The 56554-nt window shown below is 61.3% G+C and carries 54 protein-coding genes and 2 pseudogenes (2 of these 56 only partly in view); 39 read left to right on the top strand and 17 right to left on the bottom strand.

Going from position 1 to position 56554, the window contains the following annotated elements:
- From MIC97_RS17410 to dhaK, 12 genes are all read left to right on the top strand, one after another.
- Positions 1-493 carry the 3' portion of a hypothetical protein gene (locus tag MIC97_RS17410; RefSeq protein WP_239801273.1) on the top strand. 23 nt of this gene lie to the left of the window's left edge, so 493 of the gene's 516 nt are visible here — the last part of the coding sequence; the start codon falls outside the window, past its left edge; it ends in the stop codon at positions 491-493.
- A complete protein-coding gene (locus MIC97_RS17405) occupies positions 490-912 on the top strand; it encodes a DUF3830 family protein (RefSeq protein ID WP_239801272.1) in 423 nt (140 codons plus the stop codon). The genes MIC97_RS17410 and MIC97_RS17405 overlap by 4 nt, the downstream gene beginning before the upstream one ends.
- Before the next feature lie 58 nt (positions 913-970).
- Positions 971-2116: an ABC transporter substrate-binding protein gene (locus MIC97_RS17400; RefSeq protein WP_239801271.1), complete on the top strand. Its 1146-nt coding sequence runs from the start codon at positions 971-973 to the stop codon at positions 2114-2116.
- Between the two features lie 82 nt (positions 2117-2198).
- Positions 2199-4079 (top strand): ABC transporter permease, encoded by a 1881-nt coding sequence (locus MIC97_RS17395; protein WP_239801270.1) that lies wholly within the window; start codon positions 2199-2201, stop codon positions 4077-4079.
- On the top strand, positions 4076-4948 hold the full coding sequence (locus tag MIC97_RS17390; RefSeq protein ID WP_239801269.1) for an ABC transporter ATP-binding protein: 873 nt from the start codon (positions 4076-4078) through the stop codon (positions 4946-4948). The genes MIC97_RS17395 and MIC97_RS17390 overlap by 4 nt, the downstream gene beginning before the upstream one ends.
- Positions 4941-5678, top strand: coding sequence for an ABC transporter ATP-binding protein (locus MIC97_RS17385; protein ID WP_239801268.1), 738 nt, complete (start codon positions 4941-4943; stop codon positions 5676-5678). Before MIC97_RS17390 ends, MIC97_RS17385 begins: the two co-directional genes overlap by 8 nt.
- Positions 5679-5689: 11 nt before the next feature.
- Complete coding sequence (gene dhaL, locus MIC97_RS17380) at positions 5690-6295, top strand: dihydroxyacetone kinase subunit DhaL (RefSeq protein ID WP_239801468.1); 606 nt, start codon at positions 5690-5692, stop codon at positions 6293-6295.
- Positions 6292-6678: a dihydroxyacetone kinase phosphoryl donor subunit DhaM gene (gene dhaM / locus MIC97_RS17375; RefSeq protein WP_239801267.1), complete on the top strand. Its 387-nt coding sequence runs from the start codon at positions 6292-6294 to the stop codon at positions 6676-6678. The genes dhaL and dhaM overlap by 4 nt, the downstream gene beginning before the upstream one ends.
- A 10-nt stretch (positions 6679-6688) precedes the next feature.
- Positions 6689-6982: an HPr family phosphocarrier protein gene (locus MIC97_RS17370; RefSeq protein WP_239801266.1), complete on the top strand. Its 294-nt coding sequence runs from the start codon at positions 6689-6691 to the stop codon at positions 6980-6982.
- On the top strand, positions 6975-8606 hold the full coding sequence (ptsP, locus tag MIC97_RS17365) for a phosphoenolpyruvate--protein phosphotransferase (RefSeq protein ID WP_239801265.1): 1632 nt from the start codon (positions 6975-6977) through the stop codon (positions 8604-8606). The genes MIC97_RS17370 and ptsP overlap by 8 nt, the downstream gene beginning before the upstream one ends.
- Positions 8603-9010, top strand: coding sequence for a hypothetical protein (locus MIC97_RS17360; RefSeq protein ID WP_239801264.1), 408 nt, complete (start codon positions 8603-8605; stop codon positions 9008-9010). The genes ptsP and MIC97_RS17360 overlap by 4 nt, the downstream gene beginning before the upstream one ends.
- Before the next feature lie 22 nt (positions 9011-9032).
- Positions 9033-10016 carry a dihydroxyacetone kinase subunit DhaK gene (gene dhaK, locus MIC97_RS17355; protein ID WP_239801263.1) on the top strand — a complete coding sequence of 328 codons (984 nt, stop codon included), beginning with the start codon at positions 9033-9035 and terminating at the stop codon, positions 10014-10016.
- A gap of 315 nt (positions 10017-10331) precedes the next feature.
- Here the strand turns inward: dhaK and MIC97_RS17350 are convergent.
- From MIC97_RS17350 to MIC97_RS17330, 5 genes and pseudogenes are all read right to left on the bottom strand, one after another.
- Positions 10332-10406, bottom strand: a pseudogene (locus MIC97_RS17350) (IS6 family transposase); the annotation flags it as partial.
- 86 nt (positions 10407-10492) lie between these two features.
- On the bottom strand, positions 10493-11575 hold the full coding sequence (locus MIC97_RS17345) for an ABC transporter ATP-binding protein (protein WP_239801262.1): 1083 nt from the start codon (positions 11573-11575) through the stop codon (positions 10493-10495).
- The gene (locus MIC97_RS17340; RefSeq protein WP_239801261.1) at positions 11568-13214 is read right to left on the bottom strand and encodes an iron ABC transporter permease; all 1647 of its coding nucleotides are present in this window, start codon (positions 13212-13214) and stop codon (positions 11568-11570) included. Before MIC97_RS17340 ends, MIC97_RS17345 begins: the two co-directional genes overlap by 8 nt.
- A 126-nt stretch (positions 13215-13340) precedes the next feature.
- Positions 13341-14402 carry an extracellular solute-binding protein gene (locus MIC97_RS17335; protein ID WP_239801260.1) on the bottom strand — a complete coding sequence of 354 codons (1062 nt, stop codon included), beginning with the start codon at positions 14400-14402 and terminating at the stop codon, positions 13341-13343.
- Between the two features lie 65 nt (positions 14403-14467).
- Positions 14468-15133 carry a GntR family transcriptional regulator gene (locus MIC97_RS17330; protein ID WP_345773562.1) on the bottom strand — a complete coding sequence of 222 codons (666 nt, stop codon included), beginning with the start codon at positions 15131-15133 and terminating at the stop codon, positions 14468-14470.
- A 54-nt stretch (positions 15134-15187) separates the two neighbouring features.
- Between MIC97_RS17330 and MIC97_RS17325 the strand changes: the two genes are divergently transcribed.
- Together MIC97_RS17325 and MIC97_RS17320 are read left to right on the top strand one after the other, a co-directional pair.
- Entirely contained in the window at positions 15188-16660 is a 1473-nt protein-coding gene (locus tag MIC97_RS17325) for an acyclic terpene utilization AtuA family protein (protein WP_239801258.1), read from the top strand.
- 19 nt (positions 16661-16679) lie between these two features.
- The gene (locus MIC97_RS17320; protein ID WP_239801257.1) at positions 16680-16997 is read left to right on the top strand and encodes a DUF4387 domain-containing protein; all 318 of its coding nucleotides are present in this window, start codon (positions 16680-16682) and stop codon (positions 16995-16997) included.
- Positions 16998-17423: 426 nt separating this feature from the next.
- Here the strand turns inward: MIC97_RS17320 and MIC97_RS17315 are convergent, their stop codons facing one another.
- The gene (locus MIC97_RS17315) at positions 17424-17660 is read right to left on the bottom strand and encodes a hypothetical protein (protein ID WP_239801256.1); all 237 of its coding nucleotides are present in this window, start codon (positions 17658-17660) and stop codon (positions 17424-17426) included.
- A gap of 77 nt (positions 17661-17737) precedes the next feature.
- Here MIC97_RS17315 and MIC97_RS17310 point away from each other — a divergent pair, with 77 nt between their 5' ends.
- The 3 genes from MIC97_RS17310 to MIC97_RS17300 all read left to right on the top strand — a co-directional run bounded on the left by MIC97_RS17310 (position 17738) and on the right by MIC97_RS17300 (position 22072).
- Positions 17738-18253, top strand: coding sequence for a sigma-70 family RNA polymerase sigma factor (locus tag MIC97_RS17310; RefSeq protein ID WP_239801255.1), 516 nt, complete (start codon positions 17738-17740; stop codon positions 18251-18253).
- Positions 18254-18378: 125 nt separating this feature from the next.
- The gene (locus tag MIC97_RS17305) at positions 18379-19398 is read left to right on the top strand and encodes a FecR domain-containing protein (protein ID WP_239801254.1); all 1020 of its coding nucleotides are present in this window, start codon (positions 18379-18381) and stop codon (positions 19396-19398) included.
- A 238-nt stretch (positions 19399-19636) separates the two neighbouring features.
- Positions 19637-22072 (top strand): TonB-dependent receptor, encoded by a 2436-nt coding sequence (locus tag MIC97_RS17300; protein ID WP_239801253.1) that lies wholly within the window; start codon positions 19637-19639, stop codon positions 22070-22072.
- Between the two features lie 256 nt (positions 22073-22328).
- Here MIC97_RS17300 and MIC97_RS17295 read toward each other — a convergent pair whose 3' ends face one another.
- A complete protein-coding gene (locus tag MIC97_RS17295) occupies positions 22329-23264 on the bottom strand; it encodes a LysR family transcriptional regulator (RefSeq protein WP_239801252.1) in 936 nt (311 codons plus the stop codon).
- Between the two features lie 160 nt (positions 23265-23424).
- Here MIC97_RS17295 and MIC97_RS17290 point away from each other — a divergent pair, with 160 nt between their 5' ends.
- The 8 genes from MIC97_RS17290 to MIC97_RS17255 all read left to right on the top strand — a co-directional run bounded on the left by MIC97_RS17290 (position 23425) and on the right by MIC97_RS17255 (position 32625).
- The gene (locus MIC97_RS17290) at positions 23425-25602 is read left to right on the top strand and encodes an acetate--CoA ligase family protein (protein WP_239801251.1); all 2178 of its coding nucleotides are present in this window, start codon (positions 23425-23427) and stop codon (positions 25600-25602) included.
- A complete protein-coding gene (locus MIC97_RS17285) occupies positions 25599-26363 on the top strand; it encodes an ABC transporter ATP-binding protein (protein WP_239801250.1) in 765 nt (254 codons plus the stop codon). Before MIC97_RS17290 ends, MIC97_RS17285 begins: the two co-directional genes overlap by 4 nt.
- The gene (locus MIC97_RS17280) at positions 26360-27193 is read left to right on the top strand and encodes an ABC transporter permease (protein WP_239801249.1); all 834 of its coding nucleotides are present in this window, start codon (positions 26360-26362) and stop codon (positions 27191-27193) included. The genes MIC97_RS17285 and MIC97_RS17280 overlap by 4 nt, the downstream gene beginning before the upstream one ends.
- A 40-nt stretch (positions 27194-27233) precedes the next feature.
- Positions 27234-28346, top strand: coding sequence for an ABC transporter substrate-binding protein (locus tag MIC97_RS17275; RefSeq protein WP_239801248.1), 1113 nt, complete (start codon positions 27234-27236; stop codon positions 28344-28346).
- A gap of 122 nt (positions 28347-28468) precedes the next feature.
- Positions 28469-29284, top strand: coding sequence for an enoyl-CoA hydratase/isomerase family protein (locus MIC97_RS17270; RefSeq protein WP_239801247.1), 816 nt, complete (start codon positions 28469-28471; stop codon positions 29282-29284).
- Positions 29285-29300: 16 nt separating this feature from the next.
- On the top strand, positions 29301-30947 hold the full coding sequence (locus tag MIC97_RS17265) for a thiamine pyrophosphate-binding protein (RefSeq protein ID WP_239801246.1): 1647 nt from the start codon (positions 29301-29303) through the stop codon (positions 30945-30947).
- A gap of 83 nt (positions 30948-31030) precedes the next feature.
- Positions 31031-32026, top strand: coding sequence for an MDR family oxidoreductase (locus MIC97_RS17260; RefSeq protein ID WP_239801245.1), 996 nt, complete (start codon positions 31031-31033; stop codon positions 32024-32026).
- Between the two features lie 209 nt (positions 32027-32235).
- Positions 32236-32625 carry a Rid family hydrolase gene (locus MIC97_RS17255; protein ID WP_239801244.1) on the top strand — a complete coding sequence of 130 codons (390 nt, stop codon included), beginning with the start codon at positions 32236-32238 and terminating at the stop codon, positions 32623-32625.
- Positions 32626-33008: 383 nt separating this feature from the next.
- Here MIC97_RS17255 and MIC97_RS17250 read toward each other — a convergent pair whose 3' ends face one another.
- From MIC97_RS17250 to MIC97_RS17215, 8 genes are all read right to left on the bottom strand, one after another.
- Positions 33009-33329 carry a 2Fe-2S iron-sulfur cluster-binding protein gene (locus tag MIC97_RS17250; protein ID WP_183832308.1) on the bottom strand — a complete coding sequence of 107 codons (321 nt, stop codon included), beginning with the start codon at positions 33327-33329 and terminating at the stop codon, positions 33009-33011.
- Positions 33330-33419: 90 nt separating this feature from the next.
- Positions 33420-34118: a TetR family transcriptional regulator C-terminal domain-containing protein gene (locus MIC97_RS17245; RefSeq protein WP_239801467.1), complete on the bottom strand. Its 699-nt coding sequence runs from the start codon at positions 34116-34118 to the stop codon at positions 33420-33422.
- A 22-nt stretch (positions 34119-34140) separates the two neighbouring features.
- Positions 34141-35151 carry an ABC transporter substrate-binding protein gene (locus MIC97_RS17240; RefSeq protein ID WP_239801243.1) on the bottom strand — a complete coding sequence of 337 codons (1011 nt, stop codon included), beginning with the start codon at positions 35149-35151 and terminating at the stop codon, positions 34141-34143.
- Between the two features lie 29 nt (positions 35152-35180).
- On the bottom strand, positions 35181-36563 hold the full coding sequence (locus tag MIC97_RS17235) for an FAD-binding oxidoreductase (protein WP_239801242.1): 1383 nt from the start codon (positions 36561-36563) through the stop codon (positions 35181-35183).
- Positions 36560-37813, bottom strand: coding sequence for an amidohydrolase family protein (locus MIC97_RS17230; protein WP_239801241.1), 1254 nt, complete (start codon positions 37811-37813; stop codon positions 36560-36562). The genes MIC97_RS17235 and MIC97_RS17230 overlap by 4 nt, the downstream gene beginning before the upstream one ends.
- Positions 37814-37815: 2 nt before the next feature.
- A complete protein-coding gene (locus tag MIC97_RS17225; protein ID WP_239801466.1) occupies positions 37816-38649 on the bottom strand; it encodes an ABC transporter permease in 834 nt (277 codons plus the stop codon).
- 10 nt (positions 38650-38659) lie between these two features.
- Positions 38660-39463, bottom strand: coding sequence for an ABC transporter ATP-binding protein (locus MIC97_RS17220; RefSeq protein WP_183832311.1), 804 nt, complete (start codon positions 39461-39463; stop codon positions 38660-38662).
- Positions 39460-40272 carry a creatininase family protein gene (locus MIC97_RS17215; RefSeq protein WP_239801240.1) on the bottom strand — a complete coding sequence of 271 codons (813 nt, stop codon included), beginning with the start codon at positions 40270-40272 and terminating at the stop codon, positions 39460-39462. The genes MIC97_RS17220 and MIC97_RS17215 overlap by 4 nt, the downstream gene beginning before the upstream one ends.
- 298 nt (positions 40273-40570) lie before the next feature.
- On the opposite strand from MIC97_RS17215, the gene MIC97_RS17210 reads away from it, so the two are divergent.
- From MIC97_RS17210 to MIC97_RS17180, 7 genes are all read left to right on the top strand, one after another.
- Positions 40571-41803 carry an FAD-dependent oxidoreductase gene (locus MIC97_RS17210; RefSeq protein ID WP_239801239.1) on the top strand — a complete coding sequence of 411 codons (1233 nt, stop codon included), beginning with the start codon at positions 40571-40573 and terminating at the stop codon, positions 41801-41803.
- Between the two features lie 63 nt (positions 41804-41866).
- Entirely contained in the window at positions 41867-42862 is a 996-nt protein-coding gene (gene denD / locus MIC97_RS17205; RefSeq protein WP_239801238.1) for a D-erythronate dehydrogenase, read from the top strand.
- Positions 42859-43797, top strand: a complete 939-nt coding sequence (gene ltnD, locus MIC97_RS17200) for an L-threonate dehydrogenase (RefSeq protein WP_239801237.1) — start codon at positions 42859-42861, stop codon at positions 43795-43797. The genes denD and ltnD overlap by 4 nt, the downstream gene beginning before the upstream one ends.
- 2 nt (positions 43798-43799) lie before the next feature.
- Positions 43800-45053 carry a 3-oxo-tetronate kinase gene (gene otnK / locus MIC97_RS17195; RefSeq protein ID WP_239801236.1) on the top strand — a complete coding sequence of 418 codons (1254 nt, stop codon included), beginning with the start codon at positions 43800-43802 and terminating at the stop codon, positions 45051-45053.
- A gap of 3 nt (positions 45054-45056) precedes the next feature.
- Positions 45057-45707 carry an aldolase gene (locus MIC97_RS17190; protein WP_239801235.1) on the top strand — a complete coding sequence of 217 codons (651 nt, stop codon included), beginning with the start codon at positions 45057-45059 and terminating at the stop codon, positions 45705-45707.
- 2 nt (positions 45708-45709) lie between these two features.
- Positions 45710-46477: a TIM barrel protein gene (locus MIC97_RS17185; RefSeq protein ID WP_239801234.1), complete on the top strand. Its 768-nt coding sequence runs from the start codon at positions 45710-45712 to the stop codon at positions 46475-46477.
- 169 nt (positions 46478-46646) lie between these two features.
- Positions 46647-47042: a hypothetical protein gene (locus MIC97_RS17180; RefSeq protein WP_239801233.1), complete on the top strand. Its 396-nt coding sequence runs from the start codon at positions 46647-46649 to the stop codon at positions 47040-47042.
- Positions 47043-47245: 203 nt separating this feature from the next.
- Here MIC97_RS17180 and MIC97_RS17175 read toward each other — a convergent pair whose 3' ends face one another.
- A complete protein-coding gene (locus MIC97_RS17175; protein WP_239801232.1) occupies positions 47246-47887 on the bottom strand; it encodes a transglutaminase family protein in 642 nt (213 codons plus the stop codon).
- A 158-nt stretch (positions 47888-48045) separates the two neighbouring features.
- On the opposite strand from MIC97_RS17175, the pseudogene MIC97_RS17170 reads away from it, so the two are divergent.
- Positions 48046-49226 (top strand): annotated as a pseudogene (locus MIC97_RS17170) (acetyl-CoA C-acyltransferase).
- A gap of 58 nt (positions 49227-49284) precedes the next feature.
- On the opposite strand, the gene MIC97_RS17165 reads toward MIC97_RS17170, so the two are convergent.
- Positions 49285-49881, bottom strand: coding sequence for a TetR/AcrR family transcriptional regulator (locus tag MIC97_RS17165; protein WP_239801231.1), 597 nt, complete (start codon positions 49879-49881; stop codon positions 49285-49287).
- 418 nt (positions 49882-50299) lie between these two features.
- Between MIC97_RS17165 and MIC97_RS17160 the strand changes: the two genes are divergently transcribed.
- The 6 genes from MIC97_RS17160 to MIC97_RS17135 all read left to right on the top strand — a co-directional run.
- Positions 50300-51136, top strand: coding sequence for an ABC transporter ATP-binding protein (locus tag MIC97_RS17160; RefSeq protein WP_239801230.1), 837 nt, complete (start codon positions 50300-50302; stop codon positions 51134-51136).
- Entirely contained in the window at positions 51133-52014 is an 882-nt protein-coding gene (locus MIC97_RS17155; RefSeq protein WP_239801229.1) for a branched-chain amino acid ABC transporter permease, read from the top strand. The genes MIC97_RS17160 and MIC97_RS17155 overlap by 4 nt, the downstream gene beginning before the upstream one ends.
- Complete coding sequence (locus tag MIC97_RS17150) at positions 52014-53057, top strand: branched-chain amino acid ABC transporter permease (protein ID WP_239801228.1); 1044 nt, start codon at positions 52014-52016, stop codon at positions 53055-53057. The genes MIC97_RS17155 and MIC97_RS17150 overlap by 1 nt, the downstream gene beginning before the upstream one ends.
- A gap of 22 nt (positions 53058-53079) precedes the next feature.
- Entirely contained in the window at positions 53080-54261 is a 1182-nt protein-coding gene (locus MIC97_RS17145; RefSeq protein ID WP_239801227.1) for an ABC transporter substrate-binding protein, read from the top strand.
- Positions 54261-55076 carry an ABC transporter ATP-binding protein gene (locus MIC97_RS17140; protein WP_239801226.1) on the top strand — a complete coding sequence of 272 codons (816 nt, stop codon included), beginning with the start codon at positions 54261-54263 and terminating at the stop codon, positions 55074-55076. The genes MIC97_RS17145 and MIC97_RS17140 overlap by 1 nt, the downstream gene beginning before the upstream one ends.
- Before the next feature lie 73 nt (positions 55077-55149).
- A protein-coding gene (locus tag MIC97_RS17135) for an AMP-binding protein (RefSeq protein ID WP_239801225.1) crosses the window boundary here: on the top strand, positions 55150-56554 show its 5' portion. Its footprint extends 407 nt past the window's final position; only the first 1405 of its 1812 coding nucleotides appear in the window; it begins with the start codon at positions 55150-55152; its stop codon lies beyond the right edge, outside the window.

Raw genomic sequence — 56554 nt, 5'->3', positions numbered from 1 at the left:
GCTATTCGGACGGGAATGCGAGGCTATCTGGCTGACCCAGCCTGAGGAAATTCGCGTCCTCTCACGCGGGGAAAGCGTGCAGGGCGTCGGATCCAGAGGGCAATATCTGACCCCCCTGATCTTCGCGGAAGGCACAGCCCGCTCGCTGGCCGACGAAACGCTCTGGGTCATTCACCTGATGTGCGACCGCCCGGACACCGATCTGGCGACGCTCAAGGTCATGATCTCGGAGCTGGTGGGCCGCAAGGCGGGCTTCTTCGAGCTGTTCGGGCTCGAGCACGCCGCGGGCCTCGTCCGCACTTATATCGGGCTTGCCCAGACCACACAGGATTTGGCCGAACTTCAGCGTCTGACCGACGCGGCCCTTGCCTATGCCAACCGCGTCCATGTCTGGCTCGACGCTGCCTTTCCCTGGGGCGTCTGCACCGGCTTCATGCGCGCCGGCTATGGTACGCGCAACGCCGATGGTCTGGAAATGGGAGCAAAGTCATGAAGCTGATCCTCAACATGGCCGGGCGCGACACCTGTACCATCGAAATCTGGGAGGATCGCTATCCGGCGGTGGCCGAAGCGCTGCGCAAGATATTGCCGGTCACCAGCATTGCCCAGCACGGCAAGATCGTGGGCGACCTGCTCTATTTCTGCCTGCCGGTGGTGATGCCCAACGAAAAGCCGCAGACGCTGACGGAAATCTGCAAGGAGCGTCGCGCCGTCAAGGGCACGGCCGGCGGTTCGGTCTGCTTTTACGGCCCGCGCCAGCAGATCTGCATCTATTACGGCGATGACGTGTCGCCGGAGCCTTTCGAGCTTTCCTATTGCGGAGAGATCATCGAAGGGGCGACCGAAATGGAGTTGGCTGCCGTCAAGACCTGGACCAGCCCGGGCGTGCCGCTGACCTTGCGGCTCGCCTAGAAATAACCGTGTTCCCGGTGGGAGGCGGCTTGTGAACATGAACAAAAAAGGGGAAGTCATGACGCATCGTATGAACTGGCTGGCAAGGACCGGCCTGGCAATGGCAGTAGCGGCGACGCTGATGCAGGGGGCAGGCACCCCTGCATTGGCGCAGTCGCAGGAGAACGTGATTTTCGGCTTCTTCGCACCGTTGACCGGTCGCTTCGGTGCCAATGGCGAGCGCTTCAAGGAAGCGGTCGAGCTGTTTGTCGAGCAGACGAACGAAAGCGGCGGCATTGGCGGCAAACCGCTGGTCGTCCTGACCGAAGACGATCGTGGCGAGCCGATGCAGGCGACCGCGATCGCGCAGAAGTTCTCCGAGAACAAGGATGTCGTGGCGGCCATCGGCTCGTTCACCAGCGGCAACTCCATCGCGGCCGGCGAAATCTTTGCCACGGCCGGCGTACCGCAGGTTAGCCCGTCATCCTCGCATCCGGATTATACCAAGATTTCCAAATACCAGTTCCGTATTCCCAACACTCAGGACACCATGTCCCTGATCTATGTGAAGACGCTGGAAGAGAACGCGCCGCATGAGCGCGTAGCCATCATCTACTTCCAGGACGACTGGGGCATTTTCGTCGGCAACGCGACCAAGAAGGCGCTCGAAGCCGACGGTTCGGAAGTTCCGGTGTTTGAAGCCATGCTTCCCGACGCCCGCGATTTCCGTCCGCTGGTGACCAAGCTGCGTCAGGCCAATGTGGACGCCATCCTTCTGGCCAGCCACTACGGCCCGTCGGCCACCTTCCTGCAGCAGCTGCGCCAGGCGGGCCTCCAAACGCCGGTCATCGGCCCGGAAACCCTCTACAATCCGGAGCTGATCACGCTGGCCGGCGATGCAGCCAACGGTGTCATCACCACCACCTACTTCTTCCCGGGCGATCCGTCGAAGGCGAAGTTCGTTGAAGAATACAGCGCCAAGTTCGGCCGCGAACCGGACCTCTGGGCTGCCTATGCCTACGACGCCATCTCCATCGCTGCGGCCGGCGCCAAGGCCCTTGCCGATGCAGGTCAGCCGATCACCCGCGAAGCCCTGCGTGACGCCATCGACAACCTGCCGCCGTTTGACGGCGTTACCGGCGTTACCGAATTCGTTGATGGAACGCCTGCCAAGGACCTGACGATTCTCAAGATCCAGGATGGCGCTTACACGCTGCTTAAGTGATCTCCTCCTGCGCCTGATATTCCGGAGGGCCTTCAGAAGGCCCTCCGACGATCTGCCCGTGACCCCTTGAGGTTTCCCTTCCATGTTGGAACTCTTTTTCAGTCAGGTCCTTAACGGGATCGTGATCGGCTTCGTGTACGCCATGATTGCACTCGGCTTCAGCCTTGTGTTCGGCGTCGCCAATATCATCAATTTCGCCCAGGGCGCGCTTTTGATGCTGGGCGCATTCCTGACCTTCACCATGGTGCGGCTCCATGTGCCGCTGGCGTTAGCCATACCACTGGCGATTGCCATCACCACGGTGACGGGCATGCTCATCGAGAAACTGGCTCTGCGCCCGCTCCAGAATGCGCCCTATATCGCTCCGCTTCTGTCGACGCTGGCGATCGCCATCATCTTCGATGCAGGCGCAGAAATGATCTGGTCTGCGGAAATCCAGTCTTTTCCTTCCCCTCTTTCAAGCTTCGTGATCCTGATCGGCTCAGCATATATTACCGGCGTCGATATACTGATCGTCGTTTTGTCGCTGGTCGTCATGGCGGCGCTGATGCTGTTCCTCTCACGAACCTGGACAGGCAAGGCGCTGCGCGCCACCGCCCAGGACCCGGAAGCCGCGCAACAGATGGGCATCAACGTTCCGCTGATGCGCCAGTTCTCCTTCGGCCTTGCCGGTGCCCTTGGCGCGCTGGCCGGCGTGCTGATCGGCATGTACTACCTGTCGGTATTCCCGCAGATGGGCATTCCCTTCGGCCTCAAAGGCTTCGCGGCGGCGCTGCTCGGCGGTCTCTCCTCGGTCCCCGGCGCTATTGTCGGCGGCATGCTGCTTGGCATTTTTGAAAGCCTGGCTTCGGGCTATGTCGGCGAAGGCTGGCGCGATGTCACCGCCTTCAGCGTGTTGCTGCTTGTTCTCATCGTGCGTCCGCATGGTCTGTTCGGCAACAAGTCGCTCGACGCCCTCGGCGGCGCATCTGGCGCATCGGGCGGCATTCCCACAACCTCCGTCGTTGCATCCATGGCCGGCTCGACCGGCAGGACCAAACAGCGTGTCATCGATGCGCCCCTGCCGGTTCTGCTTGGCGTCATCGCACTCTTTGCCCTGCTGCCGGTGCTGAGCGGTTCTAACTACCTGATGCAGATCGGCGTGCAGGCCGCGATCTACGCAATGCTGGCCGTTTCGCTCACGCTGCTGACGGGTTCGGCCGGCGTCATCTCCATCGGCCATGCCGCGTTCTTCGGCGTCGGCGCCTATGCCGCAGCGCTGGCGAGCGTAGCCTGGAGCATTCCGGCAGAAGCCGCGTTCCTGTTCGCCGGCGTGGCGGGTGCTGTGTTCGCGGCAGTGCTCTACGCGCCGACGCTGCGCCTCTCGGGCCATACCGTCGGCCTTGCGACACTCGCCATCGGGCAGATCGTCTATCTCGTGTGCCTCAACTGGGTCGACCTGACCCGCGGGCCCATGGGCATACCCGGCGTGCAGCGGCCATCGCTGCTCATCGGCGGGCTCGACATGCGTTCACTGTCGGCCCAGTACTGGCAGGCGCTGGTGGTGCTCGGCATCGTCGTGGCCATCGCCTTTGCGGTGCTGAACTCGCCGATCGGCAGAACCTGGCGTGCTATCCGCGAAGACAGGCTGGCGGCTCATGCCTCCGGAGTCCCCGTGGCACGCTACCTGACGCTGGCATTTCTCGTCTCCGGCTTCCTTGCCGGTCTGGCTGGCGCACAATTCGCGTTCCTCCAGAACTTCGTCAGCCCCGACAGCTTCATCATCGACACATCCATCGTGCTGATCTCCATGATCGTGCTGGGTGGGCTCGGAAACATTACCGGGGCGCTGATCGGAGGCGTGGTGCTTGCATTGCTGCCTGAAGTTCTGCGCGAATTCGCCGAATACCGCATGGTCGCCTATGGCCTCATCCTTCTCCTTCTTCTGCGCTTCCGTCCGCAGGGACTGGCAGGAACCCGATGAACACAAACGCAAACCAGAACCAGCCAGGCACGCTGACCATCAACAAGGTCAGCCGGCGTTTTGGCGGCGTGGTCGCCGCCAACGCGCTGGACTTCACGATCCCCAAGGGCGAATTCCTCGCCGTCGTGGGGCCTAACGGGGCCGGCAAGTCGACCCTGTTGCAGATGATCAGCGGCATCATTCGGCCCAGTGAAGGAGAAATCCTGCTTGGCGACCGGCGCATCGACAGGTTGCGGCCGGAGGCGATCAACGCACTGGGCATCTCACGCACCTTCCAGACCAGCCGCGTCTTCCCGATGCTGACCATTCGCGACAGCATTATGGTCGGCACTCAGGTTGGCCTGATCGGAGGCGGCCGTGCCCCGCGCAAATATGGACCGGTGACCGAACTGATCTCCGCGCTTCTTCGCCTTCCCGCCTATCAGGCGCGGGTCGCAGCATCTGAAAAGCGCGTGGAAGAGGTGATGGCGATGTTCGGCGACCGACTTCTGCCGCGCCGCAACGAACAGGCCTTTTCCCTGTCCTACGCCAATCGCCGGCGTCTGGAGATTGCCCGCGCGCTGGTGCAGGACCCGGACATTCTGTTGCTGGATGAACCCGCAGCAGGCATGAACCCGACCGAGACCGACGAACTGACCGAGGTGCTGGCGGATCTGCGGCGCAGACGGCCCGACATGACCATTGTCATGGTCGAGCACAAGTTGCAGGTCGTGCGCCAGCTGGCAGAGCGCTGCATCGTCATGGCCATGGGCACGGCCATTGTAGATGCGCGGCCCGAAGCAGCGTTGGAAGATCCGCGCGTCATCGAAGCCTATCTCGGCACGCGACGCACAGCCGCCGCATTCGGAAAGGTGAATGCCGATGACTGATACCCCGAAGAAAACCCCGCTTGCCTCACTGACCAATGTGGATGTGTTCTACGGCCCGGTGCAGGCGCTCTTTGGTGTCACCGTCACCGTCATGCCGGGTGAAACAGTGGTGGTCCTTGGCGGCAACGCGTCGGGCAAGTCCACCACCGTCAAGACCCTTCTGGGTCTGGTGAAGGTGGCCTCGGGCGAGGTCGTTTTCGATGGCGAAAGCGTTAACAACCGTCCCGCCTACCAGATGATCGAGCGCGGCATCGGCTCGATCCCCGAAGGCCGTCGCATGTTCTCGGAAATGACCGTGCTCGACAATCTCAAGCTTGGCGCTTTCGTGCGCCGGGGTGAGCCGAAGGCGGTTCTGGATGCGCAGATCGAAGAGGCCATGGTGATGTTTCCGCGTCTCGCCGAGCGCCGCAACCAGATTTCCGGCACCATGTCCGGCGGTGAACAGCAAATGCTCGCCATGGCCCGTGCCTGGATGCGCAAGCCGAAGTTGCTCTGCATCGACGAGCCGTCCATGGGCCTGTCGCCTCTCTTCGTTGACCATGTCTATGAGATCCTCTCCAGATGGAAAGCGCAGGGCCTGACCATCCTCATGGTCGAGCAGAATGCCAATATGGCGCTGTCCATCGCCGATCATGGCTATGTGCTGAGGCAGGGGCATGTCTCCGTTGCAGGCACGGCAGCTGAACTGCGCGACAATGACGAAGTCCGTCGCGCCTATCTGGGAGGATGAGAGAGATGCAGATGGACCGTGACCTGCTTTACAGGCTGATCGAGGCTGCCGTCGGCGCCGTGGACAGCCATTGGCAGGAGTTGACCGCACTCGATCAGGCCATTGGCGACGGCGACCACGGCGCGGGCATGAAGCGCGGCTTCGACGCCGTGATGGCCGACGCCGATAAACTGGCCGAACAGCCTCTGCCTGCAACCCTGACTGCAATTGGCCGGACGCTGGTGATGTCGATGGGCGGGGCTTCCGGTCCGCTTTACGGCACCTTTTTCATGGAACTGGGCAAATCATTGGATGCTGCACCGGATCGGGCGGCGCTGAATGCGGGCTTCGCCCGCGCACTTGCCGCTGTTGCTGCCCGTGGCAAATCCGAACCCGGCCAGAAGACCATGCTGGACGTACTGGCACCCGTCTCGGCAGCGCTTGATGCGGGAGCGGACGCCGGCACCGTTGCGCGTGTCGCGCACGACGCTGCCGAAGCAACTGTCCCCATGCAGGCCCTGCGCGGCCGCGCAGCCTTTCTGGGCGAACGCTCCGTTGGCCACATGGACCCCGGCGCGCGGTCGTCATCACTGATCATTGGCGCAGTCTGCGCCGTTCTGGAGGAGCAATCGGCATGAATGTCGGAATTGTGATCGTCTCGCACTCATCCAAGGTAGCAGAAGGCGCCGCCGACATGGTTCGCCAGATGGTTGGCGACCAGCTAAGCGTGGCCTATGCCGGAGGTGACGAATCCGGCGGGCTCGGCACGAGCGTGGCCAGGATCATGGCTGCAATCGATGCAGCCTGGAGCGACGCGGGCGTGGCTATTCTCGTCGATCTGGGTGGAGCAGAAACGAACAGCGAGATGGCGATGGAAATGCTGCCGCCCGAACGACAGGGCAAGGTCGTGATCTGCAATGCCCCTATCGTTGAAGGCGCCGTCATCGCTGCCACCGAAGCGTCTGGCGGGTCTTCACTTGAAAAAGTTCAGGCCGTTGCCGAAGAGCTTTCGGCCCAGTAAGGAAACTTCGATGTCGCAGGACTACCTCGTCGCCTCCGCCGTTCTGACCAATGACGCAGGCATGCACGCCCGTCCCTCGGTCAAGCTCACGCAATTGGCACGGTCCTTTACCGCAAATATCGAGGTGGCGACCGACAGCGCCGGCCCCTGGGTCGACGCCAAGAGCCCTGTCAAGCTGATGCGGTTCCGGGCGCCGCAGGGCGCTACGCTCTGGTTGCGGGCTGCGGGCGAAGATGCACAACGCGCCCTGGATGAAGTGCTGGCGCTGGTAGCCGCCAATTTTGGTGAAGGTGCGCATGGCTGAGATCGTCTTCTCCGGCATTCCAGCTTCAAAAGGTCTGGCTCTGGGGTATATCTGGCGGCCAGCCACGGAAGCCGCATGTGGCGAGGCCACTCAGGGGGACGCTGCTCTGACCGGGGGCGATGCTGACGCCCTGCGCAAGGCCATTGTTACGGCGACTGGAGACCTGTCTCAGCTTGAGGGTACGCTCTCCGGCGAAGAAGCAGAAATCGTTGGCATGCAACTGGCATTCCTCAGCGATGACGAACTGGCCCGCCCCGCTTTTGAAGCGATAGAGGCCGGGCAATCGGCTGTCGTCGCATGGACAGAGGTCATGAATGCCGAAATTGCCACGTATGAAGTGTCCGACGACGAATATTTCCGCGCCCGCGCCATCGATTTTCAGGACATACGTGACCGGGTTCTCGCCGCTTTGACGGGCGTGCAAAGCGGTGTGTTGCTGGTTCCCAGGGGCGCTATTCTGCTCGCCTCGGATCTGAGACCCTCCCAGTTTCTCTCCGCGCGCTGGGGCGCCGGCTGCGGCATCGCCCTCACCGACGGCAGCCCGACAAGCCATGTCGCCATGCTGGCGCGGGGTCGCGGCTTGCCGATGGTGGTGGGGCTGGCCGGCGAATTGCAGGACCTCGAAGGCCCGGCTCTTCTCGACGGAACCACTGGAATTCTCGTTTCCGGACCCGATGCGGAGCGGCTGGCGGCGGGCAAGGCTCGCCTTGAAGCCGATTCGGCAGCCCGTAAACAGAGCGCGGCGCTGGCCGGCGAACCCGCTCGCAGTCGTAACGGCATTCGGGTAGCCATCCATGCGACCATCGCCGATCCCGCAGAACTCGATGGACTTGACCCGGGTCATTTCGACGGCATAGGTTTGGTGCGAACGGAACTCTTCCTCGACAGACTCGAAAAACTGATGGACGAGGAAACGCAGTTTGCCACATACCGGCGCATCCTGACATGGGCTGATGGAAAGCCCGTCACCGTTCGAACGCTGGATGCGGGTGGCGACAAGCCGATCAAAGGTTATACCGCCGTCAATGAGGCCAATCCCTTCCTCGGGATACGCGGCATCCGTCTCTCGCTTCGTCAACCCGAGGTGTTCCGTGTGCAATTGCGCGCTCTGGCGCGCGCTGCAGCTTACGGCAAGCTCAGGATCATGTTGCCGATGGTGACGTTGCCGGACGAAATCACCACGGCAAGAGAATTGCTCGACGCCGAAATTACCGCGCTTGCCGCCGCAGGCGTGGAACATGGCCGCCCCGCGCTTGGCATCATGGTCGAGGTTCCGGCCGTCGCCATCACGCCAGAGCGTTTTGACGCCGATTTCTACTCGATCGGATCCAACGATCTGGTGCAATATACCTGCGCGGTTAGTCGCGACGAGGCAGGGGTTGCGCATCTCGGCTCGGCAATTGACCCGTCTGTTCTGGCCCTCATCGCGCGTGTGGTCGAACATGGCCGCGCAACCGGACGTGAGGTGAGCCTTTGCGGTGACGCCGGCAGCGATCCGCGAATGGTGCCGCATTTCCTCGCCGCCGGCCTGCGTTCACTTTCGGTGCAACACGGATTGGGAGGGGCCGTGAAGGCGACCATTGCGGGCCTCGATCTTGTCGATCACAGGGCAGGGCAGGCATGAGCGGCCCGCGCATTCCCAGACCCGTCCGGCAATACAAGGAAGTTCTGCGCCGGATACTGGACAGCCGGCCATCGGGCACACGCCAGCGGCTGGCCGTTGCCCTGGGAACCAACCGGTCCTTTGTCTCGCAGATCAGCAGCGTGTCATACAAGGTGGCGGTCCCGGCGCATCACATCGATACGATTTTCGAGGTCTGCCATTTTTCACCCACAGAACGGGTCGAGTTCCTGACTGCCTATGACGCGGCACATCCTGACCAGCGCAAGCAGTCCGGCGGCAGCGTTGCACGGCGCACCATTCAGGTCGTTGTGCCGGACATGGGCAGCGAACGCGCCAACCGACTGGTGGATGACGCCATACGCGACATGGCCCGCAACATTATTCTGATTTTGCAGGAAAAATAGCCTGCCAGGAGGAGGATGTTTCATGAAGAAGCTGATCAACGACATCGCCAATGTCCTCGACGAAAGCCTTGACGGTTTTGCCGCCGCCCACGCGGATCTGGTCGCGATGGACCCCGGCCGCCGCTTCGTGCAACGCCGCACGCCTGCTCAGGCCAAAGTCGCACTCGTCTCCGGTGGCGGATCGGGCCACGAACCCCTGCATGCCGGCTTTGTCGGACTGGGGATGCTCGATGCCGCGGTCCCCGGCGCGATTTTCACCTCGCCCACTCCCGACCGTATCGTTGCCGCCATCGAGGCGGCCGACACGGGCGCAGGTGTTGTCCTGATCGTCAAGAACTACGAAGGCGACGTGATGAACTTCGAGATGGCCGCGGAAATGGCCGAAGGCCAGGTCGCGCGCGTTCTGGTTGACGACGACGTGGCGGTCGACAACTCGTCCTACACCATCGGGCGTCGTGGGGTTGCCGGAACGCTGGTGGTCGAGAAAATCCTCGGCGCCGCCGCCGAAAAGGGCATAGCGCTGCCAGACCTCGTCGCTCTCGGCGCCCGTGTCAATGCCGCAACCCGCAGCATGGGCGTTGCTCTCTCCTCCTGCACTGTGCCCGCAGCCGGCATCCCGACCTTCCAGCTGGGAGAAGACGAGATCGAGGTCGGCGTCGGCATTCATGGCGAGCCGGGTCGCCGCCGCGCGCCGATGGCTTCTGCCGACGCCATCGTCGCCGAATTGCTGAAGGCGATCCTCGATGATCTCAAGCCCGAGGCTGGCAGCAAATGCCTGCTCTTCGTCAACGGCTTTGGCGGCACGCCTTCGGGTGAACTCTATTTGGTGTTCAACGCCGCTCGCAAACGTCTCGAGGCCGAAGGTCTCAGCGTCGCGCGCAGCCTTGTCGGCTCTTATGTCACCTCGCTCGAAATGGCAGGTTGTTCACTGACGGTCACGGTGCTCGACGATCAATTGACGGCGCTGTGGGACGAGCCTGTGAGCACTCCGGCGCTGCGCTGGTAATTTCCGCTTCCGTCCGTCCGGTGTCAGCTTCGCCGGATCCGATCTTGTCGTATGTGACAAGCTGATCCATGACCCCGATTGCAACCGATGCGCCATTGGTCCCGCTACTGCCAGCCGGTGATCGCAAATCGCCGGCCGTTCGTCTCCGACCAGATGCGCGATTGCCTCGCCGCTATCGGCGAGGTGGCCTGTATCAGCCTTTCACACACGGGCAGGTGTCGTATTCCATTGGATTGGGTTCTTACTCGCGTTGTGTGATTCAACGACAGCATTCTCACCCTCATGAATTCCGTGACGGCGTGACCGCAGAGGGCTCTGTTCGATCCGATTGTTCAGGTATTTGTTCTTGCGTATCTGGATCGGCTTCAGCCGGCGCCGGGAGCGATCCTGGCAACCTGCGGAACGCTGGCTTCAAGTTACGTATCAGCTGCCGCGCTCATTTCTGCTCTCATCGCATGGGTTTGAATGCGCCCATCTCAGGCCTGTGCGAAAACGTGAATGGCTTCACGTGGCAGGCGGGCATGCAGCGCCTGTCCTGCGGCAATGGCTTTTGCCTGCTCGGCCTGGAATTCGACATCGCCGAGCCTGAAAGCCAGAACGTGCCGGGCCCCCTGATAGACACTGTCGAGCATCTCGACCGTATGGATTTCGGTGGGGTCACTTTCCGTGTTGGTTTCCCCGATTACGATCTCTTCCGGGCGGATTGCTGCCTTGACCAGTTCCCCAACGTCCACGCCGTCTATGGCGGGTGCAAGGATCTCGATGCCGCCGGCAAGGCCAAGCGTCAGTGTGCGTTCCTGCCTGCGCAGAACACGAGCTTCGAAAATGTTGTTCGAACCGACGAAATCCGCGACGAACGGCGAGGCCGGCTGCTGGTAAATTTGTTCGGGGGTTCCAACCTGGACGATGTGGCCTGCTTCCATCACCACGATACGATCGCTGAGCGCGAGCGCCTCGGTCTGGTCGTGCGTGACGTAGACTGTGGTCACGCCCGTGCGTCGTTGCAGGTCACGCAGCCAGTCCCTTGCCTTGTCACGCAGCTTGGCGTCGAGGTTGGACAGTGGCTCGTCCAGCAGCATCAGGCGAGGACCGTAGACGAGGGTGCGCGCGAGCGCGACGCGTTGCTGCTGGCCGCCCGACAACTCACCGGGATAGCGACCCGCGTAGCGGTCCATGTCTACAAGGTCGAGTGCGTGCGCGATCTTCTCACGCGCGACAGCGCCGGTGATCCGGCGGATGTCGAGGGTGAAGGCGAGGTTCTGTTGCACCGTCATATGCGGCCACAGCGCATAGGACTGAAACATCATGCCGAGATCACGGAACCGCGGCTCCACGAAGATACCCGCGTCCTCGTCGTAGAGCACACGCCCGCCGACGGTGATCCGTCCGGCGCTGGGCCGGTCGAGGCCGGCAAGGGCATTGAGCGTGGTCGACTTGCCACAACCGGAGGGGCCCAGCAGGGTGATGAACTCGCCTTCTGCAACCGAAAGCGACAAATCGTGCAGGATCTTCAGCGCGCCGATCGTGCGGCTCATGTTTTCGATGACGATGTCAGCCATTTAACTTGACTCCGAACAGGCGGGTGAAAACGAGCAGCAGCAGGCTCGTCAGCACGATCTGGATCACGGCCAGCGAGGCGACGATACCGGTGTAGCCCGGCACCCAGGCGTTGAGCATCGCCATGGAAATCACCTCATTGCCGGGGCGATAAAGGAAGATCGCCGCCGCATATTCCTTGAAGAAAAGGATCATCAGCAGCGCAAAGCAGGACAGGAACGCCGGCTTGAGGATGGGGGCAATGATGCGACGCATGATGGTCATCCATGACGCACCGGCAACGCTGGCGGCGCGGTCGAAGTCCTTCGTGACCTGCAACATCGCCGGCGCCACGATGCCGTAACCGGCTGGCAGATGGCGGATGACGTAGGCAAAAGCCAGAACCCAGAGCGTGCCGCCGAAAACAGAAAGGCCCGGGATGAAAATCACCGCATAAAAGACGCCGAGGCTGACGATCAGGCCGGGCACCGCGCGGGGCAGCTGCACGGTGAGGTCGAGCAGACGGGCGAGGCGATAGCTGGAACGCTGCGCGACGAAGGTGATCATTCCGATGATAACAGTGCCGACGAATGCGCCGCCGATGGCGATCACAACGGTGTTCCAGATCGCGCGCTGGTAGCTCGGGTTGAACAGCACATCCTGATAGTTTTTCAGCGTAAGCACATCGAGCGGGTTGATGTAAGGGGACAACACCATGACGAAGGAGCGCAGGAACAACCCGAACACCAGTGCCACGATCCCCAGCAGAACATAGGAAAGCGTCGCCCCGAACACCCACCACTTCCATGCGCCGAGGTCCATCACCTGCATGCGGCTTCCTTTCGGACCGATGCTGAGGAAGCGATGGCTGCGGCGCAGCACGAAGGTCTGCGCAGCAACCAGCAATGCGACGAGTACAAGAAGCACCAGCGCAGCCGCGGCTACGAGGCCGTAATCCGGCCGTCCGTCCTCGAAGCCCTTGTCATAGATGAAGGTCGTCAAAAGCTGGATGCCGGACGGGCCACCGAGCAAAAGCGGGATCGCAAACATTTCCAGTGCTGCGACGATGTTCATCGCGAGCGAGAAGATCAGTGCCGGCCGCATCATCGGCAGTGTAATGCGGCGCATGATCCGCACGGGCGATGCACCGGCTACCTGCGCCGCCTGTTCCAGCCGTGGGTCCTGCTGCCTTGCCGACGACAGGCAGTAAAGGATCGTCATCGGCGCCATCGACAGGCCGGAGATGAGCGACAGGCCTGTGAGCGAGTAGATGTTCCACGGTTCGCTGATGCCAGTAATACGTGTCACCAGTGTGGTGATGTAGCCCGTCGGTCCATATGTCAGGATCGCGCCGAAGCCGATGACAAGCGGCGACACAAAAATCGGCCACAGCAGGATGCTTGTCAGCAGTCCGCGTGCCGGGATGTTGGTCCTGGCCACCACGATCGCCAGCCCGATCCCGAACACCATCGAGAAGATGATCGATATCGCGCAGAACAAAAGCGTGTTGCCGGCGAGTTCCGATATTTCAGGCAAGCCGAAGAGAGTGCGGAAGTTGCCGAGGGTCAGGGAGCCCTGCCATGCGTAGAGAGGCATGGGGCTGAACGCCTGAAGCAGTAGCGGCACCAGGGGCACCATGACCAGCGCGACGCATGAAAGCATCACGGCGTGCTGGATGAAAGGCTCTGCCAGGCTCCTTCCCGGGCGTGCGCCCGGGGATATCGGCCCGACGGAGAGGGTAGCGGTTGGCGCTGGCACTGAACCGTATCTCTCTTGCATGTCGCGTCGTTACTTCTTGGCGAAGAATGCGGCCGACCACTTCTGGGAAAAGGCTTCGCGGTTCGTCATCAGTTCCGGGTCGTACTCGACGATGAAGATGTTTTCCTCGCCGACCTGCTCGCGGATCGCGGTCAGGCTGTAATAGGGCACGTCATCGTTGGAAATGTCGTCGCGATAGGGCGTGAGGCCGTTCTTTGCGAGCGCGATCTGGCCATCACGTGACAGAAGGAGATTCATCATCAGCTTGGCCGAGGCCGGGCTCGAGGCTGCCTTGGTCAGCGCCAGTCCGCGCATGGAAAGCATCGTGCCGTCTTCGGGAAAAGCCCAGCCGACAATCGACGACATTTCCGGTGCGCTCAGGCGCGGAATGTTGACCCCGGAGAGGAACATTCCAAGCGCGTACTCTCCGGATATGACCTTGTCGCGGATGGTGCCCGCACTGCGCTCCGGCCGCGAAGCAGCGCCGATGGCTTCCATCTGCGACCAGCTTTCCGGATGGTTCTGATCCCAGGTCCAGAAGAGTGACAGGCCGAACGGATTTGCCGCTGCATCATATGTAGACACCTTGCCTTTGTAGTCGGGAGCGAGTGCCGCGATGTCTGCGATTGATTTCGGCCATTTGTCTTCCGAGACCACAAACTTGTTGTAGGCAATGATGATCGGGTCGACAGATGCGGTATAGAGACCCGGCAGCGGCCTGCTCCAGTCTGGCAGGGACGATGCCTCCGGCGACACATAGTCAACAATCTCGCCCTTTTCGGCAAACTCCAGCCAGCGGTCAACACCCGCGGTCAGGATAAGGTCTGCCGTGCGGGTCGAGGTCGAGCTTTCCGCGTAATATTTCTCCCAGAGGTCGCCGCCCATATTGGTGGTTTCGACCTTGATCCACGGGTACTGGGCGTTGAATTTTTCCAGCGCAGCCGTCCAGAATTCGGGCTCGAGGTTCGAGTAAATCAGGAGGCCGGTTTCGGCCTTGCTCGCCTCCACGAGCTCTGCCTGCTCATCGGCGAAGGCATTTGTGCCGGCAACCAGCAGAGCAGCGGCTGCAACCCATCCAGTAAAACGTCCCATTGTGTTCTCCTCTAATTTTCTTGTGTCGATCCGCCCATTTCGGATCGCTTTTTCCAACCCCGGTGTCAGTCGGCCAGCGGGGAAACCTGGCTTTCAAGCAATGCACGGGAGCGCTCGATGTGCCGGCGCATCAGCAACGCTGCGAGTTCTCCGTCCCGTTGGCGCAACGCATCCAGAACCGCAGAATGCTCGGCATGCGCGATGCGTGTACGGTCGGCGAGGTCCGGCCATACACGCCGGTAGTAACCGCGTGCGCGGCGCCACAGGTCAGTTGCAAGCAGGCTCTGAAGCTCCGAATTGTCGGCTATCTCTGCCAGCCGGGCATGAAAGTCCCGGATCGGAAGTGGCCGGCTTTGCTCGCCGTGCTCAATGAGAGGAAGCAGCGACCGCTCGGCCTCGAGCATCGTTTCAAGCTCATCGATCTGCGTGTCGGTGATCCTTGCCGCGGCACGACGGCAGACGATCGCCTCCAGCGCGGCGCGAATTTCGTAGAGCTCGGAAACCATACGGGCGGTCAAAGGAACAACACGCACACCGGCGTAGGGCAGCCGCTCAATGAGCCGCCGCTCTTCAAGCAGCCGCATCGCTTCACGAAGCGGGGCACGGCTTACACCAAACCGTGTTGCGAGTTCCGCCTCCCGCAACCTCTCACCCTCAGCGAATTCGCCTGAGATGACCGCGTCGGAGATGATCTGCACGATCTGGTCCGAAAGGGGGGCTGAATTATCCACATCTCACCTTTGTCGACAAAACTGCGAGTTCTCTAAAGAAATGCGGTAAAATCTTTGGACGTCAAGCCTGTTTTAAGAGGATTGCGAAAATTTAGTCGACAATCTCGATTATCTGTGGTGAGTTGCCGCCACAATGAAGCAGCGGAGCTTGCCTTGACTGAGAGTGTGAAATTTGTGTGCTCGTCCGGCGCTGTCGGAAGCGGCATCCACCTGCCGGCCTTCCGTGCCGCTATGGAGCGGCAACCGGATTTTGTCGCGTCCGATGCTGGTACGATTGATGCAGGCCCATACCACCTCGGCGTCGGCAAAGGCGCCTACGCCACCGAGGCCATGCGGCACGATCTTGAGATACTGCTGACCGAAGTGCCGAAGGGCACACCTGTTCTCGTCGGGTCCGCCGACACGGCAGGCGGCGACCCTCATGTCGATCGTACGCTCGACATCATCAAGGACATCGTCTCGCAGCACGGGCTGAAGCGCCGCATCGCGGTGATCCGTTCAGAACTTGATCCGGCGATGCTCCAGAACGCCTATGATGACGGACGCGTGGTCGCTCTCGACCATGCGCCTGCGCTGGACCGCGACGGCATCGGCCGTTCCACGCGCATCGTCGGCATGATGGGAGTCGAGCCGCTGCAGGAAGCGTTACAGGAGGATGTCGACTTCATTTTGGCCGGCAGATGCAGCGATTCAGCCCTCTTCGCCGCTCTGCCCATCATGCGCGGCATCCCTGAGGGACTTGCCTGGCATGCCGGCAAGATCGTCGAATGCGGCACGCTGACCTGCGAGACCTACGGCAAGGGCGCCATGTTCGGCGAGTTGTTTGCCGATCACGGTATCATCACCCCGCTGGGCGAGGGCCTGCGTTGCACGCCTCAAAGCGTAGCCTCGCACAGCCTGTATGAAAACGGCGATCCGTATCTGCATCGCGAGTCATCGGGAACGCTCGACATCACCGACGCGCAGTTCGAGCAGTACGATCCGGTCAGCGTTCGCATTTCCGGCGCTCGCTACATTCCGGCGGACAGGCCGAGCATAAAACTGGAAGGCGTCGAGTTCGCCGGCTATCAGTCGATGCTTATGGGCGGCATCAGGGATCCGTTCATCATTCGCCAGTTCGACAAATGGTTGGCGGAAGTGAAAGATGAGGTGCGCCAGCGCGCCGCGCGCCTTTTGGGCGATGTGCTGTCGCCGAAAGACTGGCGAATTGACACGCACGCCTATGGGCACAACGCCGTGATGGGGGCTCGCGAGCCTTCCCACGCGCATCCGCCGCACGAGATCGGTCTCGCCTTCTGTCTTTCGGCGCCGACCCAGGAGCTTGCAAACAAGCTGGCAGAACTGAGCCGGCAGCCCCTGCTGCATCACCCGATTCCCGAATGGTCGGGCTCGATCACGGGCTTCGCCTGCCTGTTCAATCAAGCCCACGTAGAACGGGGACCGTATTGGAGGTTCTCAATGCACCATGTCCTGCTTCCCGCGCCGGACGAAACCGTTTTCCGCAGAGAAATCCTCACTCTCGGTTGATCGATAAAGGCAGCCTCCTATGAAACTGAGCGATTGCACCGCGCTGATCCGCAGCAAGAACGCCGGCCCGTTCTCCCTCACCTACGACATCATGTTCTCCGATGAGGCTACTTATCAGCATGTGAAACGTTCCGGCGTTATCACTTCCAAGGCCATGGCCGAGAAGATCGGTTGTGATGTCAACGATATGAAGTTCTTCGTCTGTGACAACGCGCTTGCGTTCAAGTTCACGATCCCGAGGTTGCTTCCGGCCGGTGACCCTGCTGATGCCGACCTTCACGGCGGCCAGCAATTCGCGCCGCTGATGGATATCGAGGTTCCGGAATTGTCAAAGTAGTGTGTGATCGATCCACACCATGCATGTGTCATGCGGCCGGCTGATGTTCCGTGGGCTGGTTTGTGCGGATGCCCGACCGTTAGAACTCATTGATGACGATCATGCTTCCGAAGCAGCAGAGGCATCCCACCATTGACAGATAGTTTGCAATGCAACCTGTCGCAAGAGGTATACCGGGCCCAAGATGCGCGCGGCCCATCATCGCGGCAGCAAGGAGGCTGAGATACGCGACATTCCGGAAACAACGATACTGCCCGTCGATCGTCTTCGCATCGGATCGACTGTGACGATATTGGGCCTCGAGGTCGGATAATCTACCGATTTCGAGGCGCCGGGGCAGATTGGCAACAGGACGTCCACCCGCCCATCGATTTTGAATAGAATAGTTCAACAGCACGAGGATAGACCCAGACCTCACGCACGCCGCTATAACCGGCGGCCTTGGCCGCTTTTAATGAACAACTTGCGGTCGGAACTGGCCATGCGCTTGCGATGTGCGGCTTTCCCACGCTTCAGCGCATATGCGAACTCCGTGCCGCCTTCCGCCACATCGAGGGCGGCCCCCACAACAGCGGCATCTGTCGGCAGAGCCGGGATCTGGCCGGAAATCTGGCCGGTGATCTGGAACGGCTCCGGATCATTGGCGTTGCGGGTATTCCGCAAAAGGGCTATCGGAAATCAGGCCTACCTCAATCGTGGCCTATCCGCAGCGGCGGTGTGCCACAGTTTCCTGTTCCGACATGACCACGACCCTTGCCGATATTTTCCTGAGCAATCGCAAATCCATCATGTGGAGCGTGTTGCGGATCGTGCGCGACCCGCAGACGGCGGAAGATGTCGCGCAGGAGACCTATGTCAGGGCCAGAAAGGCCGTCGAGCACGGTCCCATCGACCATATCGAAGCCTTCCTGTTCCAGACGGCCCGCAACATTGCGCTCAATCACCTGCGCCACCAAAGAATTCGCGGGGTGGTCGAATGCGACGACCTGCCGGTGGCCGATGTCGGCAACATCGCCTCGGATACTCCTTCGCAGGAGGCCGATCTCATACATCGCCAGAGGTTGCGCCATCTGCACGAGGCCGTGGCGAAGCTCCCGCAGCGGGCGAGGACGGTGTGGGTGCTCAGCCGCATCGAGAAATGGTCCTACCCCAGGATCGCCGAGCATCTTGGCGTTTCGCCGAACACCGTCTTCAATGATCTGAAGCTGGCGCATGCTCATTGCGTTGAGGCTCTGGCGAAGATCGACCGCAACTGAACAGCCACCTGCCGGGCGAGTGGCCGTCGCCGGTATCTGGAGTGCATTTTGTGAGATCACAGCCCGCGATGTGTCTCACCTACAGGGTCGTTCTCATGGCGATCCGCGAAACCGGATTGACCTGAGTGGAACGTGACAAGCCAGATCATAGCGAGGAGGAGGGGGTCGTCCATACCGACCCGGCGACGGATGCTGCGCTGAACTGGCTCTTTACGCTTCAGGTCGAACCGCACGACAGGCAGCTGCGGGCAGCGTTTGAGGCATGGCGCCAGGCGGATGCCGCAAACGCCCAGGCATTTGCTGCAGTCGCCGAGGCCTGGGAACTTCCGGAAATGGATATGGTTGCAGCCGAGGTGGCTGTACGTGCCGGCCATGTCGCTCCCAACCGAAAGCCGGTGGCTATCGACGGCCGCAGACGGAAAGGGAATGTGTGGAGCCGGGCGGTTCTCGCCGTTGCAGCAGCAATTGTGATTGCGGTCGCCGTCCAGCAGTACCCCGCGCTCATGCTGCGATGGCAGGCGGATTACATCACCGCCACTGGCATGCGCGATGAAATCATGCTCCCCGACGGTTCGCGCATGGTGCTCAACACGGCCTCGGCCGTCGCGCTCGATTTCGAAGGCGGCCGTCGCGCGGTTTCACTGCTTGGGGGAGAGGCGTTTTTCGATGTCGTTCCGGACCCTGCGCGGCCCTTCACCGTTGCCGCGGCCTTTTCCTCGGTGGAGGTGAAGGGAACGGCATTTTCTGTCCGGACAGAAAATGATCAGGACATCGTCGTGCTGGAGCGTGGCCATGTCGATGTGACGCGACAAGCCGCACCCGTTGAAAAGGTGGCGCTGGAACCCGGCGAAAGCGTGACGGCCACGGAAACCAGATTTTCCGCCGTGGAGAAAACGGATCCGGCAACAGCGCTTGCCTGGCTGAAAGGCAGGGTGTTTTTCCGGGACCGTCCGTTCGGCGAAGTCCTGCAGGAAATCGGCCGATATTACAGCTCGCCGGTCATATTTGCGGACACACGGCTCAGGCAGGTGAGGATCAACGGCAACTATCGCCTCGATGATCCGGAGCGGGCAATCCGCTCTCTCGCCACCGCAGCAGGTGCTTCCGTCACCCGCCTTCCCGGCGGAATTCTAATCCTGCGATAAAAACTCAACTTTTTTTGTGAGATTTGCCCCGCCCGCGTGTCAGGTGTTTACAGGCCGGATCCTCGCAGCAGCGGGCCGGCCCTCATGACCAGTTTGTAAGGGATTACCGATGGGGCGAATTGCGTATGGTGGCGGCCGGGTTCGGGTTAATGGAGCAGGCCGGCTTCGCGCCAGACGGCATATCGCCTGTCTCCTCGTCACCTCAACGATGCTTGGATCGGCAAATCTCTTTTTTCCGGTGATCTCGTATGCCCAGCAGCGGGCGGCGGAACAGACGAGCTTCGACATTCCCGCGCAGCCCCTGTCCGCGGCGATCGCCTCATTTATCAGAACCACCGGATGGGAAGTAGGCTTCACCTCCGCGACCGTCTCGGGCAGGCGCTCGGCCGCGGTCACCGGCACGATGGCGCCCGCGCAGGCATTGCAGGCGATGCTTGCCGGCACAGGCGTGAGCGCCGACATTTCCGGTCCCTCCACCGCCGCCCTTGTTTCCGGTCCAGGCGGTGCTGCTCAAGGAGCCCCTGTCAATGCGGATGGCTCGCTCGTGCTCGACACCATAACGGTCAGCGGCGGCGGCAATCCTGCGGATGCGCCCTACAGGAGTTCGGGTTCGGGCGCGTATATCTCTGCTGAACAGATCGAGCGATTTCGCGGCACATCCACTGGCGACATGCTGAAATCGACGCCGGGTGTCATTGCTTCGGCAAATCGCAACGGGGCATCGCTGGAGGTGAACATTCGCGGCGTTCAGGGCATGAACCGCGTCAAGGTGACGGTCGATGGCAGCGAGCAGACGATTGCGGAAGGTCAGGGCTATCCCGGCAGCCGCACACGTTCCTATGTCGATCCTGATCTGATCGCCGGAATCGAGATTGAGAAGGGTCCGCAGATGTCGGGCGCCGGTGCCGGCGCGATCGGCGGCTCGGTCAACATGCGCACGCTGGACGTGCAGGACATCCTGAAGGACGGCAAGCAGTTCGGCGTGCGGCTGAAGGGCGGGCTGATGTCCAACAACAGGCAGCCGCCACCGACCGGAACCACGACATTTCGCGATGACCCCACCAGCCTGTTCGACTTCGACAATCTCAACGGAAGCGTGGCCGCGGCGGCGACGCTCGGCGGCATAGACCTTGTCGCCGCCTATTCGCGGCGCAGGCACGGCAACTATTTTGCCGGCCGGCATGGCAAATCGACCTATGCCGACGACTGGGGCAACGAGCAGACCTATTCCCTTTACAGGCCGGGCAGCGAGGTCCTCAACACCGGGCTGGAGACGGAGTCCTTCTTGCTCAAGTCCAGCTTCTCCTTCCTTGAGGACCACAAGGTCCAGCTTTCGTGGCTGCGCTCGGACTTCTCCTATGGTGAGACCTGGCCTTCCGATCTTCTCTATGGCGCGCTGAAGCAGAACGATCCCCGCGAGACCAGAACAAACCGGCTGACAGCGAAGTATGAGTGGGATCCTGCCGACAACGATGCCATAAGGCTGCGGGCCAATGTCTATTATGCGGACACCAACGACGAAGGGGCGGCCTATGCTTTCGCCAAGCCCTATACGTCGCAGAACTATGGCTTCGACGTCGAAAACGTATCGCAGTTCCACTTTGACGCACTGGGAAGCCTGGCGCTTACCTATGGCGGCTCCTTTGCGGTGGAGGATCTCAATTCCAGCCAGGGCAGGGTCAACGGCAGCAACTTCTTCTTTGAAGGCAAGCGGGACGTTGCCAGCCTCTACGCCAAGGCGAACTGGAGCCCGACCGACTGGCTCGCCCTCAATGCGGGCCTGCGCTACCTGTCCTACAAGACGCAGGACAACAGCCCGGTTTCCGGCAGCTACGGCGAGTTCGATGATCTGTCAGGCAGTTCCTTCTCGCCGGGCTTCGGGGCAAGGCTGGAGCCATGGGACGGCGTTCAGTTCTTCGCCCAGTACAATGAAGGCTATCGTCCGCCGAGCCTGCGGGAGTCGGTTTCCAGCTACGATACCAGCCTCGTGCCCAACCCGTTCCTGAAGGCCGAACATGCCCGCAATCTGGAGGCCGGGATCAATCTGCTTCGCGACGATGTGCTTGTCGGGGGTGACAAGCTGCGGGTGAAAGGCGTGTTCTTCAACAACGACATAGACGACTACATCATGAGGCTGTGGCCGAAGTCTTCCGCCTATTTCATGATGGACAACATCGACAGGGCCCGGTTCTCCGGCATAGAGCTTTCGGCGAACTACGACACCGGCACCTTCTTCGTGGATGGCAGCTTCACCTATTTCACGAAGGTGGATTATTGTTATCCTTCGGCGCGCTGGGAGAACCAGCCGGACGGCACCAGCCAGTATGTAGAAAGCGACGTCTGCAGTTCCACCCCGCTCAATGTGGATTTCTCGGCCGGCTTTGTCCAGCCGCGCTTCACGGGCAGTGTAACCGCCGGTGCGCGCCTGTTCGAGGAGAAGCTCACCGTTGGCGGGCGCGTTTCCTATGTGGGGACCAACCCCGTTGCCAATTTCGCGCCGTGGCCCTCCTACACACTGGTCGACCTCTTCGCCAGCTACAAGGTCAGCGACAGCTTCCGGGTGGACGTGGCGGCCGACAACATCTTCGACCGCTACTATCTGGATGCGCTGAGCAACAACGCCGTCGTTGCTCCCGGCCGCACCTTCCGCCTCGACCTGACCGCGAAATTCTGACGTGCGGCTTTCCGATCCATGGTGGCGATCCAGATATCGAACCGGGAAGGAGCTGTGAGCGTTCAAGGGTAAGGCGATGATCCGCTCATGGCATGTCCTGCGGCTCAATCTCCGATATCCACGGAATACGGACAGATCGGGACTGTCCGTTCGCTGCTTGCTGCGAGCACGCACGGTCATTGCCGGGATAATCGCGGCGGCAGTGGGCGCCTTCCTCGCGCCCATGGAAACAGTTAAGGAAGATTTCCATCCACCGTCAGGTGACTGAGCTTTTGAGCAGGGTTCGGATAGTGTCAACAAACGCCTGTGCGGCAATCGACAGGCTTCGGTTGGGCATACGGCAGCAGGCAAGCACATTGCTGCCCCATTGAGGTTCATCTATCGGGATATAGGCAATCCTGCCTTCGCTTGCCTTTCTGCCACTGTGCCCGGTCACGATGCTGATTCCGGCTCCCGATGCGACGAACCGCAGGATCAGATCAAACGAGTTGGTTTCGACCAGTATGTTCAATTGCAGTCTGGACTGCCGGACCGCATGATCGAAAGCCTGTCGGATAAGCAGCGAATTATCGGGGAAGATCAGTTTGTGGCGTGCAAGATCGGCTAGAGTGATGCGCTCACGCGACTCCAGCGGGTGACCAATCGGGACCACAACATGGAGGTGCAATGGGATCGCCTCGTCAAACACCAGGCCAACATTCGCAGGAAAATTGTATCCGACAGCGAAGTCGATCTCCCCTTGCCGGAGGCGTCCGACCAGAGCGCGGGTGTTGTCGACCTTTATGTCGAAGTCGATGCCCGGATGCTGCTCGTGAAACTGATTGAAGGCGGTGGGCATGATGTCGCCGGCCAGGCTCTCATTGACTCCAACGATAACATGTCCCCGCTGAAGGCCCTTTATCGCCGTAATCTCATCATTTGCGATGCGCAGCTCATTATAAGCAGAGCGAAGCCGTGCACGAAGAATGTGTCCCGCTTCTGTCAGCTGAAGTCCCATACGCCCCCGCTGGCGATCAAAAAGCGGCGCGCCGAGGTCGATCTCCAGATTGGTTATCTGACGATTGATCGCCGATGCCGCAATGCCCAGTGATTCCGATGCGGCACGAAACGATCCATGCTCAGCGACTGCGGAAAAATAGCGCAGCGCAGCCAGTCGGGCAATGCGAGGGGCCGAGTTCGGGTCGTTGGCCATGAGAATTTATGCGCTAATTATCAGATCATAGCTATGCCAATTTTGTGTTTTACGAGTGAGTTCCTTTGCGTCAGGATCAGCATTGCGGGGATGGGAGGAGCCAATCCCGTCTTATACGGGCCGAAAGGGAGCCGGCCCCGTGTATCTGACAGGAGCAAGAATGTTGACCAACAACCTGCGTCAGGCCCCTGACGCGCGTCGTGCATACACGTCTATGGAAAAGTTGCTTTATCCGAAGCGGATTGCCGTTCTCGGCGCGACAGAGCGCGTGGGCGCTCCCGCCGGAATTGCCTTCCGCAATCTTCTCGACGCAGGCTGGCGCGGGAACATTTTTCCGGTCCATCCTTCGGCCGAAATCGTGTTCGGCGTTCCTGCATTTCGCAAACTTGCTGATCTTCCTGTGCCTGTCGATTGTGTCGTCATTGGCCTGGCTGCGGACAAGGTGGTTTCGGCCATAGACGAAGCCGCCGATGCCGGGATCGGCGCCGCTGTCGTTCTGGCCAGCGGCTTTGCAGAACTCGGTTCCGAGGGGCGAAAACGTCAGGCCGCACTGGTGGCGGCAGCGGAACGGGGCGGCATGGCCGTGTGTGGGCCGAATTGCTTGGGCCTCATCAACGTCGGCGCCCGCATCCCCCTTTACGCTGCCGAGAACTGGAACAGCGCACCAAAAGGCCGGCTGGCCCTGCTGTCCCATTCAGGGTCTGGCGCGATCACGCTCTCCGCCACTGGCAGGCTTGGCTTCAGCCATGTTGTCTCGTCCGGGAACAGCGCGGTCTGCGATCTGGCGGAATACCTGGAGTTCCTGGCGGATGATGAGCAGACAGGCGCTGCGGCGCTCTTTCTGGAGACCATTCGCGATCCTGCAGCCTTCGAGCGTGCGATGGAGGCGATGCATACTGCAGGAAAGCCTGTAGTCTGCCTCCGCATTGGCAGGTCATCGGCAGGAGCGGCCGCTTCCGCCGCTCATACCGGGACACTGGTGGGATCAAACGATGCTTTCGACGCCTTCTTCCGCCGCACGGGCGTCATCGCGGTCGATGACATGGACGAGTTGATTGAAGCCTCGTGTCTCGTGACCGGACTGAGGGTGCGCGCGCCAGGGAATGGTGTCGGGCTGATCAATTGCAGTGGAGGCGAGGTTGCACATGCCTGCGACATAGCCGAAACAATCGGGCTGTCGTTTCCACCCCTGGCAGATACCACGACCCGGGAACTAGCCGCCGTTCTGCCGGCCTTCGCCACTCCGGGCAATCCACTGGATGTTACAGGTGCGGTGTTCGCGGATCGGACGATGTATCCGGCGGCGCTGAAGGCGTTTGCAGGGGACCCGTCCGTCGGGTTCCTCGCCGTGGTTCAGGATGCGCCGGCGGGTCTGAGCGAAGAGGGTGCGACCAGCTACCGCCGTATTGCAGAAGATGTCGCCGAGTTCGCCCGCAGCACCCCCGAATTGCCGGTCGCGTTCATCAGCAACCTGTCCGGAACTGTTCATCCGCATGTCCGGCAACCGCTGGACGAGGCGGGCGTTCCGGTCCTGACGGGAACGCGGGCAGCGTTGAAGGCCGTGCTTAACGTGGTGTCGGGCGGCCGACCTGTGGCTGCATCGGAGGGGCTGTCTGCGCGCCCACGGCTGTCAACACAGCCGGAGTGGATTATGCGTCTTAAAACGGGGCGCCGGTTCAGCGAGCATGAGGCAAAGGCATTCCTGCGCGATCACGGTATCCCGACCACGCGCGAGATCCTTGCCACGAGTGAAGATGAGTGCACCGCCGCGGCAGCGAAGCTTGACTACCCCGTGGTTCTCAAGATCGCTTCGGAGGATCTGCCGCACAAGACGGAGGTTGGCGGTGTCGCCCTCCACCTCACCTCCGAAGCGGAGGTGCGTGATGCCTTTGGACGGATCATGGCCTCGGTCGGGAAGCATGCACCCAAGGCACGTATCGACGGGGTCCTCGTTCAGGAGATGATTGGCGACAGCATAGAGGCGATCGTCGGACTGGCACGGCATCACCCGTTTGGTCTGGCCGTCGTTGTGGGCAGCGGCGGCATCATGGTGGAACTGCTGCGCGACGCAGCGCTGGGCTTACCCCCATTGAGCAATCATGATGCCCGCGGGCTTGTCGACAGAACCCGGCTGGCCACGCTGCTCGATGGTTTCCGTGGTGCGGCACCTGCCGACCGCAAGGCTCTGGAAACGATCCTCACAGCGGTCTCCGACATCGCGCTGGCCTATGGCGAATGGATCGAGGCGCTGGACCTCAATCCGGTTGCCGTCCTGCAGGACGGGCAGGGCGCCTGTGTTCTGGACGCATTGATTGTGCCCGTGGGACAGCGCCGATGATCGAGATCAGGGGACTGAACAAGGTTTACGATACGCGCGATGGCGAACCGATCATTGCGCTTAAGGATATCAATTTCGACATCGAGCAGGGTGAGTTCGTCACCGTGGTTGGCCCCAGCGGCTGCGGCAAGACGACGATGCTGAAGATACTTGCCGGCATCATGCGTAAGACGTCCGGCGAGATTCTCGTGCGTGGCACGCCAATTGACGGCCCGAACAGGCAGATAGGCGTTGTGTTTCAGGAACCGCTTCTGCTGCCCTGGCGCAACATAATCCAGAACGTCATGGTTCCAATCGAGATACAGGGTCGAAGCAAGGCGGAGTATGGGCCTGTCGCAGCGGATCTTCTGCGTCTGGTGGGACTGACGGGCTTCGATAAAAAGTATCCGAACGAACTCTCGGGTGGCATGCAGCAGCGTGTCGGCATCGCGAGGGCCCTGGTGCATGATCCCGCTTTTTTGCTGATGGACGAGCCGTTCGGGGCGCTCGATGCCATGACGCGCGAGCAGATGAACCTGGAACTTCTGCGGATCTGGCACGAACGACAGAAGACGGTTCTGCTGGTAACGCACAGCATTGCCGAGGCGGTGTTTCTTGCCGACCGCATCGTGGTGATGAGCCCAAGGCCGGGACGCATCGCGGAGGTGATCGAGGTCGACCTGCCACGCCCGAGAACGCTGGCCATGATCAATTCGGACGCTTTCGGAACCTATGTGGCGCGCGTGCGCAAGCACTTTGGCGCGGAAGGATTGGACGGATGACCGCGAAAAAGGAAACGAGCCTGCCGGCGGGCCGCATCCGGGATCTGCTCTACCGGCGACCTGAGATCGTGTTTTCGGTCCTTCTGCTCATCCTCATCATCGGCGGCTGGGAGGCCATCATCGCGCTGTTCAACATCCCGCCGATACTGGTGCCGGCGCCAAGCGCGATAGCCCGGTCTCTATGGGCGAACCTGACGACGCCGCGATTTTACTCGCATGTGGGCGTTACGCTCTGGGAAATCCTCGCCGGCTTTGCGATCGGCTCGGTGGTCGGGCTCTTCATCGGGGTGTGCATCGGCCAGTGGAAGATGCTCGAAAAGACCGTCTATCCCTACATCGTGGCGTTCCAGACAGTACCGAAGGTAGCGATCGCGCCGCTTATCGTCATCTGGTTCGGTTACGGCATCATGTCCAAGGTGGTCATCACGGCCCTGATCGCGTTCTTTCCGGTCGTCGTGAACTGCATCGCCGGCATGAATGCCGCTTCCTATCAGCAGGTCGACATGCTGCGCTCGTTTACCGCGACCCGGTGGCAGGTGTTCCGCATGGTGAAGATAAAGGCCGCGATGCCCTTCATTTTCGCAGGGCTCGACATTGCCATCGTTCTGGCCGTGATCGGCGCGATCGTGGGCGAGTTCATCGGCGCGCAGGCGGGCCTCGGCTTCCTGCTGCTGCAACGCAATTTCTCGATGGATACCGCCGGCACCTTCGCAATCCTCATCGTGCTTTCCGCGATCGGAATGATCCTTCACCTCCTTATGAACATGATACGGCGCCGCATCGTGTTCTGGAACGAACGGGATGAAATTCTCGCGCAGGGGTCATCCTGAAGCAGCTGCGACAATAACAACAAAGCAAAGGGGAAATGTCATGACTGCAAAAACGAATGGTATATTCCGCACATTCCTGCTGGCAGGTGCTGCGTCTGTGGCGATGCTTGCCGGCGCGTGCGGCGCACAGGCGCAGGACCTTCAAAAGGTCAGGATCGGTGTGGGTGGATCAAATTTCCTCAATCTGACCTACTACTACGTGCTCCTGCCCGGTCCCCTCGGCTACTGGAAGGAGGAGGGCTATGACGTCGAAGTGTTTCCCGTCAGTGGCTCGGCCGAAGCTGCTCAGCAACTGGCGATAAACAACCTCGACTTTGCCGAAATGAATGCAAGCGCCATCATTCAGGCCAACACCGAGCAGAAGTTGCCGATACAGGCCATCATTACCACTGGCACTATCGGCTGGGGACTGTCGGTTGCCAGGGATGGCCCGATCAAGACCGTTGCTGACCTCAAGGGCAAGTCAATCGGAGTTGTCAGCCTTTCGAGTGGCGGCATCCCCTTGCTCAATTCCTTTTTGAAGACGAACGGCCTGGACCCTGAGAACGATGTCACGCTGATCTCGACTGGTGTCGGCGCGCAGGCGATCTCGGCTTTCAACAACGGCCAGGTGGATGCGCTGATGTATTGGGGCACGGCTACCGTCGGCTTCCGGAACGCCGGTCTGGAGCTCGAGACCTTGAGCGACCCTGCCTGGAAGGGATTTCCGGACTTCACGTTCTCGGCCGGCAAAAGCGTTGTCGAGAAAGATCCTGCGATGGTTGAGGGCATAGCGCGCGGCATGGCCAAAGCCATGGTGTTCGCAGCTGCCAACCCCGACTGCGCACGAAAACTTCAATGGAAGCATTATCCGGATACCAAGCCGACTGGGATGGACGAGGATCAGGCTGCGGCCAATGACCTTTCGCTGATTTCCGTCATTCTAAGTGAACAGGCTGCGGCTGCAGAGCTTAACGGGAACGGACAGGTGGCGGGCGCCAGTGTCCCGGCTTTCGGTATCTATCAGGACTTCCTCTTTGATGCAGGCGTCCTGACGTCGAAGGTTGAACCTGCGCAGCTCGTAGCCGGCGACGATGCATTCCGGGAAAGAATCAACAACTTCGACAAGGCGGCAATCGAAGCCCAGGCCAAAGCCTGCGACTTCCCCGGCTGAAAATACTTCCAGCTGCGTGGCCCGGCTGAGGGCCTCTGTCGTTCGGAACGGTGTTCTGGACGGTGGCGCCCGTGCGCCGCCGAGCCCGAAATCATGCCCATGAAGTCAGGAAAGGACAAGAGATGGACTATCAGAATATCAAGCTGAAGAAGGAAGACTGGCTCGCCACGCTCACCCTCAGCCGGCCGCAGAAGATGAATGCATTGAGCAAGGAACTGCAGCTTGAGATGCAGCATGCCATGGATGATCTGGAAGCAGACGAAACCATTCGCGCGGTCATCATCAACGGTGAGGGTAAGTGCTTTTCGGCCGGCTTCGACATCACCGGGACCGGCGGCGAACCACCAACGGTTCAGGACTGGCGCGCAGGCGTGAAGCGTGAGAACGATACGTGGTTTCGCATCTGGCGTTCGCGGCTGCCCTACATAGCCGCCGTCCATGGCTATTGCCTGGGTGGCGCGTGCGAGCTGTCCATGGTCTGCGATATTACCATTGCAGCCGAGGACGCGCAGTTCGGCGAGCCCGAAATCCAGTTCCAGTCGGCCCCTCCATTTCCGATCATGCCTTGGGTTCTCGGCATGAAGAAGACCAAGGAACTGCTGCTGACCGGTGACCGTATCGACGCGATGGAGGCCCATCGCATCGGTCTCGTCAATCGCGTGGTGCCGACGGATGAGCTGGCTGGAAGTGCGCGCGAGCTTGCCCGCAAGCTCAGCATGATCCCGCCGCCGGCGATGCATCTGAACAAGCAGAGCCTGAACCGTCAGTATGACATCCGGGGTTTCCAGTCGACTGTCGACTACGGCGCGGAAATCTTCACCTTGGTCCTCACGTCGGACTCCCAGGAAAAGCGCGACTTCGACAACATTGCCGCCGAGCATGGCCTCAAGGCCGCTTTCAAATGGCGTGACGAGAAGTTTGCGGCGCCGCGAAACTGAACCCGGACATATGATCATGAACATCGGGACATCGACATCCCTCCAGGTACATCGGGCACTTGCCCGATCCCTTGCCGATCATGGCGTACGAACCCTGTTTGGCCTGATCGGAGATGCCAATCTGTTCATGGTCGACAGTTTTGTTCGCGAGCAGGGCGGTCGCTTCGTTGCGGCCGCCCACGAGGCGGGCGCGGTGCTGATGGCGCAAGGCTTCGCGCAGGTCTCGAACCAGATCGCGGCCACTACGATCACGCATGGTCCCGGCCTGACCAATGCTGTCACCGCACTCGTGGAAGCCGTCAGAAGCCGCGTGCCCATGGTGGTGCTGTGTGGGGATACCCCTGCCGATGCGCCCGAACATCTGCAAAAGATAGACCAGCGTGAAATAATCCTGGCGACCGGGGCGGGCTTCGAACAGATGCGCACGGCTGCAACCACCCTCGACGACATTGCCAATGCTTTCCGGCGAGCCGCCATCGAGCAGCGCCCCATTGTCTTCAACATGCCGGTCGATCTTCAGTGGGAGACTACAGTTTACCGCAAACATATCCTACGGATCCCGGATCGTCGCGCCCTCGTCCCCGACAGCAATGATCTCGACGATGCGCTGGGCATCATTGCAGCCGCAAAGCGCCCCGTGATACTGGCCGGCCGCGGCGCGGTTGATGCGCGCGATGCATTGTTACGGCTGGCCAGCAGGATTGACGCGCCGCTATCCACGACGCTGCGGGCCAGCGGATTGTTTGGTGGAGAGCCCTTTGCTCTGGGCGTCTTCGGCACTCTGAGCACGCCGGTCGCGACAGACATCATCCTGGAGAGTGACTGCGTCGTGGCATTCGGCGCGAGCCTCAACATGTTCACCGGCTCCCATGGCAGCTTCCTTCAGGGTAAGCGCGTCGTTCAGGTCGATCTGGATACCAAAAGCCTGGGAAGCAGATGGAAGCCGACCATCGCCGTCGTTGGTGACGCCGCGTTGACGGCGGAGCGGATGATCGGGCTGCTCGATGAAGCCGGGATACCCGGATCAGGCTACAGTTCGCCCGGCATGGCGCAGGCGATCGCCGGTTACAAACCAGAGCCCCGCTTTCCCGACTGGGCGGGCGAACCCAAAGCCGGCACCGTAGAGCTGCATGAGGCACTGCGGCGCATTGATGCGGTTTTGCCAGTGCAGAGAACCATTGTCACCGACCTCGGGCGTTTTGTGGGCGAGGCTCTTCGGGTCCTTCGTATTCCGGATCCGCGTGCCTATGCGCATACGATGAGCTTCGGCGCCATAGGTGCCGGCCTGCCGTGCGCTATCGGCGCTGCGGCTGCCGCACATGAGCGCCCGACAGTGCTCATCTCCGGCGATGGTGGGTTCATGATGGGAGGGCTGACGGAGCTCAACACGGTCGCCCGCAACCGGCTCGACATGATCATCGTGGTGTGCAGCGACGGGAGCTATGGGGCCGAACATGTTCAGTTTCGAAACCGGTCGCTCGATCCGCGTCAGTCGATGTTCGACTGGCCCGATTTTGCGCCTGTTGCCGAAGCTCTTGGGGTGCGTGGCGTAACCGTCCGGAACGAAAGCGATCTTGACGCTGCAGTACAGGCAATTGCCGCACGTGACGGCCCGCTGCTCATCGACCTCAGGATAGATCCGGAACGCATAGCCTGGGGCTGATGGTCCCTGCGTGTCGCATCAGGGCAGGGGCCTGTCCACCGCATTGTGAACGTTGTTCCAGTCACCAATCATGGGAGTATCCAATGACCGAATCCTTTGCTGCGATGATCATCGATCAGGACGAAGCGGGCCGCCCTAACGGGAGGCTGCGGGAGATCACGTTGGCCGATTTGCCGGATCATCCGGTTCTTGTGGAGATCAGCCACTCCAGCCTCAACTACAAAGACGGGCTGGCGATTTCCGGCAAGGGCCGCATTGCGCGGCGAACGCCGTTGATCGCGGGCATCGATCTGGCAGGGGTGGTGGTTGAGTCCCAATCGCCCGAATGGAAAGCCGGCGACAAGGTGATCGTAAATGGCTGGGGCCTGTCAGAGACTGAATCGGGTGCATTTACCCGGTTCCAGCGGCTGAAACCGGAATGGCTGACACCGCTGCCGTCAACGTTCAGCGCCGAACAGGCGATGGCGATCGGGACTGCAGGTTATACGGCAGCACTCGCCGTTCTGGCATTGGAGGATTGGGGCAATCTCATCAAGGCCCGGGGTGACGTGCTGGTGACTGGCGCGGCGGGCGGTGTTGGCTCCATGGCGATCAGCCTTCTCTCTGCCCGTGGCTATCGGGTGGTGGCGTCGACCGGACGGGCAGGCGAGCACGATTATCTGCGCTCGCTTGGTGCCGCCGAATGTATCGACCGGAGCGAATTTTCGGCTGTTTCCCGGCCGTTGCAAGCCGAACGCTGGAGCGGAGCAGTCGACAGTGTCGGCTCGACAATGCTGGCCAACGTGCTGGCCCAGACGAGCTATGGTGGCGCAGTCGCGGCCTGTGGCCTCGCGGGTGGTTCCGATCTGCCCGCAACTGTATTGCCGCATATTTTGCGGGGCGTAGCCCTGCTGGGCATCGATTCCGTCATGGCTCCACCGGACAAGCGCCAGCGTGCATGGGATCTGCTTTCCGGGAGTCTCGAAGCGGAGAAGCTGGCTTCCATGACATGCGTCGCGCCCATGCGCGATTTGCCGGTCCTCGCGGAAGAAATTGTCGCCGGCAGGGTTCGCGGCCGTGTGGTGATCGAAATCGCCTAGAGGTCTGGCGGGCACGGTGCCTGCTGCGGTTTGTGTAGAAAGCTACCCGGTGGCGGGCCAGCAGCAGGCGAAAAAACAACGGTTAACAAGGGCATGGCTGAAGAGGCGCTGCTCGCTTTATTATGCGATAGCCTCGTTATCGGGGTGCCACTTTATTTGTCCGAAGATCTGGACGCCCCGCTACGTCATCAACGGAGGAACATTATTCGATGGCCAGACCGATAAGCTCGCCGACACTGCCTGATCCATTGTCAAACTATAGCCATGCGATGCTGGTGCCTGCCGGTTCGCAATTGCTTGTCTGTTCCGGTCAGTTGGGCGCAAGGGCGGACGGAACGGTTCCTGAAGGTGCCGGTGCTCAGGCCGAAATCTGCTTTGCCAATGTCCGTGCCTTGCTGGCGGAAAGCGGGATGGATCTGTCGGATGTCGTGCGCATCAACGCTTATGTGACAGACCGTGAGCACATGGCGCCCTACATGGAGGTGCGCAATGCTCTTTTTCCTGAACCCTGGCCCGCTTCCACCTTGCTGATCGTCGGCGGCTTTTCCAGACCGGAATTTGTAGTCGAGGTGGAGGTGATCGCCGCAAAGTCCGCATAGATCATAATCTTCCCACGCATGCTGAACACGCAGCAGCGGTTGTCTGCCTGATGAAAGAGGGCCGCTGTGCGTGTCGCCAAGCGTATCAGCTGATGCGGATGGTCTTGAATTCAAAGGAAAAACATGTGTTCAGGTCCCTGATGACCGGGGATGGCTGGTAGCATGCATTTTTTGTTCCGTTGTCATCTGGCCCCGGCCAAGGGAGGCCGGATCCATGCCGCCGGATACGGCAAGGTGTGGCTTATTCGGCAAGGCTGAGAAAAGTGCTTCCGCAACCGTCGGGAAGTGCATGCCTACTCGCAACATCAGGCCCGTTAGCTGAGGTTTTTGCCAATCCTGCGCGATTTAAGTGTCCGGAAGGAAGCAGCCGGCAGACTGGAGTTCTATCCCTGACGCTCCGGAATCCTCACGACCAGCCCATCGAGTGCGTCGGTCACCCTAAGCTGGCAGGAAAGCCGCGAATTGGCCGATGGTTCCCAGGCGAAGTCGAGCATGTCGGTTTCCATGCCATCGGCTTCCCCGACCGCTTCCATGAATTCCGGCTCAATGTACACGTGGCAGGTTGCGCAGGCGCAAGCGCCCCCACATTCTGCCTCGATGCCGGGAATGCCGGCCCGAACGGCTGCTTCCATGACGGTGGACCCGTTTTCCGCATCCAGCTCGAAGCGCTGGTCGTCGTGGGTCACATAGATGATGCGTGCCATGGCTGTTGGTCTCTCGGATGCTGTCTGATGCGGTCGCGACGGTTTATGCTGTCGCTGCCTGTTTGTGCTGACTGGTGGGAAGCTGAAGCGCTATTCGAGCCCCAGCGCGCGCAGGAAAAGGGAGGCGACCTCTTTCTCGACCTGCTCGTAGTCAGGCTCCTCGCCATCACCCAGATGCATCATGTTGCGAACCTGAACTTCAAAATCCGCATAATGCTGGGTAACGGCCCAGATGTGCATCTGGAACAGCAGCGGATCGACCGCTCTGACCAGTCCCTGATCGACCCAGGACTGTATCAGCTTGACCGCCTCTTTCGTTGAAGCCTGATAAGGTGCCCAGTGGCGGCCCAGTACCGGCGCGCCATTCGCTATCTCGGTGGTAAAGAGGCGCGAGGCTTTGGGGTGTCTGCGTCCATATTCGAGCTTTTTATGCACATAGGCCCGGATGACATCTGCAGGCGTGTCGCCGGTGGAGGCGCTGAGAAACAGCTCCTGCCACTCGTCGAGGATATAAACCAGTATGTCCTCATACAGCTCCTCTTTGCTGGAGATGTAGTAGTGCAGCTGCGGTTTGGTCAGCCCGGCACGCTGGGCAATAGCTTGCGTGGAAGCCCCGATGAGTCCCTTGCTGGCAAACTCATCTATCGCCGCATCGCGGATGGCGGCAAGGATCATGCGCCGGCGCTCAAGGACCTTGTCCCTGGGGCTCGACACCTGCGGTTCCGGATTTTCAGCCTTTTGCTGCGTCATTGCCTGTGCACGAAGGTGATGGGCAGAAAGGCCGCCCATCACTCCATTTTCCGTTCTCTGTTTATGGGGTGAGCTGCTTCTTCACGTCGAGCCCGACGCCCTTGTTGACAAAGGCGTCAGTCGCAACCTTTGAAATATCGACCTTACCATCCTCGACAATACCAGATTTGACTGCAAGGTCGTAAAACTGCTTCACGCGGTCAAGTGAGATCGCGCCGATGCCCTTTTCCAGCGTATCGCCGCTGTCGATCATCTCCAGCTTCTTCAGCATCTCGATCTCGCTATCCAGCGTCTCGGTGCTCATGTCGGGATTGTCTTTAAGGATCAGCTCATAGGCCTTGCTGCGGTCGCCATAGAGGAAATTGTTCCAGCCAATGATGCTCGCATCCACGAAGCGCTGAACGAGATCCGGATTGTTCTGGACCAGATCGAGGCGCGTTTCGATGGTGTTGGCGTAGGTGCTGTAGCCGTAGTCGGCCAGCAGATAGGTGGTGACCTTCGCGCCTTCCTTCTGTGCATAGAGCGGCTCGGCGGTGGCATAGGCCTGCTGAACCATCTTGGGGTCGCTCAGGAACTGGGCGAGGCTGTAGCCATAGGGCCGGATCTGCTCGTCCTTGAATCCGAAATCGTTGACCAGCCAGCGCCAGAAACCGTACTGGGTGTCCTTTGCCATCAGCACCGAAGGTGCATTGGTCAGATCCTGAAAGTCCTTGTAGGCGCCTTCATGCGCCATCAGCGCCTGTGGGTCCTTCTGGTAGAAGGAAGCAATGACGGTTGTCGGAATATCGTTGGCCGTGTTGTGGAAGGACAAGAGCAGATTTCCCGTCAGCAGGAAATCCAGCCGGCCGGCGGCCAGCATCGGGCGGTTGTTGACCTGCGGGCCACCCATTTCGATGGTGACGTCGAGGCCATGCTTCTCATAAGTGCCATCGGCCACCGCCTGATAGAAGCCGCCATGGCCGGCCTGAGCCAGCCAGTTGGTGCCGAGTGTAACCTTGTCCAGCGCCAGAGCAAATTGCGTGGACACCACAAGTGTTGCGGCGGTCATCGCTACTTTGAGCATGTTTTTCATCAGAACTGTACTCCCATTGGTTCTTCGGTTCAGTCTGCGGCGGCCATGTCGGCCGTCCAGCCACGGGTCTTGCCGGGATTGAGCAGGCCAAAGGGATCGGCCTGCTTCTTGAATTCGATCTGCATGGTGTCGATCTGTTTCATCCCGCCATCTTCGATCGTGAAGGCGTGCGGATCGTAGATGTCGCAGCCGTCCTTCTCCTCAAGCTCCCGGATGACGCGGTAGGTATCGTCGCGATCCTTGTAACGAACCAGGGGCAGGCCGAAGATCTGTATTTCGCCTTCCAGCCGCGCCATCTCATGATGCATGTACTGGTCGTCGCCATAGCGCTCCATCTGACGCAGCACCACATCCGGGTCGAAGGGGCGCGGATAGGCGACCTGAAGATAGGTCCAGCCTTCCTCGGCCTTCAGCGCCTGCAGGGTGGTGTGGTTCCAGCCGCATTCGTAAGCGGGCTGCATTCCCTTTGCGTGAAGCGCGTCCTGTGTCATGCCGAAAGAAACACAGCCGCCGAACGACGCCACCAGTTCGGCAAAGCGGGCCTGCTCTTCGGGTGCGATCATCGCGAACACCGCATCGCGGTCGGCGGGGAACAGATCTCCGAACTTGGTGTAGAAGCGCGAGAAGCGGCGATCCACCGTGGTCAGCAGATAGCAGTCCAGCTTGTCGTCCAGCGCCTTCAGGCAGAAACGCAGCGTGGCGTCGTAGCTCTCGAAGAGGGCTGCGGTGTGAATCCAGTCGGTCGCTTTCGTCAGGCCGATCTCCAGCTCCATGACGATGCCGTTGGTGCCGTAAGCATGCTGCACCTTCTGGATGTCATGGCCATGCAGTTCGATGATCTTCGGCTCCGGCTCCACCGTCATGACCTTCACCGAATAGATGTTGCCATCGTCGCGCAGCATGCCGTGGCGCAGCGAGCCGATGCCGCCCGAGCCGCCGGTGAAGAAGCCGCCGATGGTGGCGATGCGCCGCGTCGACGGATACATGAGAAGCTCCTGTCCCGTTTCGCGCACGGCATCGTCCAGTCGCGAAATGCGCGCGCCGGCCTGCACGCGCACGCGGCCCGGCTCGATCGAAAGCACCTTGTCGATCTTGGTCATGTCGAGAATGATGCCGCCTTCCAACGGCACGCACTGGCCGTAATTGCCGGTTCCGCCACCGCGAATGGTGATCGGGATGCGCAGTTTCGCGGCCGCTGCCGCCACACGGCGCACCTGATCCTCATCGGCCGGGATGACGACGAGGTCACCTACGAAATGGCCGATATCTTCGCTGAGGATGGGGCTGTACCAGAAATAATCGCGCGAACGCAGTTCAACCTGCTTCGGATCGTCGTAGACACGGATGCCATCGATCTCGCTGCGGAAAGCGGCCCAGTCATAGGCGCGCACGGGCTTGGTCGCGACGTTCATGCGTTTCTCCAATCGTTGTTTGCTGCCAGCAGTGGCGTACCGCTGCGATAGACGATGCGTTCGCTCCGGGGACGGCTGATGAGGTCGCCCATATCGGTTGCGCCATGCCAGATGAAGTCGGCCTGCATGCCCTTTTCGATGGGCCCCGAGGCATTGCTTGCGCACCAGCGCGCGGGCAGTGAGGTTATGCTGTCCAGCCACGAATCCGCTTCCAGATGCGCGGATGGCACCGCCAGTCTCAGAACGGAAAGCGGGTCGTAATCTCCGTACGGATAGAAGGCGTCGCCGACATTGTCGGAGGCGATCATCACCTCCATGCCCGCCGCGCGCGCCTCCTTCAGTGGGGCAAGGCCGCGCAGGCGTGGCGTGCGGCCGGTGCCGCGATCCTGCAGGTAAAGGTTCGTGGTTGGCAGAACCACGAGCCCCACGCCAGCGCACGCGCCTGCCGCCAGTATTCGCTCCAGCTCGTCCGGCGCACGCAGCGACAGGGAGCAGGCATGGCCGCACAGCACCCGTCCGGCCATGCCGAAACGCGACGCGGCATCGATGATGAGCGACAGCCCGTCGGCTTCCGGCTCCAGTCCTTCATCGACATGAAAATCGAGGGTGAGATCATGGCGCGCGGCAAGGCTGAACATGGTTTCAACCCTGCTCGCCAGATCCGGGTTGCGGTAGAAGAAGGCACCGAACACGCCCCCGTCGGCCGCCACGCGCGCGGCGATGGCGCTTCCGGCTTCCGGCACGATATCTCCCAGAACGAGAGCTGCCGGTTGCAGATCGACACGGCCTTTCCATTCTTCGCGCAGCTCGCAAAGCACGGGCCATGCCGCCGGCACGTCCGGCGTCACCCAGTCGACATGGCTGCGCACGGCGCCGACGCCATGCGCGAAGGCAGCTTCCAGCGCGCGGCCTGCCCGCGCACGGATATCGGCGGCCGTCCAGTTCGGCCTGTCCTCCTCCATCAGGGCGATGGCATCGAACAGGGACTGAATCGGAGCCGGATTTCCGGCTTTGATCCTTTGGATGGTGTGGGTCTTGTCGAGATGCACATGCACATCGGCCAGCAGTGGCGTCACGAAGCCGCCGCAAGCCTTCCCGGCATCGTCGGGGTTCGCGGGAACGACACCGGCGACAAAGCCATTTTGCACCACTATATCGTGGCGCCCGGAAAGCCCGGCCACGCCAACCCCTGACAGGCGCAAAGTCCCGTCCGGCGCGGCTGTGTGTGGAATGTCGTGCCGGTTGGTCACGCTCAGGTCTCCCGGCGGATTTCGCTTTCGTGCCAGCGTCCAAGCACGAGGCGCGACAGCCAGCTCGTGGCGAGGAAGATGACGATGCCGAGAACCGAAACGAGGAACAGGGCCGCAAACATGCGCGGAATCTCGTTGCGGAAGCTGGATTCCAGAATACGCGAGGCGAGACCCGTGTTCTGGCCGGCGGTTCCCGCGACGAACTCGGCCACCACGGCCCCGATCAGCGCCAGACCGCCGGCGATCTTCAGCGCCGCCATGAAGTAGGGCAGGGCGCTGGGCGCCAGCAGGAAGCGCAGGCGCTGCAGCGGAGTCGCCCGATAGAGCTTGAACAGATCGCGCAGATTGTGGTCGGCGCTGCGCAGGCCGATCACCGTGTTCGACAGGATCGGGAAGAAGGCCACGATCCACGCGCAGATGAGCAGCGCGGTGAAGGTGTCGCGCACATAGATGAGGATCAGCGGCGCAATCGCCACCACCGGCGTGACCTGAAGGATCACCGCGAAGGGGAAAAAGCTCATCTCCACGGTGCGCGAGAGGGCGAAGATCATGCCCAGCAGAACGCCGCCGGCAATGGCGCAGGCAAGCGAAAGCATGGTCAGCTTCACCGTGAACATCATCGAGCTCATCAGCGAAGACCAGTCCTTCACCAGCGTTTGCGCGATCAGCGATGGTGCGGGGATGACGTAGTGAGGAACCTCATAGTAGCGGACCAGCCCTTCCCACACGAGAAGGGCGATCACGATCGCCATCGTCGGCATGATGACCGCCTGGCGGCGCTCGATGCGGGCGCGGCGGTTCTGTTCGGAATTGAGTACTGGCGTCTCGGTTGTCATGGCGAGGGCCTCAATGGTTGATGTCGTCATTTCCGAGCGTCTGATTGAGCGCGTCGGAAACGATTTCACAGCTTTCGGTATATTCGCGGGTGGTGCGGAAATTATCCGCACGGGGATAGCTTCCCGGAATAGCGATATCGGCGACGACGCGCCCCGGTCGGGCAGCCATCACCACGACGCGGTTGGACAGATAGACCGACTCATAAACGCTGTGGGTCACGAAGATCACGGTCAGCCCATGTTCCTGCCACAGGCGCAGAACGTCGTTGTTGAGCTTGAAGCGGGTCATTTCGTCGAGCGCTGCGAAGGGCTCGTCCATCAGCAGCAGACGGGGCTTGGTGACGATGGCGCGCGCAATCGAGACACGCATCTTCATGCCGCCCGAAAGCTCGCGCGGATAGGCTTTCGCAAACTTGCTCAGGCCCACCTGCGCCAGAACTTCCTCGACGCGCGGCGTTGCCTGTGCACGTGACATGCCGCCAAGCCGCAGTGGCAGGTATACATTGTCGAACACGGATGCCCACGGCATGAGTGTCGGCTCCTGAAACACGAAGGCGACATCCTGCGGGCCGGTGCCGCTGCCCGGCGCATGGCCATTCACGGTGATCGAGCCGGCGGACACTTCCGACAGGCCTGCAATCATGCGCAGGGCGGTGCTCTTGCCACAGCCCGACGGCCCAAGGAAGCTGACGAACTGCCCGTCCTCGATGGAGAGCGACATGTCGCGGACAGCCACCACTCCCGTACCATATTGCTTGTAGACGTTCCTGATTTCGATCAGTGGCTGCGAACCTGTCGTAGCTGCTGCGCTCATTGCGTGTCCTCACCCCAGGCCGGGTTGTTGTCGAGCCAGGTCAAAGGCGCGCGCTCCACCTCGGCGAGCACTTCGATGAGACGGTCGGCTGCATAATCGATGGTCTGGCGACCTTTTTCGGTCGTCGCGGCGGCGGCGTTGCCGGCAGCTCCGAAGGGGTTGATGTCATGCATCTGCCAGCCGGGCTTCGCGCCCGACAGCGCGATGTGACGATATTCGTTTTCGAAGGTTTCGGTGAGAGCCGAAAAATTCTGCGCCTTGTCCATCACCACCAGATCGGGGTGCATGGCAAGCATCACCGACGTCTCCATGTCGCCGGCATGAATGCCATGCAGCGTTTCATGCTCGTCATAGAGACCATCCGGCAGGCCATGCCCGAACCAGTTGACTGAAAAGACCATCATGCCATGGCGCTGGCGCAGCTCGCGCGCAACGATATCCATTATGCTGATCTGCCCGCCATGGCTGTTGAGCAGCACCATCTTGCGAACGCCGCTGGCGGCAACGCAGGCACCGATCTCGCACCACATTGAAATAAGCGTCTGGGCGGAGAAGGTCAGCGTGCCGGGATACCGAGCGTGCTCATTGCTTTTGCCGACCGGCTGCGTGGGCAGAAAAAGCGTCCGGCTCGTTTCCGGCAGCCGCTCCACAATGGCTGCCACCATGCCGCTGACGATCGCGGAATCCACTGACAAAGGCAGATGCGGCCCATGTTGCTCCGTCGCGCCAACGGGCAGAACCGCGACGATATCGCCACGATCGAGCCGGGAAAATTCCTCGCTCGTGTAATCCGACCAATATCTTTTCAAAATCAGAATTCCTCCCTCATGCTCCGCGCAGCTTCGCTACGAGAAAGCGCGGAGCAGCTTCAGATGCCGGCGCGCCTCCACGTCGCCACCAAAGCTGTTCTCCATCCCTGACGCAGCTGGCTTTCTCCCTGCTCCCAAGAGGCCGGAACTGCATCCTGAGCGATACTACTAAACGATCTGATCGATCGGTCAAACTAATTGTTTAAATTCTCCCGGGAATATGCAACCAAATGTCCCGCGGCCCTTCGAGGGAGCGAAGCGCGCAGTTCGTGCGGTGGGCCGTCAGTGGAGGATGTCGATGGTTGAAAGATGCATCATCGTGGGCGCCGGGCATGGCGGCTCGCAGGCCGCGGTCAGCCTGCGTCAGGAAGGATATTCCGGCGAGATCGTGCTGGTGAGCGATGAAAAGGACCTGCCGTATCACCGTCCGCCCCTGTCAAAATCCTACCTGAAGACCCCCGATGCGGAAGGGCTGGTGCTGCGCACGGAGGCCGTCTATCGCGACAATGCCGTAGAGCTGGAACTCGGCATGCGTGCCGAACGGATCGACGCGGGTGGGAAGCGGCTGGTTCTGGCTGGCGGGCGTGAGCTGGAGTTCTCTGACCTCGTTCTGGCAACGGGTGCGCGGGCGAGGATGCCCGGGCTTCCCGGCATGGATCTCGATGGCGTCGTCACGCTGCGCACCATGGAAGACGCCCGCCGCATTCGTGCGGCGATGTCCCGGGTCGAGAGTGTGGTGATTGTCGGCGGCGGTTTCATCGGCATGGAAATGGCGCATAGCTGCATCGGTCTCGGCAAGTCTGTCACGCTCATCGAGGCTGCGCCGCGGGTGCTTGCCCGTTCGGTCGCGCCGGTCGTTTCCGCCCATGTCGAGCAGCGCAGCCGATCTGTCGGCATTGACCTGATCACCGGCGTGCAGCTTGCCGCCATCCATGGCGAAAACGGGCGCGTTGCCGCCGTTTCCACCGCAGACGGCCGTCGTTTCGATGCAGACATGGTCGTGATGGGGATTGGCGCGGTGCCCAATGTGGAACTGGCCGCCGAGGCGGGACTTGAAATCGCCAACGGCATCGTCGTCGATCCGAACCTGCGCAGCTCCGCAGCGAACATCCACGCCATCGGCGATTGCGTCAGCTTCGATCACCATCAGCTGGGAACGCGGGTTCGTCTGGAATCGGTGCAGAACGCAACCGACCATGCGCGGCATGTCGCGCTGGTCCTCACCGGGCGCGCACGTCCCTATGCCGAAGTTGCATGGTTCTGGTCCGATCAGGGCGACATGAAGCTTCAAACCGCCGGGCTGTCAGCCGGTGCGGACAGTTGCATCGTATCGGGCGATCCTGAAGCCAACGCCTTTTCCGTCTATCATTTCTGCGGTCAAAAACTGGTCGCCGTCGATTCCATCAACCGGCCGGCAGATCATATGATCGCGCGCCGGCTTCTTGCAGCCGGCATCAGCCCCACGGCAACGGATATCGCGGAAGGCCCCCAACGCCTCAAGCAAATGGCCAGCCCCGCCAGGGCAGGCTGAGCCTTACACATATTCCGCGGCTGCCGTGCCAGTCGCGGAAACCTCATTCGGAGTTCTGTGAAAATGCTTCACTGCCTTATCATCGGCGCGGCCGGCATGCTCGGCGACGGGCTCGCAAAGCGCCTTATGAAGGATGGCCAAATCGGCGGCCGCAAGGTCGGGCGGATGACGCTGTTCGACATCGTTCCTGCCAATATGCCTGCAGCTGAAGAGATTGGTGTGACGATCGAGACGGGCGATATTTCGTTGCCGGAAACGGCGACGCATCTCATCGCTTCCCGTCCCGACGTGATCTTCCATCTGGCAGCCATCGTATCGGGCGAGGCGGAGCGGGATTTCGAGAAAGGCTATCGCATCAATCTGGATGGCACCCGCCATCTGTTCGAGGCGATCCGCAAGGCGCATGAGGCGGATGGCTATTGCCCGCGCGTGGTCTTCACCTCCTCGCTTGCCGTGTTCGGCTCGCCGCTGCCGGATGTCATCGGCGACGACTACATCATCACCCCGCGCTCCAGCTACGGCACCCAGAAGGCCATCGGCGAACTGCTTCTGGCCGACTACAGCCGGCGCGGTTTTCTCGATGGTATCGGCATCCGCCTGCCGACCATCTGCATTCGCCCCGGCAAGCCGAATGCGGCAGCTTCAGGCTTCTTCTCCGGTATCCTGCGCGAGCCGCTGGCGGGTCTGCCTGCAACCTTGCCGGTCGACACCTCCGTGCGCCACTGGTTCGCCAGCCCGCGCGCCGCAATTGGCTTCATGGCTCATGCCGCGGCGGTCAGCAGCGGGTTGCTTGCCGCGCGCCGTAACATGACGATGCCGGGTGTTTCGGCAACGGTGGCCGATGAGATCGAGGCGCTGCGTAACACCGCCGGTGAGGCCGCAGTGGCCCTCATCCGCCACGAGAAAGACCCGGCCATCGAGGCGATCATCTCCACATGGCCGCAGGCATTCGATGCCAGTCAGGCGCTCAGCCTCGGCTTCGAGGCGGACGAGTCGTTCGAAGCCATCGTGCGCGCCTATCTTGAGGACTATGCACCGGCTGTGGAGCACGCATCGTGAGCACAGCAGTGCAGCACACCACCGTCAGCGGAAGAAATTTTCTCCTGATAGGCCTTGGTGCAATGGGCTACGGCATGGGCCGTTCGCTGCTGCGCGCCGGCCTTTGCGTGGATGGCTTCGACCTGAATGCAGAAACGCAGGCACGCTTCCGCACCGAGGCAGGGCTTGACCGCACGCTGGCGGACGCCGCAGGCGAAGCGGACGGTGCGATCCTCGTCGTGGTCAATGACGCACAGACACACGAGGCCTTGTTCGGCGCGAATGGTCTTGCCGAAAGGCTGAAGCCGGGTGCGGTGGTGATCAGCTGCGCCACCATCGATCCGCAGCGAGCCATTGCTTTCGAACAGCAGCTTGCAGAAAAGGGCATTCTCTATCTTGATGCTCCGATCTCCGGCGGTTCGGCACGCGCCGCGCAGGGCAAGCTCTCGATCATGGCATCCGGCAGGCCCGAGGCTTTCGCAAAAGCGCAGCCGGCGCTGGATGCCATGGCCGAGACCCTATTCCGGCTGGGCGACAAGGCCGGGCCCGGCTCGGCAATGAAAAGCGTCAACCAGCTTCTGGCCGGAATTCATATCGCGGCCACGGCGGAAGCCTTTGCCTTTGGGATCGCGCAGGGGCTGGATGCGGACCAGATCATGCAGGTCATTCCCGCCTGTGCGGGCTCCTCATGGATGTTCCAGAACCGTGGTCCCTACATTGCCGATGGTGACTACCGGCCGCATTCGGCTATCGACATCTTCGTCAAGGATCTCGGCATCGTCACCGATGCTGCTTCCGGTGCGACGCTCGACCTGCCGGTTTCTCAGGCCGCGCTTGAGCGTTACCGTGCTGCTTCCGCCGCAGGCATGGGGCGCGAAGGGGATGTGGCGCTGGTCAAGCTCTACGCTGCCCAAAGCGGCATCGACCTGCCGCCGAAACGTTACGAGGACAAGTGAACATGCTGCTGGGCTGCATAGGTGACGACTTCACCGGCTCTTCCGATCTGGCCAATACGCTCGTCAAAAGCGGCATGGCCACGACGCAATATTGCGGGGTGCCGCAGGGCAGGGCCGATGCCGGCGTGGAAGCCGGCGTCGTGGCGCTGAAGACGCGCAGCATCGCGCCAGGGGAGGCTGTCGCGCAGTCGCTTGCGGCGCTGGACTGGCTGCGTGAACAGGGCTGCCGCCAGTTTTTCTTCAAATACTGCTCGACCTTCGATTCCACGCCGCAGGGCAATATCGGCCCCGTGGCAGAGGCGCTGGTGAAGGCGCTGGGCGCGGAAAAGGTGATCGTCTGTCCGGCTTTTCCTGCCACCGGCCGCACCATCTATCAGGGCCATCTGTTCGTGGGCGACCGGTTGCTCAGCGAATCCGGGATGGAAGCGCATCCGCTCACCCCGATGACCGACCCGGACATTCGCCGCTGGCTTCAGCACCAGACCGCGCTGCCGGTCGGCCATGTCGGCTTCAGCGATGTGCTGCGCGGCGCGGCGGCCATCGGGGGAGCGCTCACTCGCCAGCAGGCGCAGGGCCACACGCTGGTTGTCGTCGATGCGGTGCAGGATGAGGATCTGTTCGCCATCGGTGAAGCGGCTGCGGATCTTCCGCTGATCACAGGAGGCTCAGGTGTCGCCCTTGGCCTGCCGGAAAATTTCCGCCGCAAAGGGTTGATCGGCAACCGCGACGTTCAGTGGAAGGCGATTGAAGGACCGGGTGCCGTGCTTTCCGGCTCCTGCTCGCGCGCCACGCGGGCGCAGGTCGCGCATTACCGTGCCGGCCACCCTTTTCTGGAAATCAAGGCAGATGCCCTGATGTCCGGCGACATGACCCTTGCTGCCGCAGCCGCATGGCTCCAGCAGAACCTCGACGGCGCGCCGCTGGTGTTTTCCTCCGCCGATCCGGAGGAGGTTGGCCGCGCTCAGAAACGTTACGGAACCGAAGAGCTTGCAGGCCGCATTGAAGCCTTCTTTGCCGGTCTGGCGGCACAGGTGCGCGCGCTTGGCGTGAAACGACTGGTCTCCGCCGGTGGCGAAACATCCGGCGCGGTGGTGCAGGGCCTTGCCTGCGAAGCCTTGCAGGTTGGTCCCGAGATCGACCCCGGCGTGCCGATGCTGCGCCTTGGCGACGAGGATTTCGGCCTTGCCCTCAAGTCTGGTAATTTCGGCTCGGAGGATTTCTTCTCCAAAGCGCTGGCCATGCTGGAAGGGAGATAAGGGGTGAGCGAAGAGGCGCGTCTGCGTGAAACGATCTGCGCCATGGCGCGTTCGATCTTCGATCGCGGCCTGACAGGCGGCGCATCCGGCAATATATCGGCGCGCCTGTCAGATGGCCGCTTGCTCGTCACGCCAACGGGGTCATCGCTGGGCACGCTCGACCCCGGCCGCCTTTCGCTGCTCGACATGCAAGGCCGCCTGATTTCCGGCGACGCGCCGACCAAGGAAATGCCGCTCCATTCGGCTTTCTACGAAACGCGCGGCGCGAAGTCCGGTGCCATCGTGCATCTGCATTCCACCCATTCGGTGGCACTTTCCATGCTGCCGGAAACCGATCCCGGAAATGTGCTGCCGCCGCTGACCCCCTATTCGGTGATGAGGCTCGGCAAGGTGAAGCTGCTGCCCTATTTCCGGCCGGGCGATGCGGCCATCGGCGAGGCGATCCGTGGCCTTGCCGGCAAGCGCAGCGCCGTACTTCTGGCCAATCACGGGCCTGTGGTTGCCGCCAAGGATCTGGAAGCAGCACTTCACGCCATGGAAGAGCTTGAGGAGACCGCGCGTCTCGCGCTGCTCACGCGCGGCATGTCGCCCAGAATGCTGACGCCCGCGCAGGTGCGCGACATCGTCGATCATTTCAATATCGAGTGGGAATAATCATGAGCCTGTCCTTTTCAGCCAATCTCGGCTTCCTGTGGACGGAGCTGTCGCTGCCGGATGCGGTGCGCGCCGCAAAACGTGCCGGGTTCAGCGCTGTGGAACTGCACTGGCCTTATGCGACGGATGCTGCAGACCTGAAGCAGGCGCTGGCCGAAACCGACCTGCCGGTGCTTGGGCTCAACACATCGCGCGGCAATCTGGAAAACGGCGATTTCGGATTGTCCGCATTGCCGGGCCGCGAGCAGGATGCTCATGCCGCCATCGATCAGGCACTGGCGTATGCTGCGGAAATCGGCGCGACCGCTGTCCACGTGATGGCTGGCAAGACCGCTGCGCCGGAAGCACGCGAAACCTTCATCGCCAATCTGCGTTACGCCGCCGACAAGGCTGCACCTTCAGGCATCACGATCCTGATCGAGCCGATCAACCAGCACGATGCGCCGGGCTATTTCCTCAGCGACAATGCAACGGCATCGGCGATCATCGCAGAGACCGGCCGCGACAACATCCGCATCATGTTCGACTGCTATCATGTCGGCCGCTCGGGAAAGCCGGTGCTTGAGGAGTTCGAGGCTCACAAGCACAATATCGGCCATGTCCAGTTCGCCGCCGTTCCGGATCGCGGCGAACCGGATTCAGGCGAGGTCGATTTTGCCACCGTCCTGCCGAAGCTGGCGGAGGGTGGCTATCGCGGCCACTTCGGCGCCGAATACAAGCCCCGTGGTACGACCGAAGCAGGACTTGGCTGGCTGGCGGCCTTGCGCTGAAAGTGCCGCAGAATCCTGATAGCCGAGAAGGCTACCCGATCATTTCCTGCAACCGTTCGAACGGCTGGAGCGCGGCATCGCCGGTCTGTCTGGCGTAATCCTGCAGGCGCTGTGCGATGGTTGCGGCGCCGATCTGTGCGCCGTGGTGCATGGGGCTGCACAGTCCAAGGTGCTTGGCGAGGCGTTAGGACGCTTCTATGCGGACAAGCATGGAATGGAAGTTGTTGGGCTGCGGATCGCCTCGTTCCAGCCAAAACCGACGACTGTGCGGCACCTCGGAACATGGCTCAGACCGCGTGATTGCGTCGAACTGGTGAATTGCTCACTGCAGGCCAAAGGCATTCACTTTGAGGTCGTATATGGCGTTTCGGCGAATTCGCGCGAACTCTATACCGATCCCAATCGCGCTAACATCGGCTACATTCCTCTCGACAACGCGGAAGATTATGCTGCGGAAATTCTTGCGGCAATGAAGCTTGAAGACAAGCCGGAAATGGAGCGCGCTTTCCATGGCGCACTTTATGTGCCGGTTGGTTTCTCCGGGGATCTCAGCAAGATCACCTGATCTGAATTGCTGTGCAGGCGAGGCTATCCGGTTCTGAGCGTTTGCCGGCGCGCCTGTCGATCAGGTGGGCTCGCGCCGCCAGCAGTTTCTCAGGGTCTGCGATGGGACCAAGCATCTCCCGGCGTCTTCCAGTGATTTTGGCACTTGGCCTGCTTTCGCACCACCAGTGACACACTTGCCTTCTTCGGTAGCCGCTCCCCTGTTCAGATCGCGGATTGCAGGGCGCCTTGCGGGTCGAACGCTTCGATCATGCGTGGATAGGCGCGGCGCATATCGTCCACGAAGGTGGTGTAGGGCATGTCGTCAAACTCGCCGATATAGTCGATATATTCCATTCTCAGCCGGCCATCCCGCCCATAGGAATGAAAGATGGAATCATGTTTTCCGTCGAATTCCAGCGGCTCCATGCCCTGACGGTCGCACAGTGCCTGATCGAAGGCCGGCGTCGCCTTCACCCATTTTCCGTTGAGGAAAAGCGATGTGTAGGCATGCCAGCGGAAGATGTCGTCATCCATCAGTTCGGCGACGCGCGGTGAGGTTACATGATTGCGCACATTGGCAAAGCCCAGCCTTGCCGGCACCCCTACGGCGCGTGCCGAAGCAGCGAGAAGGATCGCTTTCGGCACGCAAAAGGATGAAGCTGCCTCCAGCACATTCGACGCGATGAAAAGCTCTTCGCGAACGCCGAAACTGTTGAGCGAATAGGGGATCATGTCGCGCAGCCGGTAGTAGAGGCGCACCGCTTTCGACGCATCATTCCCGCTGCCTGCCGTCTCCATCGCGAAGTCGCGGATCGACGGGTGCCCGAAATCCAGATAGCGCGTCGCCTTCAGCGTATCGTCCATGGTGTTCTCCCTTGCCGGCTCAGTATCGGTGCCGGTTTGCCGGCATACTGGCGCAAACCACGCTCCGGCATATCCGCCAGTTGAACTGCATCCACAATATAATTATAGACCGGACGGACGGTCAATTTATAATTGCAGCGGATCGAAGCAGGTTCTGCATGCAGGACGCTTTCATTTGCGATGCGGTGCGCGCACCCATTGGCCGCTATGGCGGAGCCCTGTCGGCGGTGCGTGCCGATGACCTCTCAGCCATTCCGCTTGCCGGTCTTGTCCGGCGCAATCCGGGCATGGACTGGGTCCATTGTGGATGACGTCATCTATCGCTGCGCCAATCAGTCCGGCGAAGACAACCACAATGTGGCACGCATGGCCGTGCTGCTTGCTGGCATGCCTGTGTCCGTTCCGGACACGACCGTCAACCGCCTGTTCGGGTCGGGCATGGATGCCATGGGCATGGCTGCGGGGGCGCTCCGGTCTGGCGATTGCAAGGTGATGCTGGCTGGTGGCGTGGAAAGCATGTGCCGCGCGCCTTTCGTCATGCCCAAGGTTGAGGCCGCCTTTTCGCGCAGCAATGCCGTCTGCGACACCGCCATCGACTGGCATTTCGTCAATCCGAAGCTCAGGGCTGAGTTCGGCATCGATTCCATGTCCGAGACCGCTGACAATGTGGCTGTCGACTACGCGGTCAGCCGGGCGGATCAGGATGCATTTGCGTTGCGCAATCAGGCGGGCTGGAACGCAGCGCAGGAAAAGGGGCTGTTTGCAACTGAGATCGTGCCTGTAACCATCCCGCAGAGAGAGCTGCTGGTTATGGACTGTGATGAGCATCCGCGCCCGATACCACCGTGGAGCAGTTAGCGCGGCTGAAGGGCATCAATGGTCCGGATCTGTCGGTCGCCGCCGGCAAGGCCTCGGACTTCAATGATGGCGCGGCGGCTTTGCTTATTGCTGTTGATGCGGCAGCGCGCTCGCAGGGGCTGGCGCCATGACCGCCGCGAGCTTGGAGCCACGCGTCATGAGTATCGGCCCGGTGCCGGCCGTACGCAAGGTTCGCGGCGGAAGCGGCCTGACACTGGCCCAGATGGAGGGCATCGAACTGAACGAGGCTTTTGCTGCACAGGCGCTGGCCGTTTTGCGCGAGCCTGGATTGCCGGATGATGCGCCCCATGTGGACCCCAATGGCGGTGCGATCGCCATGGGTCATCCGCCGGCATGAGTGGCGCGCGCCTCGTCACCAGTGCCATCTGTCAGCTTGAGTGGCCGGACGGGCGTTATGGCCTGTGCAGCATATGTGGTGGGTATGGGGCAGGGCATTGCCCTGATCATCGAGCGGGTTTGACACCTTCTGCAGAAATGGATGCGCCGTCAGTGAAACGGCGCGGCCGGCTGCGGTGTGGTCAGACGAGGGACTTGCTGCCGGCGATGATCAGCCGGGTTACGATGTCGGCATAGGCATCGCGACTGATCGGACCGTTTGGCCTGAACCACATATACATCCAGTTCATCATGCCGAAGAGCGACATCGTGACCGGCATCAGCAGCGGTGTCTCACCGTCAAGCTTCGGATTGATTGCATTGAGCAGGGTGGAGAAGCGGGCCACGATGCTCCGCTCGATGGCCCGCAACTGATCGGTCATCTCCTGCGGCAGCACGTTCTTTCCGGTAAGCTGCACCTGATGGTAGTTGTCAGCGTTGCGATAATGCTCCAGGAGCTGGCCGACGATAAGGCGAAGCCGCGTCTCGGCTGGCAGATTGGCGTCATCTGCCTGCGCCAGCGCATCGTCCAGTTCGCTCAGATGCGTGTGCACGATGTCGAAGATCAGGGCGTCCTTGCTCGGATAATAGTGATAGAGCAGCGCCTTCGATACGCCGCTGCGTGATGCGATCTGGGCCATCGAGGCCCGGTCTATTCCCAGTTCTGCAAAAGTGCTCGCAGCGGTTGTCAGGATGCTGCGTTGCTTTTCCTCGAAATCGGCTGCCCGTGTTCTGGCCATGTCCGCTTGATCCAGTCCTGTTGCGGCGCGTTGCCGGAATTTCATTTCATGGCGGGCAGAACAGTTGTTCGTGCGGACTGCTGGCAGGGCTGTTGCCCTGATGCTGATGGCGCCCGATACACCCATATGTTCGCACTTGTTCCCGTTCTGAAAAAATCCCGCAAAGGTCTCAAAAAAGTTCTTGCATAAACCGTCCGGTCAGTCAATTATAGCTTTAAGTCCGATCCGGGGAAGAAGCGCTTGCCGTTCAGATGGCAGCTTCTTCCGGATGGACAGGGAGATGATTTCAGGAATAGGCGCTGCCTGAAGGTTGCCGCGGACGAGTTCCCGGCAAGCTGTTGGTGCTGGGCGTTCTGCAAGCCGGGAGGCCAGTCGAAATGATGTCCGATCGCCTGCATGTGGCAGGGAGGGTTTTGCCGTGAGCGTTTCCGTTGCGCCCGGGCGGCTTGAGCTTGAGGGGCTTCATCTCTCCTTCGGGGGGCTGAAGGCCATCAGCGACGCTTCCTTCGTCGCCGATCCTGGCAAGATCACCGCTCTGATCGGTCCGAACGGTGCCGGCAAGACCTCGATGTTCAACTGCATTTCGGGTTTCTACCAGCCGCAGCGCGGCGCGGTTCGCTTCGATGGGCGCGATGTCAGCGCCCTTGCGCCGCCGCAGCGCGCAAAGCTGGGTTTTGCCCGTACCTTCCAAAATATCGCGCTGTTTCGCGGCATGACGGTTCTGGACAACATCAAGCTTGGCCGTCATGCGCATATGCGCACCAATGTCCTGCAGGCGCTTACCTATTTCGGCAGGGCGGCGCGCGAGGAAATGGAACTTCGCGCCGAGATCGAGCGCGACATCATAGATTTTCTGGAGATCAACCATATCCGGCATATGCCGGTGGGTTCGCTCTCCTATGGCCTTCAGAAGCGCGTCGAACTGGCCCGCGCGCTGGCCATGCGTCCGCGCATCCTGCTGCTCGACGAGCCTGTCGCCGGCATGAACCGCGAGGAAACCGAGGACATGGCCCGCTTCATTCTCGATGTGAAGGAGGAGTGGGGCACCACGATCCTGATGGTCGAGCACGACATGGGCATGGTCATGGATATTTCCGACCATGTTGTCGTGCTCAATTTCGGTCAGGTCATCGCCTGCGGCTTGCCGCACGAGGTGCAGAACAATCCCGATGTGGTTGCCGCCTATCTGGGATCGGGCGATCCGGCGGCGCTGATGAGGAAGCTGGCCGGTGAAGCTGCGGAGCGCGCCGCATGAGTGATTTTCTGTTTTTTCTTGAGGTGTCGCTTGCGGGTCTCGGCTCCGGTGCGCTGCTGTCGCTTACAGCTCTGGCCTTCGTGCTGATCTACAAGGCAACGCAGGTCATCAACCTCGCCATCAGCGAGATCCTGATGATGGGCGCCTATATATTCTTTGCCTTTGCGGCAGGGCTCGGCCTGTCGCCATGGCTCGCGCTGCCGCTGGCCATCGCCGGCGGTGGCATCATCGGCGGCATCGTCGAGCGCGGTGTCATCCGCAGCATGCTGGGCGAGAGCCCGATCTCGATCTTCATGGTCACTGTGGGGCTCGGCTCCGTTCTGGTCGGCCTCGTCGAGTTCATCTGGGGCGCCAATCCGCGCACCCTGCCTGATTTCATTGGCAGCGCTCCCGTGTTCATCGGCGAACTCTATGTGTCGCGCAAGATCGCGGTCGGCTTCTGTGTTGCGGCTGTCGTCATTGCCGTCTTCCTTGTGCTGTTCCGCTACTGGCGCGGCGGTGTCGCCCTGCGCGCCACGGCCAGCGATCAGGCTGCCGCCTATTCCTGTGGCATCAACGTGCCGGCCGTCTTCTCGCTGTCGTGGATCATCGGCTGTGGGGCAGCTGCCGGCGCAGGCGTTCTGCTTGGCGCCATCGGCGGTATCTCTCCCACCATGGGCGCCTTCGGCCTTTCGGCGCTGGTCGTGGTCATTGTCGGCGGCATGGATTCGGTTGCCGGCGCGCTGATCGCGGGACTGGTCATCGGCCTCGTCGAGGCCTGGGCCGGCACCTATCTCGGCGGCGAATACAAGTCCGTCTCCACCTTCCTGATCCTGATCCTGATGCTGATGGTCCGGCCCTATGGCCTCTTCGGCACCCGCGAGATCGAGAGGCTCTGATGCGTATCGCCACTGCCAAGCAAACCTATCTTGCCGACGAGGCTCTGATCCGCACCCGCACCCAGATGGCATGGTGCGGCGTGCTGGCCGCCAGCCTGGTTGCAGCACCGTTCGTGCTGGACTCCTACTGGCTCTATCTGGCCTGTCTCGTGCTGATCAACGTCGCCAGCGCCACCGGCCTCAACATCCTCACCGGCTATACCGGTCTCGTCAGCCTCGGGCAGGCGGCGTTCATGTCGGTCGGCGCCTACACGGTCGCCTGGCTGGAGCGCAACACGGGCATGCCGTTCCTGCTGAACCCGCTGCTGGGCGGTGGCGTTGCGGCAGCTGTCGGTATGCTGGTCGGTATTCCTTCGCTGCGGGTCAAGGGACTTTATCTGGCAATCGCCACCATCGGCGCCTCGATCATCCTGCACTTCGTCTTCCTGAACTGGACGTCGGTGACGGGCGGCGCACGCGGCCTGCAGGTGCCGCCGGCCAGCTTGTTTGGAACGCAGCTCACCACCTATTTCCAGCTCTACTGGGTATTCATGCCGATCACCGTCGTGATGGTCATCGGGGCGGCCAATCTGTTCCGAACCCGCATTGGCCGCGCCTTCATCGCCATTCGCGACCGGGACATCTCGGCAGGTGTGCTGGGCATTCCGCTGCTGCGCTACAAGCTGATGAGCTTTGCCATTTCATCCTTCTATGCAGGTGTTGCGGGCGGAATGTGGGTCTACTTCTTCCGCGTGGTGAGCCCGGAGAGCCTGACGCTTGCCGATTCCATCTTCTTCCTCGCCGCGATCATCGTCGGCGGCATGGGGTCCATTCTGGGTGCAATCCTCGGCGCCATTTTCATGACGCTTGTGCCGGAAGTGCTGCGCTATGCGGTCGAGGCTGCCTCGCCCTATGTGGCGGATGCCGGCTCGCTTCTGTCGCCGATCCGCACCATCGCCTTTGGCGCGCTGATCATGCTGTTTCTGGTGTTTGAACCGCAGGGGCTGGCCGAAATCGTCCAGCGCATCCGCCGGTTCTTCCACCTGTGGCCTTTCAAGAAATAACCCGAACAAGGAGGAGACCGGAATGTCGGGCATTACCAGGAGAACGTTCATGGCGCTGCTGGCGTCGTCGGTGCTGGCAACTGCCGCACCCGCTTTTGCGCAGCAGGACGTGGACGAAATCATCATCGGCGGTTCCATGCCGCTGACCGGCGTGTTCGCCTTTGCGGGCGTGGCGATCGAAGCCGGCATCCGCGACTACGTGAAGATGATCAACGAGGAAGGCGGCATCAACGGCAAGCAGGTCCGCTTCGTCTATGAGGACACCGGCCACCAGATCGATCAGGCTGTCGCCATCTTCAACAAGCTGACGACCCAGCACAGGAACATCCATCTCTACTACGGCGATTCGACCGGCTTCTCCCGCACCATCAACCCGGAGCTGGAGCGGCGCGGCGACATCATGCTGAGCAGCGTGTCCTTTGCCTCGGAGATCAACAATCCGGAGACCTTCTCCAACCAGTTCATCGCCGGTCCGGACTATTCGCAGATGGTCTCGATCCTGCTTGAGCACATCGCGAAGGAAAAGCCGGGCGCGCGCATCGTCTTCGTCAATTCCGACGGCGAGTTCGGCCGCGATCCGATCGAGCCCTCGACGGCGCGGGCGAAGGAGCTTGGTCTGGAAGTCGTCGAACAGATCATCACGCCGCCGGGCGCCGTCGATGTGTCGACCGAAGTTCTCAAGCTGCGCCGTGCACGGCCCGACTACACCATCTTCCACGGCTACATCCTGTCCCCTCTGCCGGAATTCATGACTCAGGCGAGGCAGCTCGGCCTTGAAACCAAGTTTATGGGCACGTTCTGGTCGATGGACTCCAGTATCTGGGAAGATGTGGGCGAGCATGCCGATGGCTTCATGGGCGTCATGCCTTATCGCTACTACTACGATGATGCGGCCGACGCTCCGATGCTGGAGCGCATCCGCCAGATGCGTCCTCAGTATCAGCCGACCGGCTACACGCAGGGCTTCCTCACTGCCATGCTGATGACGGAGGCGGCAAAGCGCACGCTGGATGCCGGCAAGGAACTGAACGGCGCCAACCTGAAGGCCGCGCTGAACTCCATTCAGGATTTCGACACCGGCGGCATCATCGGCGTGCCGATCAGCATATCGGGCAATTCCATTCCGGTGGGGCGCATCTACCAGTACAGCGCCAGCGCCAGGCGCATGGAGCCCGTGTCGGACTGGATCAGCCTGAAGGACTGATGAACGTGACCAGCCAAACCATCCTCTCGGTCGAGAACATCGAGGTCGTCTATAACAAGACGATCCAGGTGCTGCGCGGCCTGTCACTCTCCGTTGGACGCGGTCAGGTCGTAACGCTGCTGGGTTCCAACGGAGCCGGAAAGTCCACGACGCTGAAGGCCATATCTGGCCTTCTCGAACTGGAGGATGGTGCGGTGACGTCCGGAGCCATCGACTTCGACGGGCGCAAGGTCGCCGAAGACACGCCGCACGGCCTCGTGCGACGCGGTCTCTTCCATGTCATGGAAGGGCGGCGCATCTTCGAGGACCTCACAGTCGAGGAAAACCTCACCGCTGCCACCTATGCCCAGACCGGCCGTGGTACCAGGCCGCCGTCCTTCGATCTCGTCTATGGCTATTTCCCGCGCCTCTACGAGCGCCGGCATAGCCGCGCGGGCTACCTGTCGGGCGGAGAGCAGCAGATGCTGGCGATCGGCCGCGCGCTGATCGCCCAGCCCAAGCTCATCCTGCTGGACGAGCCATCGCTCGGGCTGTCACCTTTGCTGGTGGAGGAGATTTTCACCATCATCGCCCGCATCAACCGCGAGACCGGCGTGTCGATGCTGCTGGTCGAGCAGAACGCCGCGGTGGCCTTCGCCATCGCTCACTATGGCTACATCATGGAGAGCGGCAAGATCGTGCTCGACGGGCCGACGGAACGCCTCGTCAACGATCAGGACGTGCGCGAATTCTATCTCGGTATGAGTTCGGGCGAAGATGCCAGGAACTACCGCGACGTGAAGCACTACAAGCGGCGCAAGCGCTGGCTCTCCTGAAGAGCCGGCCGGCCGACCCGATTTGAAGCGTCGCCGGCGGATGCCGGCGCGGGCAGACATGGATTTGAAGGACATGGCACCGTCAAGCTTTCCCGAACTGACCCTGCCGCAGATGCTGCGCGAGCAGGCAAGGCGCACGCCGGGCCGCATTGCTGTCCGGCAGAAGGATTTTGGCATCTGGAACCCGGTCAGTTGGGCGGCTTATTTCGAACGCTCAGCTGCTGTCGGCCATGGCCTGCGCAAGCTCGGCCTGTCGCAGCAGGGGCACCTCGCCATCCTCTCCGAGAACCGCATCGAATGGGTTCTGGCCCAGCTTGGCGCGGGCATGATCGGGGCGGTGGCGGTCGGCGTCTATCCGACCAGCCCGGCCAATGAAGTGGGCTATGTTCTGGAGCATTCCGATGCCGAGATCATCGTGTGCGAGGATCAGGAACAGGTCGACAAGGTGCTGGAGGTGCGCGACCAGCTTCCACGCCTGAAGAAGATCGTCGTCGTCGAAAAGAAAGGCATGCGGACCTATCCGAGCGACATCGTCGTTTCCTTCGATGCCGTGGAAGAGTTGGGTACTGCCGACCGCAAGGCTGATCCGGGCTTCATCGATGCGTGTCTGGAGCGCCAGACGGCTGATGACATCACCCTGATGATTTACACATCCGGATCGACGGGCAAGCCCAAGGCGGCGATGCTGTCCTATCGCAACATCCGCGCGCAGGCCATCGCGGTTGCCGACCTGTTCGGCATCACGGCGGAGATGACGCATCTGTCCTATCTGCCGCTGTGCCATGTCGCGGAGCAGATGATGACCACCTTCGCGCCGATCTATTGCGGCACGCAGATCAATTTCGGCGAATCCCTGCGCACGGTTCAGGAAGACCTGCGCGAGATCGCGCCCTCGATGTTCCTTGGGGTCCCCCGCATCTGGGAGAAGCTGCATTCCTCTATCCATGTGCGCATGCTGGATTCGGGTCCCTGGCGCCGGAAACTGTTCGGCTGGGCCTATGAAGGCTGCGAGCCGTTCGCCGAAAAGCCCCGCTCTGCCCGCACTCCGGCTGAGAAGCTGCGCTATCTGATCAGCTATCTTCTGGTATTCCGCGCCTTGCAGAATTACATCGGCCTGCGCAAGGCGAAGGTGGCGATGACCGGCGCCGCACCGATCTCGCCCCGCATCGTGCGCTTCTTCCGCACCATCGGCGTGCCGCTGGTGGAAATCTATGGCGCGACCGAAACCGGCGGCGTCGCCATCGGCCAGCGCGTCGGTGACGTGCGCTCCGGCTGCGTGGGCACGCCGTTACTTGGCGTCGAAGCCAGGCTCGGCGATCAGGACGAGGTTCTGGTCAGGGGCGACACGGTTTTTTCCGGCTACTACAAGGCTCCCGAAGCGACCGAGGCGACCATCCGGGATGGCTGGCTGCATACCGGCGACGTCGCCGTGCTTGAGGACGGCCAGTACAGGATCGTCGATCGCCTGAAGGACATCA

Source organism: Aquamicrobium sp. NLF2-7, assembly GCF_022359935.1.
In the GTDB taxonomy this organism is placed as follows: Bacteria; Pseudomonadota; Alphaproteobacteria; order Rhizobiales; family Rhizobiaceae; genus Mesorhizobium; species Mesorhizobium lusatiense.
The sequence above is the reverse complement of the archived record's forward strand: the minus strand, read 5'-3'. Positions and strand labels throughout refer to the sequence as shown.

Bases quoted from the DNA above. Each gene is read 5' to 3' on its own strand.
- MIC97_RS17405 (WP_239801272.1), top strand. From the start codon at position 490: ATGAAGCTGATCCTCAACATGGCCGGGCGCGACACCTGTACCATCGAA.
- MIC97_RS17400 (WP_239801271.1), top strand. From the start codon at position 971: ATGACGCATCGTATGAACTGGCTGGCAAGGACCGGCCTGGCAATGGCA.
- MIC97_RS17395 (WP_239801270.1), top strand. From the start codon at position 2,199: ATGTTGGAACTCTTTTTCAGTCAGGTCCTTAACGGGATCGTGATCGGC.
- MIC97_RS17390 (WP_239801269.1), top strand. From the start codon at position 4,076: ATGAACACAAACGCAAACCAGAACCAGCCAGGCACGCTGACCATCAAC.
- MIC97_RS17385 (WP_239801268.1), top strand. From the start codon at position 4,941: ATGACTGATACCCCGAAGAAAACCCCGCTTGCCTCACTGACCAATGTG.
- dhaL (WP_239801468.1), top strand. From the start codon at position 5,690: ATGGACCGTGACCTGCTTTACAGGCTGATCGAGGCTGCCGTCGGCGCC.
- dhaM (WP_239801267.1), top strand. From the start codon at position 6,292: ATGAATGTCGGAATTGTGATCGTCTCGCACTCATCCAAGGTAGCAGAA.
- MIC97_RS17370 (WP_239801266.1), top strand. From the start codon at position 6,689: ATGTCGCAGGACTACCTCGTCGCCTCCGCCGTTCTGACCAATGACGCA.
- ptsP (WP_239801265.1), top strand. From the start codon at position 6,975: ATGGCTGAGATCGTCTTCTCCGGCATTCCAGCTTCAAAAGGTCTGGCT.
- MIC97_RS17360 (WP_239801264.1), top strand. From the start codon at position 8,603: ATGAGCGGCCCGCGCATTCCCAGACCCGTCCGGCAATACAAGGAAGTT.
- dhaK (WP_239801263.1), top strand. From the start codon at position 9,033: ATGAAGAAGCTGATCAACGACATCGCCAATGTCCTCGACGAAAGCCTT.
- MIC97_RS17345 (WP_239801262.1), bottom strand. From the start codon at position 11,575: ATGGCTGACATCGTCATCGAAAACATGAGCCGCACGATCGGCGCGCTG.
- MIC97_RS17340 (WP_239801261.1), bottom strand. From the start codon at position 13,214: ATGCTTTCATGCGTCGCGCTGGTCATGGTGCCCCTGGTGCCGCTACTG.
- MIC97_RS17335 (WP_239801260.1), bottom strand. From the start codon at position 14,402: ATGGGACGTTTTACTGGATGGGTTGCAGCCGCTGCTCTGCTGGTTGCC.
- MIC97_RS17320 (WP_239801257.1), top strand. From the start codon at position 16,680: ATGAAACTGAGCGATTGCACCGCGCTGATCCGCAGCAAGAACGCCGGC.
- MIC97_RS17310 (WP_239801255.1), top strand. From the start codon at position 17,738: ATGACCACGACCCTTGCCGATATTTTCCTGAGCAATCGCAAATCCATC.
- MIC97_RS17295 (WP_239801252.1), bottom strand. From the start codon at position 23,264: ATGGCCAACGACCCGAACTCGGCCCCTCGCATTGCCCGACTGGCTGCG.
- MIC97_RS17290 (WP_239801251.1), top strand. From the start codon at position 23,425: ATGTTGACCAACAACCTGCGTCAGGCCCCTGACGCGCGTCGTGCATAC.
- MIC97_RS17285 (WP_239801250.1), top strand. From the start codon at position 25,599: ATGATCGAGATCAGGGGACTGAACAAGGTTTACGATACGCGCGATGGC.
- MIC97_RS17280 (WP_239801249.1), top strand. From the start codon at position 26,360: ATGACCGCGAAAAAGGAAACGAGCCTGCCGGCGGGCCGCATCCGGGAT.
- MIC97_RS17275 (WP_239801248.1), top strand. From the start codon at position 27,234: ATGACTGCAAAAACGAATGGTATATTCCGCACATTCCTGCTGGCAGGT.
- MIC97_RS17270 (WP_239801247.1), top strand. From the start codon at position 28,469: ATGGACTATCAGAATATCAAGCTGAAGAAGGAAGACTGGCTCGCCACG.
- MIC97_RS17265 (WP_239801246.1), top strand. From the start codon at position 29,301: ATGAACATCGGGACATCGACATCCCTCCAGGTACATCGGGCACTTGCC.
- MIC97_RS17260 (WP_239801245.1), top strand. From the start codon at position 31,031: ATGACCGAATCCTTTGCTGCGATGATCATCGATCAGGACGAAGCGGGC.
- MIC97_RS17255 (WP_239801244.1), top strand. From the start codon at position 32,236: ATGGCCAGACCGATAAGCTCGCCGACACTGCCTGATCCATTGTCAAAC.
- MIC97_RS17250 (WP_183832308.1), bottom strand. From the start codon at position 33,329: ATGGCACGCATCATCTATGTGACCCACGACGACCAGCGCTTCGAGCTG.
- MIC97_RS17245 (WP_239801467.1), bottom strand. From the start codon at position 34,118: ATGGGCGGCCTTTCTGCCCATCACCTTCGTGCACAGGCAATGACGCAG.
- MIC97_RS17240 (WP_239801243.1), bottom strand. From the start codon at position 35,151: ATGAAAAACATGCTCAAAGTAGCGATGACCGCCGCAACACTTGTGGTG.
- MIC97_RS17235 (WP_239801242.1), bottom strand. From the start codon at position 36,563: ATGAACGTCGCGACCAAGCCCGTGCGCGCCTATGACTGGGCCGCTTTC.
- MIC97_RS17225 (WP_239801466.1), bottom strand. From the start codon at position 38,649: ATGACAACCGAGACGCCAGTACTCAATTCCGAACAGAACCGCCGCGCC.
- MIC97_RS17220 (WP_183832311.1), bottom strand. From the start codon at position 39,463: ATGAGCGCAGCAGCTACGACAGGTTCGCAGCCACTGATCGAAATCAGG.
- MIC97_RS17210 (WP_239801239.1), top strand. From the start codon at position 40,571: ATGGTTGAAAGATGCATCATCGTGGGCGCCGGGCATGGCGGCTCGCAG.
- denD (WP_239801238.1), top strand. From the start codon at position 41,867: ATGCTTCACTGCCTTATCATCGGCGCGGCCGGCATGCTCGGCGACGGG.
- otnK (WP_239801236.1), top strand. From the start codon at position 43,800: ATGCTGCTGGGCTGCATAGGTGACGACTTCACCGGCTCTTCCGATCTG.
- MIC97_RS17185 (WP_239801234.1), top strand. From the start codon at position 45,710: ATGAGCCTGTCCTTTTCAGCCAATCTCGGCTTCCTGTGGACGGAGCTG.
- MIC97_RS17175 (WP_239801232.1), bottom strand. From the start codon at position 47,887: ATGGACGATACGCTGAAGGCGACGCGCTATCTGGATTTCGGGCACCCG.
- MIC97_RS17165 (WP_239801231.1), bottom strand. From the start codon at position 49,881: ATGGCCAGAACACGGGCAGCCGATTTCGAGGAAAAGCAACGCAGCATC.
- MIC97_RS17155 (WP_239801229.1), top strand. From the start codon at position 51,133: ATGAGTGATTTTCTGTTTTTTCTTGAGGTGTCGCTTGCGGGTCTCGGC.
- MIC97_RS17150 (WP_239801228.1), top strand. From the start codon at position 52,014: ATGCGTATCGCCACTGCCAAGCAAACCTATCTTGCCGACGAGGCTCTG.
- MIC97_RS17145 (WP_239801227.1), top strand. From the start codon at position 53,080: ATGTCGGGCATTACCAGGAGAACGTTCATGGCGCTGCTGGCGTCGTCG.
- MIC97_RS17140 (WP_239801226.1), top strand. From the start codon at position 54,261: ATGAACGTGACCAGCCAAACCATCCTCTCGGTCGAGAACATCGAGGTC.